At 71.4% G+C, this 48,183-nt stretch carries 42 protein-coding genes and 1 riboswitch (1 of these 43 running past the window's edge); of the genes, 34 read left to right on the plus strand and 8 right to left on the minus strand.

Going from position 1 to position 48,183, the window contains the following annotated elements; translation table 11 throughout:
* From carB to AB0H86_RS27985, 9 genes are all read left to right on the plus strand, one after another.
* Nucleotides 1-2,314, plus strand: partial view of a carbamoyl-phosphate synthase large subunit gene (gene carB / locus AB0H86_RS27945; protein ID WP_362444376.1) — the 3' portion only. It extends 995 nt beyond the left edge of the window; 2,314 of the gene's 3,309 nt are visible here — the last part of the coding sequence; the start codon falls outside the window, past its left edge; it ends in the stop codon at nt 2,312-2,314.
* 57 nt (nt 2,315-2,371) lie between these two features.
* Entirely contained in the window at nt 2,372-3,478 is a 1,107-nt protein-coding gene (locus AB0H86_RS27950) for a quinone-dependent dihydroorotate dehydrogenase (protein ID WP_362444379.1), read from the plus strand.
* Complete coding sequence (gene pyrF, locus AB0H86_RS27955; RefSeq protein WP_362444381.1) at nt 3,475-4,314, plus strand: orotidine-5'-phosphate decarboxylase; 840 nt, start codon at nt 3,475-3,477, stop codon at nt 4,312-4,314. Before AB0H86_RS27950 ends, pyrF begins: the two co-directional genes overlap by 4 nt.
* Nucleotides 4,315-4,623: 309 nt before the next feature.
* Nucleotides 4,624-4,947: an integration host factor gene (locus AB0H86_RS27960; protein WP_003977346.1), complete on the plus strand. Its 324-nt coding sequence runs from the start codon at nt 4,624-4,626 to the stop codon at nt 4,945-4,947.
* Between the two features lie 59 nt (nt 4,948-5,006).
* The gene (gene gmk, locus AB0H86_RS27965; RefSeq protein WP_362444384.1) at nt 5,007-5,564 is read left to right on the plus strand and encodes a guanylate kinase; all 558 of its coding nucleotides are present in this window, start codon (nt 5,007-5,009) and stop codon (nt 5,562-5,564) included.
* Between the two features lie 53 nt (nt 5,565-5,617).
* Nucleotides 5,618-5,890: a DNA-directed RNA polymerase subunit omega gene (rpoZ, locus tag AB0H86_RS27970; protein WP_003977348.1), complete on the plus strand. Its 273-nt coding sequence runs from the start codon at nt 5,618-5,620 to the stop codon at nt 5,888-5,890.
* A gap of 155 nt (nt 5,891-6,045) precedes the next feature.
* Entirely contained in the window at nt 6,046-7,248 is a 1,203-nt protein-coding gene (gene coaBC / locus AB0H86_RS27975; RefSeq protein ID WP_362444499.1) for a bifunctional phosphopantothenoylcysteine decarboxylase/phosphopantothenate--cysteine ligase CoaBC, read from the plus strand.
* 235 nt (nt 7,249-7,483) lie between these two features.
* A complete protein-coding gene (metK, locus tag AB0H86_RS27980) occupies nt 7,484-8,692 on the plus strand; it encodes a methionine adenosyltransferase (protein WP_362444387.1) in 1,209 nt (402 codons plus the stop codon).
* 246 nt (nt 8,693-8,938) lie between these two features.
* A complete protein-coding gene (locus tag AB0H86_RS27985) occupies nt 8,939-11,092 on the plus strand; it encodes a primosomal protein N' (RefSeq protein WP_362444388.1) in 2,154 nt (717 codons plus the stop codon).
* 234 nt (nt 11,093-11,326) lie between these two features.
* Here AB0H86_RS27985 and AB0H86_RS27990 read toward each other — a convergent pair whose 3' ends face one another.
* Complete coding sequence (locus AB0H86_RS27990; protein WP_362444391.1) at nt 11,327-11,869, minus strand: hypothetical protein; 543 nt, start codon at nt 11,867-11,869, stop codon at nt 11,327-11,329.
* A 338-nt stretch (nt 11,870-12,207) separates the two neighbouring features.
* On the opposite strand from AB0H86_RS27990, the gene fmt reads away from it, so the two are divergent.
* Nucleotides 12,208-13,140 carry a methionyl-tRNA formyltransferase gene (fmt, locus tag AB0H86_RS27995; RefSeq protein ID WP_362444394.1) on the plus strand — a complete coding sequence of 311 codons (933 nt, stop codon included), beginning with the start codon at nt 12,208-12,210 and terminating at the stop codon, nt 13,138-13,140.
* A gap of 62 nt (nt 13,141-13,202) precedes the next feature.
* On the plus strand, nt 13,203-14,630 hold the full coding sequence (locus AB0H86_RS28000; RefSeq protein WP_362444397.1) for a transcription antitermination factor NusB: 1,428 nt from the start codon (nt 13,203-13,205) through the stop codon (nt 14,628-14,630).
* On the opposite strand, the gene AB0H86_RS28005 is transcribed toward AB0H86_RS28000, so the two are convergent.
* Complete coding sequence (locus AB0H86_RS28005) at nt 14,611-16,758, minus strand: MMPL family transporter (RefSeq protein WP_362444400.1); 2,148 nt, start codon at nt 16,756-16,758, stop codon at nt 14,611-14,613. The two genes, AB0H86_RS28000 and AB0H86_RS28005, sit on opposite strands and share 20 nt — an antisense overlap.
* Nucleotides 16,759-16,943: 185 nt before the next feature.
* On the opposite strand from AB0H86_RS28005, the gene rpe reads away from it, so the two are divergent.
* The 6 genes from rpe to AB0H86_RS28035 all read left to right on the plus strand — a co-directional run bounded on the left by rpe (nt 16,944) and on the right by AB0H86_RS28035 (nt 22,926).
* A complete protein-coding gene (gene rpe / locus AB0H86_RS28010) occupies nt 16,944-17,630 on the plus strand; it encodes a ribulose-phosphate 3-epimerase (protein ID WP_362444403.1) in 687 nt (228 codons plus the stop codon).
* Nucleotides 17,631-17,707: 77 nt separating this feature from the next.
* Nucleotides 17,708-18,751: a sugar-binding domain-containing protein gene (locus AB0H86_RS28015; protein WP_362444406.1), complete on the plus strand. Its 1,044-nt coding sequence runs from the start codon at nt 17,708-17,710 to the stop codon at nt 18,749-18,751.
* 105 nt (nt 18,752-18,856) lie between these two features.
* The gene (locus tag AB0H86_RS28020; protein WP_362444409.1) at nt 18,857-19,171 is read left to right on the plus strand and encodes a barstar family protein; all 315 of its coding nucleotides are present in this window, start codon (nt 18,857-18,859) and stop codon (nt 19,169-19,171) included.
* A 131-nt stretch (nt 19,172-19,302) separates the two neighbouring features.
* Complete coding sequence (locus AB0H86_RS28025; RefSeq protein ID WP_362444502.1) at nt 19,303-20,745, plus strand: GuaB1 family IMP dehydrogenase-related protein; 1,443 nt, start codon at nt 19,303-19,305, stop codon at nt 20,743-20,745.
* A gap of 248 nt (nt 20,746-20,993) precedes the next feature.
* Nucleotides 20,994-22,463: an amino acid permease gene (locus tag AB0H86_RS28030; protein WP_362444412.1), complete on the plus strand. Its 1,470-nt coding sequence runs from the start codon at nt 20,994-20,996 to the stop codon at nt 22,461-22,463.
* Between the two features lie 10 nt (nt 22,464-22,473).
* Entirely contained in the window at nt 22,474-22,926 is a 453-nt protein-coding gene (locus AB0H86_RS28035) for an Lrp/AsnC family transcriptional regulator (RefSeq protein ID WP_362444415.1), read from the plus strand.
* 6 nt (nt 22,927-22,932) lie between these two features.
* Here AB0H86_RS28035 and AB0H86_RS28040 read toward each other — a convergent pair whose 3' ends face one another.
* Nucleotides 22,933-23,382, minus strand: coding sequence for a hypothetical protein (locus AB0H86_RS28040; protein WP_362444417.1), 450 nt, complete (start codon nt 23,380-23,382; stop codon nt 22,933-22,935).
* 217 nt (nt 23,383-23,599) lie between these two features.
* Between AB0H86_RS28040 and AB0H86_RS28045 the strand changes: the two genes are divergently transcribed.
* The 3 genes from AB0H86_RS28045 (at nt 23,600) to AB0H86_RS28055 (ending at nt 28,128) form a co-directional block, all read left to right on the plus strand.
* Nucleotides 23,600-24,829, plus strand: coding sequence for an MFS transporter (locus AB0H86_RS28045; protein WP_362444420.1), 1,230 nt, complete (start codon nt 23,600-23,602; stop codon nt 24,827-24,829).
* Nucleotides 24,830-25,579: 750 nt separating this feature from the next.
* Nucleotides 25,580-26,368, plus strand: a complete 789-nt coding sequence (locus AB0H86_RS28050) for a carbon-nitrogen hydrolase family protein (RefSeq protein WP_362444423.1) — start codon at nt 25,580-25,582, stop codon at nt 26,366-26,368.
* Between the two features lie 47 nt (nt 26,369-26,415).
* Nucleotides 26,416-28,128, plus strand: a complete 1,713-nt coding sequence (locus tag AB0H86_RS28055) for an NAD(P)/FAD-dependent oxidoreductase (RefSeq protein WP_362444426.1) — start codon at nt 26,416-26,418, stop codon at nt 28,126-28,128.
* 69 nt (nt 28,129-28,197) lie between these two features.
* On the opposite strand, the gene AB0H86_RS28060 is transcribed toward AB0H86_RS28055, so the two are convergent.
* The gene (locus tag AB0H86_RS28060; RefSeq protein WP_362444429.1) at nt 28,198-28,887 is read right to left on the minus strand and encodes a DUF5995 family protein; all 690 of its coding nucleotides are present in this window, start codon (nt 28,885-28,887) and stop codon (nt 28,198-28,200) included.
* Between the two features lie 175 nt (nt 28,888-29,062).
* On the opposite strand from AB0H86_RS28060, the gene AB0H86_RS28065 reads away from it, so the two are divergent.
* A complete protein-coding gene (locus AB0H86_RS28065; protein WP_362444505.1) occupies nt 29,063-30,193 on the plus strand; it encodes a glycoside hydrolase family 6 protein in 1,131 nt (376 codons plus the stop codon).
* Here the strand turns inward: AB0H86_RS28065 and AB0H86_RS28070 are convergent.
* Together AB0H86_RS28070 and AB0H86_RS28075 are read right to left on the minus strand one after the other, a co-directional pair.
* Complete coding sequence (locus AB0H86_RS28070) at nt 30,175-31,566, minus strand: solute carrier family 23 protein (protein WP_362444431.1); 1,392 nt, start codon at nt 31,564-31,566, stop codon at nt 30,175-30,177. The two genes, AB0H86_RS28065 and AB0H86_RS28070, sit on opposite strands and share 19 nt — an antisense overlap.
* A 130-nt stretch (nt 31,567-31,696) precedes the next feature.
* On the minus strand, nt 31,697-32,908 hold the full coding sequence (locus AB0H86_RS28075; protein WP_362444434.1) for an MFS transporter: 1,212 nt from the start codon (nt 32,906-32,908) through the stop codon (nt 31,697-31,699).
* 125 nt (nt 32,909-33,033) lie between these two features.
* On the opposite strand from AB0H86_RS28075, the gene AB0H86_RS28080 reads away from it, so the two are divergent.
* The 10 genes from AB0H86_RS28080 to AB0H86_RS28125 all read left to right on the plus strand — a co-directional run bounded on the left by AB0H86_RS28080 (nt 33,034) and on the right by AB0H86_RS28125 (nt 42,474).
* Nucleotides 33,034-34,290, plus strand: a complete 1,257-nt coding sequence (locus AB0H86_RS28080) for an ROK family transcriptional regulator (RefSeq protein WP_362444437.1) — start codon at nt 33,034-33,036, stop codon at nt 34,288-34,290.
* 478 nt (nt 34,291-34,768) lie between these two features.
* Nucleotides 34,769-34,899, plus strand: a riboswitch (FMN riboswitch).
* A 146-nt stretch (nt 34,900-35,045) separates the two neighbouring features.
* A complete protein-coding gene (locus tag AB0H86_RS28085; protein WP_362444440.1) occupies nt 35,046-35,648 on the plus strand; it encodes a riboflavin synthase in 603 nt (200 codons plus the stop codon).
* On the plus strand, nt 35,645-36,286 hold the full coding sequence (locus tag AB0H86_RS28090) for a nicotinamide mononucleotide transporter family protein (RefSeq protein ID WP_362444442.1): 642 nt from the start codon (nt 35,645-35,647) through the stop codon (nt 36,284-36,286). The genes AB0H86_RS28085 and AB0H86_RS28090 overlap by 4 nt, the downstream gene beginning before the upstream one ends.
* Complete coding sequence (locus AB0H86_RS28095) at nt 36,283-37,626, plus strand: bifunctional 3,4-dihydroxy-2-butanone-4-phosphate synthase/GTP cyclohydrolase II (protein WP_362444445.1); 1,344 nt, start codon at nt 36,283-36,285, stop codon at nt 37,624-37,626. Before AB0H86_RS28090 ends, AB0H86_RS28095 begins: the two co-directional genes overlap by 4 nt.
* Nucleotides 37,627-37,654: 28 nt before the next feature.
* Complete coding sequence (ribH, locus tag AB0H86_RS28100; protein ID WP_362444448.1) at nt 37,655-38,140, plus strand: 6,7-dimethyl-8-ribityllumazine synthase; 486 nt, start codon at nt 37,655-37,657, stop codon at nt 38,138-38,140.
* Between the two features lie 33 nt (nt 38,141-38,173).
* Entirely contained in the window at nt 38,174-38,446 is a 273-nt protein-coding gene (locus AB0H86_RS28105; RefSeq protein ID WP_362444451.1) for a phosphoribosyl-ATP diphosphatase, read from the plus strand.
* A 65-nt stretch (nt 38,447-38,511) separates the two neighbouring features.
* Complete coding sequence (gene hisG, locus AB0H86_RS28110; RefSeq protein WP_362444454.1) at nt 38,512-39,360, plus strand: ATP phosphoribosyltransferase; 849 nt, start codon at nt 38,512-38,514, stop codon at nt 39,358-39,360.
* Nucleotides 39,361-39,383: 23 nt separating this feature from the next.
* The gene (locus AB0H86_RS28115) at nt 39,384-39,839 is read left to right on the plus strand and encodes a PH domain-containing protein (protein WP_362444457.1); all 456 of its coding nucleotides are present in this window, start codon (nt 39,384-39,386) and stop codon (nt 39,837-39,839) included.
* A 224-nt stretch (nt 39,840-40,063) separates the two neighbouring features.
* Entirely contained in the window at nt 40,064-41,392 is a 1,329-nt protein-coding gene (locus AB0H86_RS28120; RefSeq protein ID WP_362444460.1) for a hemolysin family protein, read from the plus strand.
* Entirely contained in the window at nt 41,389-42,474 is a 1,086-nt protein-coding gene (locus tag AB0H86_RS28125; RefSeq protein ID WP_362444463.1) for a hemolysin family protein, read from the plus strand. The genes AB0H86_RS28120 and AB0H86_RS28125 overlap by 4 nt, the downstream gene beginning before the upstream one ends.
* A 26-nt stretch (nt 42,475-42,500) precedes the next feature.
* Here the strand turns inward: AB0H86_RS28125 and AB0H86_RS28130 are convergent, their stop codons facing one another.
* Together AB0H86_RS28130 and AB0H86_RS28135 are read right to left on the minus strand one after the other, a co-directional pair.
* Nucleotides 42,501-44,363: an AAA family ATPase gene (locus tag AB0H86_RS28130; protein ID WP_362444508.1), complete on the minus strand. Its 1,863-nt coding sequence runs from the start codon at nt 44,361-44,363 to the stop codon at nt 42,501-42,503.
* A gap of 431 nt (nt 44,364-44,794) precedes the next feature.
* The gene (locus AB0H86_RS28135) at nt 44,795-45,415 is read right to left on the minus strand and encodes a hypothetical protein (protein ID WP_362444511.1); all 621 of its coding nucleotides are present in this window, start codon (nt 45,413-45,415) and stop codon (nt 44,795-44,797) included.
* A 226-nt stretch (nt 45,416-45,641) separates the two neighbouring features.
* Here AB0H86_RS28135 and AB0H86_RS28140 point away from each other — a divergent pair, with 226 nt between their 5' ends.
* The 3 genes from AB0H86_RS28140 to AB0H86_RS28150 all read left to right on the plus strand — a co-directional run bounded on the left by AB0H86_RS28140 (nt 45,642) and on the right by AB0H86_RS28150 (nt 48,027).
* Nucleotides 45,642-47,006, plus strand: coding sequence for a peptidase C39 family protein (locus AB0H86_RS28140; RefSeq protein WP_362444466.1), 1,365 nt, complete (start codon nt 45,642-45,644; stop codon nt 47,004-47,006).
* 142 nt (nt 47,007-47,148) lie between these two features.
* Nucleotides 47,149-47,301, plus strand: a complete 153-nt coding sequence (locus tag AB0H86_RS28145; protein ID WP_362444469.1) for an SCO1431 family membrane protein — start codon at nt 47,149-47,151, stop codon at nt 47,299-47,301.
* Nucleotides 47,302-47,364: 63 nt separating this feature from the next.
* Nucleotides 47,365-48,027, plus strand: coding sequence for a TetR/AcrR family transcriptional regulator (locus AB0H86_RS28150; protein ID WP_362444472.1), 663 nt, complete (start codon nt 47,365-47,367; stop codon nt 48,025-48,027).
* The last annotated feature ends 156 nt before the right edge of the window (nt 48,028-48,183 follow it).

The following is a 48,183-nucleotide window of genomic DNA, read 5'->3' on the forward strand; positions in this document are numbered from 1 at the left end:
CGCCGTCGGCTACACGCTCGACGAGATCCCGAACGACATCACCGAGCAGACCCCGGCCTCCTTCGAGCCGAGCCTCGACTACGTGGTCGTCAAGGCCCCGCGGTTCGCTTTCGAGAAGTTCCCCTCCGCCGACTCCACGCTGACCACGACCATGAAGTCGGTCGGGGAGGCCATGGCGATCGGCCGCAACTTCACCGAGGCCTTCCAGAAGGCACTGCGCTCGCTGGAGAAGAAGGGCTCGCAGTTCACCTTCGTCGGCGAGACGGGCGACAAGAAGGAACTCCTGGAGGCTTCGGCCCGCCCGACCGACGGCCGGATCAACACGGTCATGCAGGCGATCCGCGCCGGTGCCACGCAGGAGGAGATCTTCGAGTACACGAAGATCGACCCCTGGTTCGTGGACCAGCTCTTCCTGATCAAGGAGGTGGCGGACGAACTCGCCGCCGCCGAGCGCCTGGACGCCGAGCTGCTCGCCGAGGCCAAGCGGCACGGCTTCTCCGACCAGCAGATCGGCGAGATCCGGGGCCTGCGCGAGGACGTGGTGCGTGAGGTGCGACACGCGCTGGGCGTACGCCCGGTGTACAAGACGGTCGACACCTGCGCCGCCGAGTTCGCCGCGAAGACGCCGTACTTCTACTCCTCCTACGACGAGGAGAGCGAGGTCGCCCCGCGCGAGAAGCCGGCCGTCATCATCCTGGGCTCGGGACCCAACCGCATCGGCCAGGGCATCGAGTTCGACTACTCCTGCGTGCACGCCTCCTTCGCGCTGTCCGACGCCGGGTACGAGACGGTGATGGTCAACTGCAACCCGGAGACCGTCTCCACGGACTACGACACCTCCGACCGCCTGTACTTCGAGCCGCTGACGCTGGAGGACGTGCTGGAGATCGTCCACGCGGAGTCGCTGGCCGGTCCGATCGCGGGTGTGATCGTGCAACTCGGCGGCCAGACCCCGCTGGGTCTGTCGCAGGCGCTGAAGGACAACGGAGTGCCGGTCGTCGGCACGCCTCCCGAGGCGATCCACGCCGCCGAGGACCGCGGCGCCTTCGGCCGGGTCCTCGCCGAGGCGGGCCTCCCGGCCCCCAAGCACGGCACCGCCACCACCTTCGCGGGGGCCAAGGCCATCGCGGACGAGATCGGCTACCCCGTGCTCGTCCGGCCGTCGTACGTCCTCGGCGGGCGCGGCATGGAGATCGTGTACGACGAGACCCGGCTGGAGTCGTACATCACCGAGTCGACCGAGATCAGCCCCTCCCGCCCGGTCCTGGTCGACCGCTTCCTCGACGACGCGATCGAGATCGACGTCGACGCGCTCTACGACGGCACGGAGCTCTACCTCGGCGGCGTCATGGAGCACATCGAGGAGGCCGGCATCCACTCCGGCGACTCCGCGTGCGCGCTGCCGCCGATCACCCTCGGCGGCTTCGACATCAAGCGCCTTCGGGCCTCGACGGAGGCCATCGCCAAGGGCGTCGGGGTGCGCGGCCTGATCAACATCCAGTTCGCGATGGCGGGCGACATCCTGTACGTCCTCGAAGCCAACCCGCGTGCCTCCCGCACCGTCCCCTTCACCTCGAAGGCGACCGCGGTGCCGCTGGCGAAGGCCGCCGCCCGGATCTCCCTGGGCGCGACCATCGCCGAACTGCGCGCCGAGCGGCTGCTCCCGGCGACCGGCGACGGCGGCGAACTCCCGCTCGACGCGCCGATCTCCGTCAAGGAGGCCGTCATGCCGTGGTCCCGCTTCCGTGACGTCCACGGCCGCGGCGTCGACACGATCCTCGGCCCGGAGATGCGCTCCACCGGCGAGGTCATGGGCATCGACTCCGTCTTCGGCACGGCGTACGCCAAGTCGCAGGCGGGCGCCTACGGTCCGCTGCCGACGAAGGGCCGCGCCTTCATCTCGGTCGCCAACCGCGACAAGCGCTCGATGATCTTCCCGGCACGCGAGCTGGTCGCGCACGGCTTCGAGCTGCTCGCCACCTCCGGCACGGCCGAGGTCCTCAAGCGCAACGGCATCAACGCCACCGTCGTGCGCAAGCAGAGCGAGGGCACCGGCCCGAACGGCGAGAAGACCATCGTCCAGCTCATCCACGACGGCGAGGTCGACCTCATCGTCAACACCCCGTACGGCACCGGCGGCCGCCTCGACGGCTACGACATCCGTACGGCGGCCGTGGCGCGGTCCGTGCCGTGCCTCACGACGGTCCAGGCGCTCGCCGCGGCCGTCCAGGGCATCGACGCCCTCAACCACGGTGACGTGGGCGTCCGTTCGCTCCAGGAACACGCGGAACACCTGACCGCGGCCCGCGACTAGCAGCCCTGAGGGGGACACCGGAAACGGTGTCCCCCTCTGTATGAGGACATGACTGAGATGTACAAGCTTTTCTTCCGTCTGGTGTTCACACGGATGGACCCGGAGCAGGCCCACCACCTGGCCTTCCGCTGGATCCGGCGCGCCGTCCGCGTCCCCGTGCTGCGCACCTTCGTGGCCGCCGCGCTCGCCCCCCGGTACGAGGAACTGCGTACCGAGGCGTTCGGGCTGCGGATGCACGGCCCCTTCGGGCTCGCCGCGGGCTTCGACAAGAACGCGATCGCCATCGACGGGATGTCGATGCTCGGCTTCGACCATGTCGAGATCGGCACGGTCACGGGCGAGCCGCAGCCGGGCAACCCCAAGAAGCGGCTGTTCCGCCTCGTGAAGGACCGTGCGCTGGTCAACCGCATGGGCTTCAACAACGAGGGCTCGCTGGCGGTCGCCGCGCGCCTGGCGTCCCGCACGCCCGTCTTCAGGACGGTCGTGGGCGTGAACATCGGCAAGACCAAGGCCGTCCCGGAGGGTGAGGCTGTCGGCGACTACGTGAAGTCGACCGAGCGACTGGCGGCGTACGCGGACTACCTGGTCGTGAACGTGTCGTCGCCGAACACGCCCGGGCTGCGCGACCTGCAGGCCACCGAGGCACTGCGTCCGCTGCTGAGCGCCGTGCGCGAGGCCGCCGACCGTACGGTCACCTCGCGCCGGGTCCCGCTGCTGGTGAAGATCGCACCCGACCTCGCCGACGAGGACGTCGACGCGGTCGCCGACCTGGCCGTCGAACTCGGTCTGGACGGGATCATCGCCACCAACACCACCATCGCGCGCGAGGGCCTCGGCCTGAAATCCGAGCCCTCGCTGGTGAAGGAGACCGGCGGTCTGTCCGGAGCACCCTTGAAGGCACGCTCCCTGGGGGTCCTGCGCCGCCTCTACGCGCGCGTGGGCGACCGGATCACCCTGGTGGGCGTCGGGGGCGTGGAGGACGCCGAGGACGCCTGGCAGCGCATCCTGGCGGGTGCCACGCTGGTCCAGGGGTACAGCGCCTTCATCTACGAGGGACCCTTCTGGGGCCGCGCCATTCACAAGGGCCTCGCCGCCCGCCTGAGTGCGAGCCCCTACGCCACCCTCGCCGACGCGGTCGGCGCGGACGTGAGGAAGACGGCATGACCGAGCCCTTCGGCGCACGCCTGCGCCGCGCCATGGACGAACGTGGCCCCCTGTGCGTGGGCATCGACCCGCATGCCTCCCTGCTCGCCGAGTGGGGCCTGGCCGACGACGTGGCCGGCCTGGAGCGGTTCAGCCGCACGGTCGTCGAGGCGTTGGCCTCCCGGGTCGCCGTGCTCAAGCCGCAGAGCGCGTTCTTCGAGCGTTTCGGCTCGCGCGGTGTCGCCGTCCTGGAGAAGTCGGTCGAGCAGGCGCGCGCGGCCGGCGCGCTGGTCGTGATGGACGCCAAGCGCGGCGACATCGGCTCGACCATGGCGGCGTACGCCGAGTCCTTCCTCCACCGGGACTCCCCGCTGTTCTCGGACGCCCTGACCGTCTCCCCGTACCTCGGCTACGGATCGCTGAGCCCCGCGGTCGCGCTGGCACGGGAGAACGGCGCGGGCCTGTTCGTGCTGGCGCTGACCTCCAACCCGGAGGGCGGCGAGGTCCAGCACGCGGTCCGCGCTGATGGCCGGACCGTCGGTGCGACGATGCTGGCCCACCTGGCGGCCGAGAACGCGGGGGAGCTGCCCCTGGGCTCCTTCGGGGCGGTCGTCGGCGCCACGCTGGGCGACCTGTCGTCGTACGACCTGGACATCAACGGTCCGCTCCTGGCACCGGGCATCGGAGCCCAGGGGGCGACTCCGGCGGACCTTCCCGATGTTTTCGGGGCAGCGGTGCGCAATGTCGTCCCGAACGTCAGCCGGGGTGTTCTGCGTCACGGTCCCGATGTCGCCGCGCTGCGAGCGGCCGCGGACCGGTTCGCGGAGGAGATCAGGGCCGCCGTGGACGCCACCTGAGTGTTTCAGGTCCTTCGGTCAAGTCCTCCGATGAGTGGTTCGAGGCCTACTTGAGTCTGAATACATCCTCAAATCCTGGGCAGTATGTTCGAAATGTCCGACCTGGCAAAGGCTGACCAGGACTTTTCCGCTGTTCTCGCTGACTCTGGCGGACTTGCCCGCTAGTCTCCGACGAGTGGGGCACCCCCCACGCTTTCAAGGTAGTGGGGGAGAACGGGCAAGCGTGTTGCTCGTAGCTCCCCAGGTGTGGGGCGACTAGGTTCCTCACCGGTCCGTATCCGACAGTTCGACATCCGAGGTGACGTAGGCGTGGCTCTTCCGCCCCTTACCCCTGAACAGCGCGCAGCCGCGCTCGAAAAGGCCGCCGCGGCTCGCCGGGAGCGGGCCGAGGTCAAGAATCGACTCAAGCACTCCGGCGCCTCCCTGCATGAGGTCATCAAGCAGGGCCAGGAAAACGACGTCATCGGCAAGATGAAGGTCTCCGCCCTGCTTGAGTCCCTGCCTGGCGTGGGCAAAGTCCGCGCCAAGCAGATCATGGAGCGACTCGGCATCTCCGAGAGCCGCCGGGTACGCGGTCTCGGTTCCAACCAGATCGCCTCCCTGGAGCGTGAGTTCGGCAGCACCGGTTCCTGAACCCGGGCACTCCGGACAGGGCGTCCCGGGCACTCCGGGACAGCTGGAATAATCGCTGCATGAGTGAACGTCCTCGGCTGACCGTGCTCTCCGGCCCCTCCGGGGTCGGCAAGAGCACGGTCGTCGCCCATATGCGCAAGGAATACCCCGAGGTCTGGCTCTCGGTGTCGGCGACGACCCGCAGGCCCCGCCCCGGCGAGCAGCACGGAGTCCACTACTTCTTCGTCACCGACGAGGAGATGGACAAGCTGATCGCCAACGGCGAGCTGCTGGAGTGGGCCGAGTTCGCCGGCAACCGGTACGGCACGCCGCGTGCGGCCGTGCTGGAGCGCCTGGAGGCGGGGGAACCCGTCCTGCTGGAGATCGACCTCCAGGGTGCCCGACAGGTCCGTGAGTCCATGACGGACGCCCAACTGGTGTTCCTGGCTCCACCCTCCTGGGAGGAGCTCGTGCGCAGACTCACCGGCCGGGGCACCGAGCCGCCCGAGGTGATCGAGCGGCGTCTGGACGCGGCGAAGGTCGAATTGGCGGCCGAGCCGGAGTTCGACGTGACCCTGGTCAACACCTCTGTCGAGGACGTGGCGCGTGAGCTGCTAGCCTTGATGGATGTTGTGTGATCACGAGTGATGTGATCACGGCCGATCTTTTCCCATCCATCGGAAGGTAGAGCGTGTCCTCTTCCATCTCCGCGCCCGAGGGCATCATCAACCCGCCGATCGACGAGCTCCTCGAGGCCACAGACTCGAAGTACAGCCTCGTGATCTACGCGGCCAAGCGGGCCCGCCAGATCAACGCGTACTACTCGCAGCTCGGCGAGGGCCTCCTCGAGTACGTCGGTCCGCTCGTCGACACCCATGTCCACGAGAAGCCGCTCTCGATCGCCCTGCGCGAGATCAACGCGGGTCTGCTGACGTCCGAGGCCATTGAGGGTCCGGCCCAGTAGTATTTTCGGCTTGCAGTTGACTTTTCCACAGGCCCGGCAGCGCGACTGCCGGGCCTGTGGTCTGCTCGGGGTGCGGGGATCGCCCCGCGATGATGCAGCATGGAGCCGAACGCCGGGAGTCGCGGCGTACCTGTTCCAAGGTCCGGGGAGAGACGGTGGACAAGCCCAAGGTCGTTCTGGGGGTCAGCGGCGGCATCGCCGCGTACAAGGCCTGTGAGCTGCTGCGCAGACTGACCGAGTCGGGGCATGACGTGCGCGTCGTCCCCACCGCCTCCGCCCTGCACTTCGTCGGCGCCGCCACCTGGTCCGCCCTGTCCGGCAAGCCGGTCTCGACCGAGGTGTGGGACGAGGTCCACGAGGTCCCGCACGTCCGCATCGGCCAGCACGCCGACCTGGTCGTCGTCGCCCCCGCCACCGCCGACACGCTCGCCAAGGCCGCCCACGGCCTCGCCGACGATCTCCTCACCAACACCCTGCTCACCGCACGCTGTCCGGTCGTCTTCGCGCCCGCCATGCACACCGAGATGTGGGAGCACCCGGCCACCCAGGAGAACGTGGAGACACTGCGCCGACGGGGCGCGGTCGTCATCGAACCGGCCGTCGGCCGTCTCACCGGCGTCGACACCGGCAAGGGCCGGCTGCCCGACCCCGCCGAGATCTTCGAGGTCTGCCGTCGCGTCCTGGCCCGGGGCGTCACCGAGCCGGACCTCAGGGGCCGGCACGTCGTCGTCAGCGCCGGCGGCACCCGCGAGCCGCTCGACCCCGTCCGCTTCCTCGGCAACCGCTCCTCCGGCAAGCAGGGCTACGCCCTCGCTCGCACCGCCGCCGCGCGAGGCGCCCGGGTGACGCTGGTCGCGGCGAACGCCGCTCTGCCGGACCCGGCGGGAGTGGACGTGGTCCCGGTCGGCACGGCGGTGCAGCTGCGGGAGGCGGTCCTGAAGGCCGCCGCGGACGCCGACGCGGTCGTGATGGCCGCGGCGGTCGCCGACTTCCGCCCGGGCACCTACGCGACCGGGAAGATCAAGAAGAAGGACGGCCAGGACCCGGACCCGATCGTGCTCGTACGGAACCCGGACATCCTCGCGGAGATCTCCGCCGACCGCGCCCGCCCCGGCCAGGTGGTCGTCGGTTTCGCCGCCGAGACGGACGACGTGCTGGCCAACGGCCGGGCGAAGCTCAGCCGCAAGGGCTGCGACCTGCTCGTGGTGAACGAGGTGGGGGAGCGCAAGACGTTCGGCTCCGAGGAGAACGAGGCCCTGATCCTGGGCGCCGACGGCAGCGACACACCGGTCCCGTACGGACCCAAGGAAGCCTTGGCCGAAACCGTGTGGGATCTGGTCGTCGAGCGCCTGAGCTGAGTTTTTTCTCTGCTCAGGAGTCGCTCAGGCCTCGCACATCGGGCGTGGCGGCCCTGGCCAAGCCCGCTCGGGATTGGGCACAATGCCCGTGCCGCAGGTCAGCGGGTCCGAGAGACGAGACAGGGCGCCCGCTGGCATAGTGCGACCGATAAACTGTTCTCGGACGACGCCGGGCGCAGCCCCCGTCCCGTCCGCCAATGATCAGCCAGCAGCCGCTGCAACCCCAGGGAGCGTTGTGTCCCGTCGCCTGTTCACCTCGGAGTCCGTGACCGAGGGCCACCCCGACAAGATCGCTGACCAGATCAGCGACACCATTCTCGACGCGCTTCTGCGGGAGGACCCGACCTCCCGGGTCGCCGTCGAGACGCTGATCACGACCGGCCTGGTGCATGTGGCCGGTGAGGTCACCACCAAGACCTACGCGCCCATCGCGCAGCTCGTGCGCGACAAGATCCTGGAGATCGGCTACGACTCCTCGAAGAAGGGCTTCGACGGCGCCTCCTGCGGCGTGTCGGTGTCCATCGGTGCGCAGTCCCCGGACATCGCCCAGGGTGTCGACACGGCCTACGAGAACCGCGTCGAGGGTGACGAGGACGAGCTGGACCGCCAGGGCGCGGGTGACCAGGGGCTGATGTTCGGCTACGCGTGCGACGAGACCCCCACCCTGATGCCGCTGCCGATCTTCCTGGCGCACCGGCTCTCGAAGCGCCTGTCCGAGGTCCGCAAGAACGGCACCATCCCCTACCTGCGCCCGGACGGCAAGACGCAGGTCACCATCGAGTACGACGGTGACAAGGCGGTCCGTCTCGACACGGTCGTGGTCTCCTCGCAGCACGCCAGCGACATCGACCTGGAGTCGCTGCTGGCCCCCGACATCCGCGAGTTCGTGGTGGAGGCGGAGCTGAAGGTCCTGCTCGACGAGGGCATCAAGCTGGACACCGACGGCTACCGTCTGCTGGTCAACCCGACCGGCCGCTTCGAGATCGGCGGCCCGATGGGTGACGCCGGCCTGACCGGCCGCAAGATCATCATTGACACGTACGGCGGCATGGCCCGCCACGGCGGCGGTGCCTTCTCGGGCAAGGACCCGTCCAAGGTGGACCGCTCGGCGGCGTACGCGATGCGCTGGGTCGCGAAGAACGTCGTGGCCGCGGGTCTCGCCTCGCGCTGCGAGGTCCAGGTGGCGTACGCGATCGGCAAGGCCGAGCCGGTCGGCCTGTTCGTGGAGACCTTCGGCACGGCCAAGGTCGACACCGACAGGATCGAGAAGGCGATCGACGAGGTCTTCGACCTGCGCCCGGCCGCCATCATCCGCGACCTCGACCTGCTCCGCCCGATCTACGCCCAGACCGCGGCGTACGGCCACTTCGGCCGTGAGATCCCCGAGTTCACGTGGGAGAACACGGACCGCGTGGAGGCGCTGCGGAAGGCCGTGGGTCTGTAGACCCAAGGCTCACCACGAGGCCCGGTTCCCATGTGGGGGCCGGGCCTCGGTCTTGTCCGGGGAGGCAGGCGCCGTCACCGCGGGTCCTGTCGTCCCCGCTCGGGAAGCCGGCCGGCCGGGCGGGGAAGAACGACATGACCTCCTGGTCCCCACGCCACCCGCAGCACTACCTGGAACCGGCGGGACGGAGTCCGGCCTGACCCCGGGACCGGTCGAATGTCAGTGGGGTCTGGTACCAATGATGCTGTGAGCAGCGGGAACGAGGATCCGAAGGGTGCGGCGCAGGACGCGGCGCCCGAGCAGCTCGCGCTCATCCGGGAGAGCGTGCGCAGGGCGAAGGCGCCGCGGGCCAAGCCGCGGACCTGGCGGGGGGCCGCGCTGGCCGGGGAGCTGCCCGTCGCCCGGGTGCTGGTGGATAAAGGGGTGCTGCATCTCGACCGGTACTTCGACTACGCGGTGCCGGAGGAACTGGACGCCGACGCACAGCCAGGTGTGCGGGTGCGGGTGCGGTTCGGGGCCGGGCGGCATCGGGTGCGGGACGGGCGGCGTGAGGGCGGAGGGCTGATCGACGGGTTTCTCGTCGAGCGGCTCGCCGAGTCCGACTACTCCGGGCCGCTGGCCGCACTGGCCCAGGTCGTGTCGCCCGAGCCCGTGCTCGGCGAGGAGCTGCTGGGGCTGGCCCGGGCCGTCGCCGACCGGTACGCGGGCAGCCTCGCCGATGTGCTGCAGCTCGCCGTGCCACCGCGCAACGCGCGAGCCGAGCAGCGGCCCTCGCCCGCTGCGCTGCCGCCTCCCGGCGCGCCGGACGTGGGGACCTGGGGCCGGTACGAGCACGGGGCCGCGTTCCTGGAGTCGCTGGCCGCAGGAGGTGCCCCGCGCGCGGTGTGGAACGCGTTGTCGGGGCCGGAGTGGAGTGACGAGCTGGCGCGGACCGTCGTGGCGACGCTGGCCTCCGGGCGCGGTGCGCTGGTCGTCCTCCCCGACGGCAGGGCGGTCGCACGCCTCGACGCCGCGCTGACCGCGCTGCTGGGGGAGGGGCGGCACGCGGTGCTCACCGCCGACGCCGGGCCCGAGAAACGGTATCGGGAGTGGCTGGCCGTGCGACGGGGGGGCGTGCGGGCGGTCGTGGGGACACGGGCCGCGATGTTCGCTCCGGTGCGGGACCTCGGCCTGGTCGCCCTGTGGGAGGACGGCGACGACAGCCACAGCGAACAGCACGCGCCCCAGCCGCACGCGCGGGAGGTGCTGCTGCTGCGGGCCGCTCAGGACAAGTGCGGCTTCCTGCTCGGAAGTTGGAGCTGCACCGTGGAGGCCGCCCAGCTCGTGGAGAGTGGATGGGCGCGACCGCTGGTCGCCGGGCGTGAACAGGTGCGGGCCGCCGCGCCGCTGGTCAGGACCGTGGGGGACGGGGACCTCGCGCGGGACGAGGCGGCGCGGGCCGCGCGGCTGCCGACCCTCGCCTGGCAGGCCGTCAGGGAGGGGCTGCGGCACGGGCCGGTACTGGTACAGGTGCCCAGGCGGGGGTACGTCCCGAGGATGGCGTGCGCCAACTGCCGGGCGCCCGCGCGGTGCAGGCACTGCTCCGGGCCCCTGGAGGCACAGGAGTCCGGGGCCGCGCTGCGCTGCGGGTGGTGCGGGCGGGAGGACGGCGCCTGGCACTGTCCGGAGTGCGGGGGGTTCCGGCTGCGGGCGCAGGTCGTGGGGGCGCGGCGCACCGCCGAGGAGTTGGGGCGGGCGTTTCCGGCGGTCCCGGTGCGGACGTCGGGACGCGAGCAGGTGCTGGACACCGTGTCGGCGGCACCCGCGCTGGTGGTGAGCACACCCGGGGCCGAACCCGTCGCCGAGGGCGGCTACGCGGCGGCTCTGCTGCTGGACGGGTGGGCCATGCTCGGTCGGCCCGACCTGCGCGCCGGTGAGGAGGCGCTGCGGCGGTGGATCGGGGCGGCAGCTCTGGTACGCCCGCAGGGCGCCGGGGGCACCGTCGTGGTGGTCGCCGAGCCCACGCTGCGGCCCGTGCAGGCGCTGGTGCGGTGGGACCCGGTGGGACACGCGGTGCGGGAGCTCGCCGAACGGGCCGAGCTGGGTTTCCCGCCGGTGTCGCGGATGGCGGCCGTGTCTGGTGCCGCGGAGGCCGTCACGGAGTTTCTGCGGGCCTTGGAACTGCCCCCGGACGCCCAGGTGTTGGGGCCCGTACCAGTGCCCGTCGCGGCCGCTGGAAGCCCGCGAAGGGCGGGTGCTCCGCCTCCCGGGGAGCACTGGGAGCGGGCGCTGATCCGGGTGCCGCCGGGGAGCGGGGCGGCGCTGGCGTCCGCGCTGAAGGCGGCGCAGGCGGCGCGGATGGCGCGCGGAGGCGCGGAGGCGGTGGTTCGGGTGCGGATCGATCCGCCCGACATCGGATGAGCGGGAGATCGGGGCCCGGCCCGGCCGCACGGTCCGCCATGTCGACGGTGCCGGTGGCCGCCGCGGTGGCGCCCTCGCCGGTGCCGTCGGTCGGCCGGGGTGCGCGGCCCGGTGTCACCGTCGCGGCCCGTTGAGCGGGTCGCGGCGGCATGCGTCCGCTCTCCCGCACGCGTGCGGGGGTGGCATACGTCTGCCCTCCCGGAAGCATGCCGGGAGGGCAGAGGGCGGAGTGGGTCAGCCGTTGCGCGGGGCCGGGAAGACGGTGGGCCTGACCTCGTCGCGGAGGGACGGGCTGCCCGCCGTCGGCTGGGTCGGCATGGAGCGGGCGGCGGGGACGGTCGGTACCGCGGAGATGCCGGCGCCCACGTTGACCGTGCGGGAGCCCGTGGAGTCCGCGGCCCGCTCGGACTCGGCGGCCGCCTGGGCGGCGGCACGGCGGGCCCCGTAGCGGCGGTGCACCGCCTGCTTGGTGACTCCGAGGGCGGAGCCCACCGCGTCCCACGAGAAGCCGAGTGAACGATCGAAGTCCACGGCGGCCGTCACCAGGGTCTCGACACTGTCCCGCAGTTCCTGGGCGAGACGGACCGTCGGGGCGGGGGCGCGTCCGTAGACGACGAAGCCCGTGGAGGGGCCGGAGCGGCGCGGGCGGTAGACGTTGCCCAACTGGGCGGTGAGGGTGCGCAGTGCGTCCACCTGCCGGCGGACCCGCTCGATGTCCCGCACCAGCAAGTGCAGGCTGGCCCGAGCCTGGGCGTCGTGGGTTGCGTGGTCGGCCATGAACAAGCCTCTCGAACCGGCGTTGAAAAGGATCGGGTCGCGCGAATGCGGCCCATTGCGGTCAACTCTTTCTTGACCAACGCGGATTCGGGCCGCTGGTCACGCATCGGGGGCGTGTGGGCATATGCGTACGCCCCTGGAGTGGGTGGATCGCGCCTCGGCCGGCGGCCTCGGTTGTGGTTCCCACTCGGTGTCCCACCCGGCCACGCCTCGTTCCCAGTTGGCCCCGAGGCGGGCCCCTCCGGTGCGGGCGCTCGGCGTCGGCGGCTGTTCCGTACGAGGTCATAGACTTGGGCGTTGCCCGTGTCCGACCCCGCCCGAGAGGCCCGAACCCACCCATGAAGCTCGTCTTCGCCGGTACCCCCGAGGTCGCCGTTCCCGCTCTGGACGCTCTGCTCGCCTCCGGGCGGCACGAGGTGGCCGCTGTCGTCACGCGACCCGACGCGCCGGCCGGGCGTGGGCGGAGGCTGGTCGCGTCTCCCGTCGCCGAGCGGGCCGAGGAGGCCGGGATCGAGGTGCTGAAGCCGGTCAAGCCGCGGGATCCGGCGTTCCTGGAGCGGCTGCGTGAGATCGCCCCGGACTGCTGCCCCGTCGTCGCCTACGGAGCCCTGCTGCCGCGCGTCGCCCTCGACATCCCCGCGCAGGGCTGGGTCAACCTGCACTTCTCGCTGCTGCCCGCCTGGCGCGGGGCCGCTCCCGTGCAGCACGCCATCATGGCGGGCGACGGGATCACCGGTGCCACCACCTTCCTCATCGAGGAGGGACTCGACTCCGGGCCCGTCTACGGGACGGTGACCGAGACCGTCCGGCCCACCGACACCAGCGGCGATCTGCTGACCCGGCTGGCCTTCGCCGGTGCCGGGCTGCTGTCCGCCACCATGGACGGGATCGAGGACGGCTCGCTGAAGGCCGTACCGCAGCCGGCCGAGGGCATCACCGTGGCCCCGAAGATCACCGTCGAGGACGCCCACGTGGATTGGCGCACGCCCGCGCTGCGGGTCGACCGGGTGGTGCGCGGGTGCACCCCGGCGCCCGGCGCCTGGACCACCTTCCGCGGTGAGCGGCTCAAGCTCATCCAGGTCCGGCCCGTTCCCGAGCGCACCGACCTCGCGCCCGGGGTGCCGGCCGTCGGCAAGAACGATGTGCACGTGGGCACCGGCTCGTACGCCGTCGAGCTGCTGTGGGTGCAGGCCCAGGGCAAGAAGCCGATGAGGGCCGCCGACTGGGCCCGGGGCGCACGCATCGGCGACGGCGAGACCCTCGGCGCGTGACGCGGGGCCCCGCGGACTTACGCTTGGCGTGTATCCCTTCCTGCAATCCGGAGCACCTTTTCGTGAGTGAGCAGCCCCGTCGGCCCGGCAAGACCGGCAAGCCCGGCAAACCCTACCGACGGCCCCAGAAGGACCCCGTCCGCATGCTCGCCTTCGAGGCGCTGCGGGCCGTCGACGAGCGGGACGCGTACGCCAACCTCGTCCTGCCGCCCCTGCTCCGCAAGGCGCGGGAGAAGGGCGACTTCGACGGGCGGGACGCGGCCCTCGCGACGGAGCTGGTGTACGGGACGCTGCGGTGGCAGGGGACGTACGACGCCGTCATCGCCACCTGTGTCGACCGGCCGCTGCGGGACGTCGACCCCCCGGTGCTCGATGTGCTCGGTCTCGGGGTGCACCAGCTGCTGGGGACGCGGATCCCGACGCATGCCGCCGTGTCCGCCTCCGTCGAGCTCGCACGGGTCGTGCTCGGCGACGGGCGGGCCAAGTTCGTCAACGCGGTGCTGCGGAAGGTCGCGCAGGACGATCTGGACGGGTGGCTCCAGAAGGTCGCCCCGCCCTACGAGGACGATCCCGAGGATCATCTCTCCGTCGTGCACTCGCACCCCCGCTGGGTCGTCTCCGCGCTGTGGGACTCGCTCGGCGGCGGGCGGGCCGGGATCGAGGACCTGCTGGAGGCCGACAACGAGCGGCCCGAGGTGACCCTGGTCGCCCGGCCGGGGCGGTCCACGGCCGAGGAACTGCTGCGGGAGGACGCGGCGGTGCCGGGGCGCTGGTCGCCGTACGCCGTACGGCTGGCCGAGGGCGGCGAGCCCGGGGCCGTCGAGGCCGTGCGGGAGGGCCGGGCCGGGGTGCAGGACGAGGGCAGCCAGCTCGTCGCGCTCGCGCTCGCGAACGCTCCCCTGGAGGGTCGGGACGAGAAGTGGCTCGACGGATGTGCCGGACCGGGTGGCAAGGCCGCGTTGCTCGCCGCCCTCGCCGCCGAGCGCGGGGCCTTCCTGCTCGCCTCCGAGAAGCAGCCGCACCGGGCCGGGCTGGTGGCCCGGGCCCTCGCCGGGAACCCCGGTCCCTACCAGGTCATCGCCGCCGACGGGACCCGTCCGCCGTGGCGGCCCGGTTCCTTCGACCGGGTGCTGGTCGACGTGCCGTGCACCGGGCTCGGCGCGCTGCGGCGGCGGCCCGAGGCGCGGTGGCGCAGGCGGCCCGAGGACCTCGACAGGTTCGCGCCGCTGCAGCGCGGCCTGCTGCGGACCGCCCTGGAGTCCGTCCGCGTCGGCGGGGTCGTCGGCTACGCCACCTGCTCGCCGCACCTCGCCGAGACCCGGGCCGTCGTCGACGACCTGCTCAAGCAGCGGCCCGAGGCCGAACTCATCGACGCCCGCCCGCTGTTGCCGGGCGTGCCGGACCTCGGCGAGGGTCCCGACGTACAGCTGTGGCCGCATGTGCACGGGACCGACGCGATGTACCTGGCGCTCATTCGGCGGACCGGCTGACACCCGCCTCCACCGACTCGGGGGCCGGTGCCCCGCCGTCCTCCCGGGCCAGCCGGTGTGGCCACCACACGTTCGGGCCGACGTCCAGGAACAGGGACGGGACCAGCACCGACCGCACGATGAAGGTGTCGATCAGTACGCCGAGGGCCACCGCGAAGCCGATCTCCGCGAAGGCGACCATCGGGAGTGTGCCGAGGGCGGCGAAGGTGCCGGCCAGGACGAGGCCGGCGGAGGTGATGACCGCGCCCGTCGTCGCGAGGCCCGTCACCACGCCCCGGCGGGTGCCCTGGTGGGCCGCCTCCTCGCGGATCCGGGTGGTCAGGAAGATGTTGTAGTCGATGCCCAGGGCGACCAGGAAGACGAACACGAACAAGGGGAAGTCCGTAGACTCGCCCGCGTAGTCGAACAGATGGCGGAACGCGAGCGCGCTGAGGCCGAGTGCCGCCGCGAACGACAGGATCACCGTTCCGACCAGCAGCAGCGGGGCGATCAGGGCGCGCAGCAGCAGGCTCAGGATCAGCAGCACGACGGCCAGCACCAACGGGATGATCAGCAGGTTGTCGTGCGTGGTCGCCCTGTCCATGTCCAACAGGGCGGCCGTACCGCCGCCCACCTGGGCGTCCGCGTCCGGCACCGCGTGCACGGCGTCCCGCACCCGCTCCACGGTCTGTTTCGCCGCCTCGCTGTCGGCCGGGTCGCTCATGGTGGCCTCGAACAGCACCTTGCCCTCGAAGAACGGCCGGGTGCCCGGTGGCAGGCCGAGCGAGTCGGGGACCACGCCCGGGGTGGCGGCGACCGCCTCGCCGACCTGCCGGGCCTGCGCCTGGTCGCTGACGACGACCAGGGGATCGCCGCTGCCCGCCGGGAAGTAGCGTGCCGAGACCTCCTGGCCGACGATCGAGTCCGGCTTCCCGGTGAACGCGTCCGCGTTGCTGATGCCCTCCGCGCGCAGCTGGATCAGGCCGAGCGAGCAGACCGCCAGGACCAGGGCCGTCACGCCCCAGGTCATGCGCGGGCGACGGGCCATCCGGCGGCCCAGACGGGCCCACACACCGCGCTCCGTCGGGTCGGGGGCGCCGAAGTGCGGGATCACCGGCCAGAAGATCCAGCGGCCGAAGATCACCAGCAGGGCCGGGAACAGGGTCATCATCGCCAGCAGGGCGACCGCCACGCCGATCGCGGCGACCGGGCCGAGACCGCTGGTCGAGTTCATCTCGGCGGCCAGCAGCATCAGCATGCTCAGCACGACCGTGACGCCCGAGGCCAGCACCGCCGGGCCGGCGCGGTGCAGCGCCCGCGCCATCGCCTCGTGCCGGTCCTCGTGACGGCGCAGCTCTTCTCGGTAGCGGGCGACGAGCAGCAGCGCGTAGTCCGTGCCCGCGCCGAAGACAAGGACAGTGAGAATGCCGGCGCTCTGGCCGTTGACGGTCAGGCCCGCGTGCTGTGCCAGCAGGTAGATCAGGGCCTGCGCGGTGAACAGGGCGGCGATCACCGAGACCAGCGGGACCAGGATCAGGGTCGGGCTGCGGTAGGTGAGGAGCAACATCACGATGACGACGCCCATCGCCGACACCAGCAGCGTGGAGTCGATGCCCTCGAAGGCCGCGGAGAAGTCCGCCGAGGTGCCGCCCGGGCCCGTGATGTGCACGGCGACGCCCCCGCCGCCCTTGCCGACGACATCCCGGATCGAGTCGACGGCGGGCGCGATCCGCTCCCAGCCCTTCTCGTCCATCGTGATCGGTACCAGGACCTGGGCGGCCCGCGGATCGGCCGGCCGGTCGTAGACCGGGCCCCGGGTCTCGGCGCCGCGGATGCCGTGGTCCGTCAGCTGCTTGAGCTCGGCTGTGTCCGCGGTGATCCGCGCCCGGTCCTGGGCGGTCAGGCCGCCCTCGCGGGCGTACACGACGACCGCCGGGATCTGTTCCGGCCTGAAGTCCTCGGAGATCTGCAGGACTTGGGTCGACTCGGCGGAGCCGGGCAGCCAGGACGCCGCGTCGTTGTCCTGGGCGTCGGTGAGCTTCTGGGCGAACGGTGCCGTCAGGAACAGCGCCACCACCCACAGCGCCAGCACCAGCCACTTGGCACGCCGCCCGCACACCAGGTGCGCGACGCCTCGCTTCTCGCTCATGGGCACCCCCGGAAACAGCCGGCCGACGGTGCCTGAGGCCGGACCCCGCGGGACGCGCGGGGCGAGACACCATGCGGCTGCGCCGCGGGGGCGCGCTCGACCACGCACGGTCCGCGGCGTTCATCCGACGGTAGCCACATCGGACCGATGCCGCTAACCCCCGGAGGGCATGGCAGTCTTGGGTCATGGCCGCGCAGATCAACCCCAGCATTCTGTCCGCCGACTTCGCCCGCCTCGCGGACGAGGCGACGGCGGTCGCGGGAGCCGACTGGCTTCATGTCGACGTCATGGACAACCATTTCGTCCCGAACCTCACGCTTGGTGTGCCGGTCGTAGAGTCGCTGGCCCGCGCGACGGACACTCCGCTGGACTGCCATCTGATGATCGAGGCCCCCGATCGGTGGGCGCCCCAGTACGTAGAGGCGGGGGCCTCCTCCGTCACCTTCCATGTGGAGGCGGCCGCCGCTCCGGTCCGGCTCGCCCGGGAGATCCGCGCCCAGGGTGCCCGCGCCTCGATGGCGCTGAAGCCCGGGACGCCCATCGAGCCGTACGAGGATCTGCTTCCCGAACTCGACATGCTGCTGATCATGACGGTCGAGCCGGGCTTCGGGGGACAGGCGTTTCTCGACATCATGCTCCCGAAGATCCGCCGCACCCGCGAGTTGATCAACAAGCACGGTCTTGAGCTGTGGCTCCAGGTGGACGGCGGAGTCTCGGCCTCCACCATCGAGCGCTGCGCGGACGCGGGCGCCGACGTGTTCGTCGCGGGGTCGGCGGTCTACGGGGCATCGGACCCGGCCGAGGCGGTACGTGCATTGCGCACCCAAGCCGAGGGGGCGACCGCCAGGGCGAGCTGGGCGTGCGACCACTGAACCAAGGGAACGTGAACGGCTCCCATCAGGGCCGATCAAGTGCGCCGGATCTGCAAGGATGAAGGCGAATCCAGAATGTGAACAGCAGTGAGGAGAACGCCGTGTCGGGTATGTCGGCGGGCCGGTCAGCCATGCGGATGGGACCCGCTGAGCTGGTGCAGGCGGCGGCCATGGCCCGCCGCTTCTACCTTGAGGGCAAGTCCAAGATCCAGATCGCCGAGGAGTTCGGCGTCAGCCGCTTCAAGGTGGCCCGGGTTCTGGAGACCGCTCTCGAACGGGATCTCGTGCGGATCGAGATCCGCGTGCCGGCCGAACTGGACGCGGAGCGCTCCGACGCGCTGCGCGCCCGTTACGGCCTCAGGCACGCCGTCGTGGTGGAGTCCCCGGCCGATGCCGAGGAGACGCCCGACCCCGAGAACCTGGGAGAAGTGGCCGCCGAACTGCTCGGCGAACTCCTGAACGAAGGGGATGTGCTGGGCCTGGCCTGGGGCCGGTCCACCATCCACATGGCGGCGGCGCTCGACCGGCTGCCGCCCTGCACGGTCGTGCAGCTGACGGGTGTGTACGACGCCGGGACCGCGGAACGCGGCTCGGTCGAGGCCGTCCGCCGCGCCGCCCAGGTGTCCGGCGGCGACGCCCACCCCATCTACGCGCCGATGCTGCTGCCGGACGCGGCCACCGCTCAGGCGCTGCGCCACCAGACCGGGATCGCCCGGGCCTTCGAGTACTTCGACAAGGTCACGGTCGCCTGTGTCTCCATCGGTTCCTGGGAGCCGGGCATCTCGACGGTGCACGACATGCTCAGCGACGAGGAGCGCTCGCACTACGCCTCGCTCGGTGTCGCCGCCGAGATGTCCGCGCACCTCTTCGACGCCGAGGGCCGCCGGGTCGGGCGGGACCTGGGCGAGCGGTGCATCACCGTCAAGACCGACCAGCTCCGCCGTGTCCCCGAGGTCGTCGCGATCGCGGGCGGACAGCGCAAGGCGGCGGCGATCGACGCGGTACTGCGGTCGGGGCTCGTCACCAGCCTGGTGACGGACACCTCGGCGGCGGACTACCTGATGGCGGCGGGGTCGACGCCGAAGCCCGCCCTCAACCGGACCGATCCCGACGGGATCTGACGAACCGTCAGTAGGGGGCGGACGTGGCGGTGTGCCGCCACGGCCGCCCCCCTGCGTGCTCCACCACACCGATGATCACTACGACTCGTTCAGGGCGGTACCGAGATGACGGAACGCGTGGTCACGCTGGACCTCGACGGGGTCACGGACAAGCCGGGCCTGATGGACCGCTGCGCCCGGGCCCTGGAACTGCCCGACTGGTTCGGCCGCAACTGGGACGCGCTGGCCGACAGCCTCTGCGACCACACCGTCTGGCCCGGGGAAGCCGTCGAGAAGGGGCTGCTGATCGTCGTACGGAACTGGCAGCCGTACGCGAACGCGCGGCCCGACGAGTGGCGGACCGCCCGGGAGGTGTTCGCCGAGGCGGCGGACCGGACGCCCGCGCTCTCCGTGGCGCTCGCCCTTGGAGGTTCCTCCTGAAGGCCCTGTGACCTGCCTGGACGATTCGACCGGGCATCGTTTTCCAGTCGACATGGGACAATGAGGTACGTGCTCTTCCCCCTGGCTGACCTGTCCGGGGGCCACCTCTGATCGACTGGGATGTGCAGCACGTGCGTTTCCTCAACGACATCCAGCCCCCGTACGACCTGACGTACGACGACGTGTTCATGGTGCCGAGCCGCAGCGCGGTCGGCTCGCGGCAGGGCGTGGATCTCCGCGCCCCGGACGGCACGGGCACCACGATCCCTCTGGTCGTCGCCAACATGACCGCCATCGCCGGGCGCCGCATGGCCGAGACGGTCGCCCGGCGCGGCGGTCTGGTGGTCATCCCGCAGGACATCCCGATCGAGGTCGTCGCCGAGGTCGTCTCCTGGGTGAAGAGCCGCCACCACGTCCTGGACACGCCGATCGAGCTGGCCCCGCACCAGACCGTCGCCGACGCGCTGTCCCTGCTGCCCAAGCGCGCGCACAACGCCGGTGTGGTCGTCGACGAGGACCGGCGGCCGATAGGCGTCGTCACCGACCGGGACCTGAGCGGTGTGGACCGCTTCACCCAGCTCGAAGTGGTCATGTCCAAGGACCTGTTGCTGCTCGACGCGGACATCGACCCGGGCGAGGCCTTCAACCGGCTGGACGCGGCCAACCGCCGCTACGCGCCCGCCGTGGACCAGGACGGCCGCCTCGCCGGCATCCTCACCCGCAGGGGCGCCCTGCGCGCCACGCTCTACACCCCGGCCGTGGACGCGCGGGGCGGGCTGCGCATCGCCGCCGCCGTCGGCATCAACGGCGATGTCGCGGGCAAGGCCGAGGAACTGCTCGACGCGGGCGTCGACACGCTCGTCATCGACACGGCGCACGGCCACCAGGAGTCGATGATCAGCGCGATCAAGCTGGTGCGCGACCTCGACCCGCGGGTGCCGATCGTCGCGGGCAACATCGTCGCCGCGGAGGGCGTCCGGGACCTGGTCGAGGCGGGCGCCGACATCATCAAGGTGGGCGTGGGCCCCGGCGCCATGTGCACCACCCGCATGATGACCGGAGTCGGCCGGCCGCAGTTCTCGGCGGTCCTGGAGTGCGCCGCCGAGGCGCGGAAGTACGGCAAGCACGTGTGGGCGGACGGCGGTGTCCGGCACCCGCGCGATGTCGCCATGGCGCTCGCGGCCGGTGCGTCCAACGTGATGATCGGGTCCTGGTTCGCGGGCACCTACGAGTCCCCGGGCGACCTCCAGCAGGACGCCGACGGCCGCTTCTACAAGGAGTCGTTCGGCATGGCGTCCGCGCGTGCCGTGGCCAACCGCACGTCCGAGGAGTCGGGGTACGACCGGGCCCGCAAGGCACTGTTCGAGGAGGGCATCTCCACCTCCCGGATGTACCTCGACCCGGACCGGCCGGGCGTCGAGGACCTGATCGACTCGATCATCGCCGGCGTCCGCTCCTCCTGCACCTACGCGGGCGCCAACTCCCTGGAGGAGTTCTCCGAGAAGGCCGTCGTCGGCATCCAGAGCGCCGCCGGCTACGCCGAGGGCAAGCCCCTGCACGCCAGCTGGGGCTGAGCGGCTCCCTTCCGTACGGCCCCGGCACAACGGTCTGAAGCCCCCGCGCAACGAACATCCGCCCAGCCCCGATGAACGCAACGATCTTGCAGGGGTGCGCAAAGTTGCCACATTACACAGGCAACGCCATCCCATAGGGTCATGCCCTGTACATGGCGTGGCGGGGACCCCGCTCGGTGGGTCCCTGCTGTCAGGGGTGCCCCATCGGTTCCCGTCGCACCGAGAGGCAGCGACAAAGGAGTCAGCGCGTGCTCGACCAAGGCGCACCCCCGCACAAGCGTGGCCGTACAGGCCCCTCGTCCCCCGGGCTCGGTGCGCGTCTCATGCGCCGAAAGCCGGTGGAAACCCTGGTCGCGGAGGGCGGCCAGGGCGAGGGCGGCAGTCTGCGCCGCTCCCTCGGACTGTGGCAGCTGACCATGATCAGCATCGGTGCCACCCTCGGCACCGGCATCTTCGTCGTCCTCGGCGAGGCCGTTCCCAAGGCCGGCCCGGCCGTCACCCTCTCGTTCGTGATCGCGGGTCTCACCGCGCTGTTCTCGGCGCTGTCCTACGCCGAACTGGCGGGCACCATCCCGGTCGCCGGGTCCTCGTACTCGTACGCATACGCAACGATGGGCGAACTGATCGCCTGGGTGTGCGGCTGGTGTCTGGTCCTGGAGTACGGCGTCTCGGTCGCCGCCGTGGCCGTCGGCTGGGGCGAGTACCTGAACGAGCTGCTCGACGGGACGATCGGCGTCACCATCCCCGACGCGCTGTCCGCCCCGCCCGGCGACGGCGGCGTCTTCAACCTGCCCGCACTGATCGTCGTCCTGCTGGCGATGGCCTTTCTGCTGGGCGGCGCCCGCGAGTCCGCCCGCGCCAACACCGTCATGGTCACCGTGAAGATCGCCGCGCTGGTGCTGTTCTGCGCCATCGGCATCCAGGGCTTCCGCTCGGGCAACTACGACAACTTCATGCCGCTCGGCATGGCCGGCGTCAGCGCCGCGGGCGCCACGCTCTTCTTCTCGTACATCGGCTTCGACGCCGCCTCCACCGCCGGCGAGGAGGCGAAGAACGCGCAGCGTGACCTGCCCCGCGCGATCATGCTCTCGCTGGTCGTCGTGACCGCCCTGTACGTCCTGGTCGCCGCCGTCGCCGTCGGCGCGAAGCCCTGGCGGCAGTTCACCGACTCCGAGGCCGCGCTCGCCCAGATCATGCGCGAGGTCACCGGGCAGGGCTTCTGGGGCACCCTGCTCGCGTTCTGCGCGGTCATCGCCATCGCGAGCGTCGTCCTGACCGTCCTGTACGGCCAGACCCGCATCCTCTTCGCGATGTCCCGGGACGGCCTGGTGCCCAAGGTGTTCGCCCGCGTCCACCCCAAGACCGGCACACCCCGCGCCAACACCCTGATCGTGTCCCTGTTCTGCGGTGTCCTCGCCGCCGCCGTTCCGCTGGGCCAGCTCGCCGACGCCACCAGCATCGGCACGCTGTTCGCCTTCGCGCTGGTCAACGTGGCCGTGGTCGTGCTGCGCCGCACCCGTCCCGACATGCCCCGTACCTTCCGGGTGCCGCTGTCGCCCGTACTGCCGGCCCTGGGCCTCGCCCTGTGCGTCTGGATGATGGGCAGCCTGTCCGCCGTCACCTGGGTCGTCTTCGGCGTCTGGATGGCCGTCGGGCTCGTGGTCTACTTCGGGTACGGCCATCGCCGCTCCCGTCTCGCCCCGCTCGAAACGAAGTGAACCGCCCGCAGTGCTGAACGATCTCGACGAACGCATCGTCCACGCCCTCGCCGAGGACGCACGCCGCTCTTACTCGGACATCGGCCAGTTGGTCGGCCTCTCCGCGCCCGCGGTGAAACGGCGGGTCGACCGGCTGCGCGCGACCGGGGCCATCACCGGCTTCACCGTCCGGGTGGACCCGGCGGCGCTCGGCTGGAAGACCGAGGGGTTCGTCGAGATCCACTGCCGCCGCAACACCTCGCCGGAGACCATCCAGCGAGGCCTGGAGCGCTACCAGGAGGTCGTGGCCGCGTCGACCGTCACCGGTGACGCGGACGCGATCGTCCAGGTCTTCGCCTCCGACATGCGGCACTTCGAGCGGGTCCTGGAGCGGATCGCGGGGGAGCCGTTCGTGGAGCGGACCAAGTCCGTGCTGGTGCTGTCGCCGCTGCTGCGCCGCTTCTCGTCGGGCTCGCCGACCTGAGCCGCTCTACTCGGCGCCGCGCCGGACGGCCGAGAGCAGCCGCCGTACGGCGACCGCGTGCCCGCCCGTGCCGATGACGAGGAGCCGGTAGAGGCCGCCGACCGGGCCGGGGAACCTCGCCCGGGTCTCGGCCCGCAGCCGGGTCCGCCCCGGCCCGGCCTCGTCGAGGCGGAAGACCAGGGCGTACGTCGAGAAGCGGTGGCGCCCGACCAGTACCAGCTCCCGGCCCGGGCGCGCGGCGGCCACGCGGAGCCCCTGGAACGTGGAGCCCTCGGCCACCGGCCGCGGTCCGGACACCGTACGGTCGGCGCAGCCGAGCAGGCGCGCGTAGCGGGCCGACCTGACGCTCGCGAAGGACCGGTCCAGGACGTCACCGATGCCTCGCCAGACGGCGGCGGGCTCCGCCGCGACGACCGTCGTGTGCTCGTCCACGTGCGGTAGCAGGGCGATCTCCATACGTCCTCCCCGGTGCGCAGCTGATGACATGCCCACCGTAGCCGTGGCGGGCAGACGGGCCGACGGGATGCCGACGGGCAATTCACTCGGCCGTACGCACGACCCCGACTACCATCGGTGTCATGACCTGGCGACATTGATCCACCAGCCGTGCCTCCCGAGGGCCACCTCGGACGCCGCACCTCAAGCGTCCGATTCGCCCCTGCGGGAAGGCCTCATGACACTCTCACCTGCTCGTGTGCCCGTCACCGGTGTCCGGCGGCTCACGGCCACGCTGTACGGCTACGCGTTCCTCGACGACTTCGTCCTGCTCTACCCGGTGTACGCGCTGCTGTTCGCCGACACCGGTCTGTCGATCTGGCAGATCTCCTCCCTGTTCGCCCTGTGGTCCCTCACCGGCGTCCTGCTGGAGGTCCCCTCCGGCGCCTGGGCCGACGCGGTCTCGCGCCGGCTGCTGCTGTGGCTCGGCCCGCTGCTCACCTCGGTCGGCTTCGCCCTGTGGGTCCTGGCCCCGTCCTACTGGGCCTTCGCCGTCGGCTTCGTTCTGTGGGGTGTGCGCGGCGCGCTCGGCTCCGGCGCGCTGGAGGCCCTGATGTACGAGGAACTGGGCCGGCTGGGCGCGGCCGACCGGTACGCCCGCGTCATGGGGCGGGCCAGGGCCGCGGGACTGCTGGCGGTGATGGCTTCGATGGCGGCCGCCGGTCCCGTGTTCGCGTTCGGCGGCTACCTGGCGGTCGGCGCCGCGAGTGTCCTTGCCTGTCTGCTCGCCGCGGTGACCGGTTCCCGGTTCCCGGAGCACCGGACACCGGGAACCGGCGGTGACAGCTGGGCCGCGACCCTGCGGGACGGACTCGCCGCGGCCCGTTCCGACCGGGCGCTGCGCCGGGCTCTGCTGCTCGTCCCGGCCGTCGGTGCCGTGTGGGGCGCGCTCGACGAGTACACCCCGCTGCTGGTGCGGGACACCGGCGTACCGGACCGGATGGTCCCGTATCTGCTCCTGCTGATCTGGGCGGGCGCCACGGCCGGGAGCCTGCTGGCCGGTCCCGCCGAGCGCCTCGGCAGCCGCGGGCTCGGCCGGCTGCTCGGGGGCGCCGCGCTCGCCCTGGCCGTGGGCGCGGGTGGGCGGACACCGGTCGGCCTCGTCCTGGTGGCCCTCGCCTTCGGCGGTTTCCAGCTGGCGACCGTGCTCGCCGACGTTCGCCTCCAGCACCGCATCGAGGACACCGGGCGGGCCACCCTGACCTCGGTCGCGAGCCTGGGCACCGAACTGGCCACGATCGTCGTCTACGGCGCGTACGCGACCCTCTCCCAAAACGCCTCCCACAGCACCGTGTTCGCGCTCTTCGCCGTGCCGTACCTGGCCACGGGCCTGCTGCTGACGAGGGGCACACGGATACCGGCGAAGGGCACACGGACTGCCGAGGCAGGCGGGTGGCCCGACCGGTGACGTGACCGGGCGGTCGGCCAGCGGGGCGGCGGAGCGTAACGCACACCGAGGCGCCGCCGACGTGGCGTGCCCGGGGCGGGGCCGCTCGGGCGGAGGTGGCCCTGGGCGGGGTCCGCTCGCGCGGGGGGTGGCTTGGGCGTGGGCCCGCTCGGGTGGAGGTGGCCCCGTCAGAGGGCAGCTCGCGCGGGGGTGGCTTGGGCCGGGGCCGCTCGGGCGGGGGTTGCCCGGGGCAGAGGCCAGCTCGCGCAGGTTCGGCTTGGGGCGTGGGTTGGCTCGGGCGGGGGCCCGCCCGGGTGGAGGTCTCGGCTTGGGCGGGGGCTGGCGCCCGGGTGGAGGTCGCCCGGGGCAGAGGGCAGCTCGCGCGGGGGTGGTTTGGGCCGGGGCCGCTCGGGCGGGGGTTGCCCGGGGCAGAGGCCAGCTCGCGCAGGTTCGGCTTGGGGCGTGGGCTGGCTCGGGAGGGGGCCCGGTCGGGTGGGGTCTCGGCTTGGGCGGGGGCTGGCGCCCGGGTGGAGGTCGCCCCCGGCAGGGGCCCGCCAGCGCGGGGAGTTGGCCCGGGCGGAGGTGTCGGCTCGGGTCGGGGCCCGCCCGGGCGGCGGTTCCCCCGGGCACGCAACGAATCGTCGCTGTTCGAACGGAGCGCGCAACGATCGGCGCACGGGCGCGCAACGGCTGCTTCTTGTCGGGTCGGGCCCGCCGCCCGTACCGTTCAGGTGGCCCCCACAACACCCTTCCGCCCGGTGAGGAACACGCATGCGCACCGCCCTGCTCCAGAGCTCCGGCCGCCCCGGCTCGATCGCCGCGAACCTCAAGGTTCTCGACGAGGCCGCGGGCCGGGCCGCCGCCGCGGGCGCCGGACTGCTGGCAGCGCCGGAGATGTTCCTCACCGGGTACGCGATCGGCGACGACATCGGCCGCCTCGCCGAGCCCGCCGACGGTGACGCGGCGGACGCGATCGCCGAGCTCGCCGGCCGGCACGGCCTCGCCATCGCCTACGGCTACCCCGAGCGGGCCGGCGAGGCCGTCTTCAACTCCGTCCAGCTGATCGCCGCCGACGGCACCCGACTGGCCAACTATCGCAAGACCCACCTCTTCGGCTGCTTCGAACGCGACCACTTCACGCCGGGCGCCCAGCCAGTCGTACAGGCCGAGCTGAACGGGCTCCGCGTCGGCCTGATGGTCTGCTACGACGTGGAGTTCCCGGAGAACGTCCGAGCCCACGCCCTCGCCGGCACCGACCTCCTCCTGGTGCCGACCGCGCAGATGCACCCGTTCCAGTTCGTCGCCGAGTCGGTCGTGCCGGTGCGTGCCTTCGAGAACCAGATGTACGTCGCGTACGTCAACCGGGTCGGTCAGGAAGGGGAGTTCGAGTTCGTCGGGCTCTCCACCCTCGCCGGACCCGACGGGGTCGCCCGCACCCGGGCCGGCCGCGCCGACGAACTGCTCCTCGCGGACGTGGACCCCGCCTTCCTCGCCGCCTCCCGCGAGGCCAACCCGTACCTGAAGGACCGCCGCCCCGGTCTGTACGGGTCGCTCGTCTGACCCCGAGCCTTCCCCCGAACCACCCCCGCGCAAGGAGTCCGTACCCCATGACGTCCACCGTGCCCAACGCCGTCGAGCACGCAGACGAGCAGCAGCCGCCGATCACCATGTTCGGCCCGGACTTCCCGTACGCGTACGACGACTTCCTCGCCCACCCGGCGGGCCTCGGTCAGATACCGGCGACCGAGCACGGCACCGAGGTCGCCGTCATCGGGGGCGGACTGTCCGGCATCGTGGCCGCGTACGAACTGATGAAGATGGGCCTCAAGCCCGTCGTCTACGAGGCCGACCGGATCGGCGGCCGGCTGCGGACCGTCGGTTTCGACGGATGCGACCCGTCGCTCACCGCCGAGATGGGCGCGATGCGCTTCCCGCCGTCCTCCACGGCCCTCCAGCACTACATCGACCTGGTGGGCCTGACGACCCGGCCCTTCCCCAACCCCCTGGCGGAGGTGACTCCTTCGACCGTCGTCGACCTCAAGGGCGAGTCCCACTACGCCGAGACGGTCGACGACCTGCCCCAGGTCTACCGGGACGTCGCCGCGGCCTGGAACAGCTGCCTCGAAGAGGGTGCCGACTTCTCCGACATGAACCGCGCCCTGCGGGAGCGGGACGTGCCGCGCATCCGGGAGATCTGGGCGAAGCTCGTCGAGAAGCTCGACAACCAGACCTTCTACGGCTTCCTCTGCGACTCCGAGGCCTTCAAATCCTTCCGGCACCGCGAGATCTTCGGCCAGGTCGGCTTCGGAACCGGCGGCTGGGACACCGACTTCCCCAACTCCATCCTGGAGATCCTGCGCGTCGTCTACACCGAGGCCGACGACCACCACCGCGGCATCGTCGGCGGCTCCCAGCAGCTGCCGGTGCGCCTGTGGGAGCGCGAGCCGGAGAAGATCGTCCACTGGCCGTACGGGACCTCGCTCGCCGGCCTGCATGTGAACGGTGAGCCCCGCCCGGCCGTGACCCGGCTGCACCGCACCGCGGGCGACCGGATCACCGTCACCGACGCGGACGGCGACATCCGCACCTACCGGACGGCGATCTTCACCGCCCAGTCCTGGATGCTGCTGTCGAAGATCGCCTGCGACGACTCGCTCTTCCCGATCGACCACTGGACCGCGATCGAGCGCACCCACTACATGGAGTCGTCCAAGCTCTTCGTGCCCGTCGACCGGCCGTTCTGGCTGGACAAGGCCGTCGACGACAGGGGAAACCCGACCGGCCGGGACGTCATGTCGATGACCCTCACCGACCGGATGACGCGCGGGACCTACCTCCTCGACGACGGCCCCGACAAGCCGGCCGTCATCTGCCTGTCGTACACCTGGTGCGACGACAGCCTGAAGTGGCTGCCGCTGTCGGCGAACGAGCGGATGGAGGTCATGCTGAAGTCGCTCGGCGAGATCTACCCGAACGTCGACATCAGGAAGCACGTCATCGGCAGCCCGGTGACCGTGTCCTGGGAGAACGAGCCCTACTTCATGGGCGCTTTCAAGGCCAACCTGCCCGGTCACTACCGCTATCAGCGGCGCCTGTTCACCCACTTCATGCAGGACCGGCTGCCCGAGGACAAGCGGGGCATCTTCCTCGCCGGCGACGACATCTCCTGGACGGCCGGCTGGGCCGAGGGGGCGGTGCAGACCGCGCTCAACGCGGTGTGGGGCGTCATGCACCACTTCGGAGGGGCGACCGACGCGACGAACCCGGGTCCGGGAGACCTGTACGACGAGATCGCGCCGGTCGAACTGCCGGAGGACTAGAAGGACTAGAGGGACTAGAAGGACTAGAGGGACTAGAAGGTCCTGGAGGTCCTGGAGGTCCAGGACCTGTCACCGGTCGGGCAGTGGGGTGAGCAGCATGCGCCCCGCGAGGCCGACCGCCGCGTCCAGCCGTTCGGTGAACTCCCCGGCGACATCGGGGAGTCCACGCAGCGCCCACAGGGCCCGGGCCGCGGTCCAGGTCGCGTCCCGGGCCCGCTCCAGGCTCCATGAGCCGAGCAGGTGGGTGAGCGGGTCGGCGATCTGGAGGAGGTCGGGGCCCGGCATCAGCTCTTCGCGGATGCTCTCCTCCAGCGAGACGAGGAGATCGCCCACGCGGTCGAACTCGTCCTCCACCTCGGCGGGTTCGCAGCCGAGCGTACGACAGGTGTCCACGACGGCGAGCGCCAGATCGTGGCCGACGTGCGCGTTGATGCCCGCGAGCGCGAACTGCAATGGTTGTACGCCGGGATGACGGCGCATCTGGAACAGGGGCCGCCAACAGGCGGGCGGACGCCGCTCGTCGGTCACTGTCTCGACGGCGGCCAGGTAGCGCTCAGCGAACCGCACGTCCAGCGTGATCGCGGCCCGCGCGTCCTCGAACTGCCCGCCGTCGATACGCCGGTCGACCGCCTCCGTGACGGCGAGGTAGACACGGTTGAAGACGGCGACGCCGTCGGCCGCCGGCAGCGTCGCGTCGAGCGCGCGCATACGGGAGATGACCGCGTCCACAGGGGTGGTGAATTGTTCGCATTGCACCATGGGGGCAGGGTGGCAGCTTTAGGGTGACCCGGGTACCGGCGGGCCCGGCGCTTCCCCAGAACGGGGGAACGCGCGCCCGCCCTGGGGGAGGGGGAGCGCAACCGTGTCAGGCTTGCGTGCCAGGCGCCCGGCCGCGCACCGGGCCGCGCGCGAACGGACCGCGCGACGGGGTGTGATGGTCGCCGCGGCATCCGTCGTCGTCGCGGTCGGCACCGCGTCCGGGATGCTGACCGCCCTCGACGACCGGCGCGGCTCCGACGAGGCGAAGCCCGAGGTGACCAGCACGCCCTACCTGGCACCACTGCCCGCCGTACCGACGCCGTCCGCCTCTCCGAGCCCGCGCCAGGGCGCCTCCGCCTCGCCGTCCCCGAAGAAGAAGCCGAGCGCCACGCCGACGCCCACGAGGACGGAGCAGAAGGAGCAGGACCTGACCGCCTTCGTGTCCACCCGGCTCTACCGCCACCCCGAGTCCCAGGTGCTCGACTGGGTGCGCGCCAACGGCGCGGACCCCCGGCAGGCGGTCATCGAGTCCCGGATAGCCGACCAGCCCGCGGCCCTCTGGTTCGCCGACTTCACGCCGTCGACCATCACCTCCCGGGTCCGCGCGGTCACATCGGGCGGTGTCGCCCAGGGCCGGGTCCCGGTGGTCGTGGCGTACGCGATCCCGGGCCGCGACTGCGGCGGCGCCTCCGAGGGCGGGGCGCCCGACCTCGACGCCTACGACGCCTGGATCGACGCCTTCGCCGCCGGGCTGGGCTCCGGCGAGGTCGTCGTCATCCTGGATCCGGACTCGGTCGCCCAGGCCGACTGCCTCTCCTCGGGCGAACGGTCCCGCCGCTTCGCCTCGTTGGCCCGTGCGGGCCGGGTCCTCAAGGCCGCCAACTCCAGGGCACGCGTCTACTACGACGCCGGTCACTCCGGCTGGAACTCGGCCACGAAACAGGCGGGTTGGCTCAGGCAGGCCGGAGCCGCCTCGGCCGCGTCCTCCGACGGTGTCTTCAGCAATGTCTCCAACTTCCACCGCACGTCCGACGAGATCGCCTACGACCGACGAGTCCTCGACGCGCTGGGCGGCCCGGCCGGCCTGGGCGCCGTCATCGACACCAGCCGCAACGGCAACGGCGCCCCGGCGGACGGCGAGTGGTGCGACCCGTCCGGCCGCAAGATCGGCCGGGCGCCCACGCTCAGCACCGGGGAAGCCCGGATCGACGCCTTCCTGTGGGTGAAACTGCCGGGGGAGTCGGACGGCTGCAAGGGCTCGCCCGGGACGTTCTCGCCGTCCTACGCCTACGAGTTGGCGCGCTGACCCTCCTCGTCGTAGGAACTGGTGCCCTCGTCCAGCAGCGGCCGGCCCGTCTTGAGATGGGCCGGCGCGAACGCCCGCAGCGCGTGGTAGCCGGTGATCACGACGAGCGTGCCCAGCGCGATGCCGCTCAGCGAGAAGGTGTCGGTGAACTTCATCGTCACGTCGCCGACTCCGATGATGATGCCCGCCGCGGCCGGCACCAGGTTGAGCGGATTGCGCAGGTCCACCTCGGCGTTGAGCCAGATCTGGGCGCCGAGCAGGCCGATCATGCCGTACAGGATGACGGTGATGCCGCCGAGGACACCGCCCGGGATCGCGGCCACCACCGCCCCGAACTTCGGGCACAGGCCGAACAGGAGGGCGAAGCCGGCGGCGGCCCAGTACGCGGCCGTCGAGTAGACGCGGGTCGCGGCCATCACGCCGATGTTCTCGGAGTAGGTCGTGTTGGGCGGGCCGCCGACCGCGGTGGAGAGCACGGAGCCGATGCCGTCGGCGGAGATCGCCGTACCGAGCCTGTCGTCCAGCGAGTCGCCGGTCATCTCGCCGACCGCCTTGACATGCCCGGCGTTCTCGGCGACCAGGGCGATGACCACGGGCAGCGCGACCAGGATCGCCGACCACTCGAAGGACGGCCCGTGGAAGGACGGCAGCCCGACCCAGTCGGCCTGGCCGACGGCGGACAGGTCGAGCCGCCAGTGGTCGGTGAGCTTGCCGCTCGCGTCCACCGAGTGGATCCGCCCGAATATCCGGTCGAAGGCCCAGGAGACGCCGTAGCCGAAGACCAGGCCCAGGAAGATCGCGATCCGGGACCAGAAACCACGCAGACACACCACGGCCAGACCGGTGAACAGCATGACCAGCAGGGCCGTCCACTGGTCCTGCGGCCAGTACGTGGAGGCCGTGACGGGCGCCAGGTTGAAGCCGATCAGCATCACCACCGCGCCGGTGACGATCGGCGGCATCGTCGCGTGGATGATCCGCGCCCCGAACCGCTGCACGGCGACACCGACCAGGAACAGCGCGACGCCGACGACCAGGACCGCCCCGGTCACCGTGGCACTCGTCCCGCCCTGCGCCCGGATGACCGCGGCGACGCCCACGAAGGAGAGCGAGCAGCCCAGGTAGCTGGGAACCCGGCCGCGGGTGGCGAGCAGGAAGATCACGGTCGCGACGCCGGACATCATGATCGCGAGGTTGGGATCCAGGCCCATCAGGACGGGCGCGACGAACGACGCACCGAACATGGCCACCACGTGCTGGGCGCCGAGCCCGAACGTGCGGGGCCAGGACAGCCGTTCGTCGGGGCGGACCACTGCTCCCGGTGCCGGCGTGCGTCCGTCGCCGTGCAGTTTCCAGCGGACGCCAAGATCCATGGTGCGGTATCGCTTTCGTCGTGCCTGTGGTTCGGGGGCGGGTGCCCCGCTCATTGTCCAGGGAAAAGGAAAAAGGGACTCCGAGCGTCCACTCAGGGTGGGGAAGGCCCTCCCACCAGGGACGATCCGTTCAGGGCCGGGGGCTCGGAGCCACCGTGGCCTCGGCACTCAGCTTCGGACGGTCCCGGTCGCCCGCGCGCAGCACGCCCGCGAAGGCGACCAGCCCGCATGCCAGTACCGTCACCAGGACGAAGGACACCGTCAGACTGGTGGCCTGGGCGAGGCCGCCGATGGCGCTCGGCGCGACCAGACCCGAGGTGTACGTGATGGTCGCGACGCCCGCGATGGCCAGGCTGGGATTCGCGCCGCTGCGACCCGCCGCGGCGAAGCACAGCGGTACGACGACGGCGATGCCCAACCCCATCAGCGCGAACCCCGCCATGGCCACCGCCGGATGGCCGGCCACCACGACCAGCAGCCCGCCCAGGGCGGCCAGTACTCCGCCCACCCGGACCGTGCGCACCGAGCCGAACCGGTCCACCACCTTGTCGCCGACGATCCGGGCGATCGCCATGGTGAACGTGAAGCCCGTGGTGCAGGCGGCCGCCAGCCCCGCCGAACTGTCCAGCCGGTCGCGCAGATAGACCGCCGACCAGTCCAGGCTGGCGCCCTCGGCGAACACCGCGCAGAACCCGACCGCGCCGATCAGCAGCGCCGACTTCGGGGGCAGCGCGAACCGGGGCGGCGGCTCCTCGTCCTCGGCTGGCTGGATGTCGAGAACCCAGGTGCACGCGATCACACCCAGCACGGTCAGGACGGCGGCGGCCAGTGCGTGGTGCAGCCGGGCGTCCGAACCCAGATGTGCGGCGAGTGTGCCCGCCGCCGAACCGACCAGGGCGCCCGCGCTCCACAGACCGTGCAGGCCGGACATGATCGACCGCCCCAACTGGTTCTCGATCTCGACGCCGAGCGCGTTTATCGCCACGTCCGCCATGCCCGCCGAGGCGCCGAAGGTGAACAGCGCCAGACACAGCGCCGGCAGGTTCGGGGCGAGGGACGGCAGGATCAGCGACAGCGTCCACAGGGCGATCAGGCCGCGCAGGGCGTTCCGTGCGCCGAAGCGGTGACTGATGCGGCCCGCGAGCGGCATCGCCACGGACGCGCCGAGCGCGGGGAAGGCCAGGGCGAGCCCCAGCTGGCCCGCACCGACCGAGGCGTGCTCCTGGATCCACGGCACGCGGGTCGCGAACGAGCCGGTGACGGCACCGTGCACAGCGAACACGGCGGCCAGGGCGTACCGGGCCCGCCGCACCTCGCGTCGGTTGTAGACCACTTCGCTCATTCTCCGGCCCCTCCAGGTTTCCGGGTCCCCGCCCGCGCTGCCGTAAACTATCAGGAACCCTGCCTGATATATAGCGGGTTACCGGCCGCCCGCCGCGCGGCCCGCCGATCTGGAAGGATCCCGGCATGCCCGCATCCCCGAGCACCGCCCGGGCCATCAACGACCGGCTCGCCCTGCGCCTGCTCCAGGAGAAGGGCTCGCTGACGGCAGGGCGGCTGAAGCAGCTCACCGGCCTGTCCCGGCCGAGCGTCGCCGACCTCGTCGAGCGTCTCACGGCGTCCGGACTGATCGAGGTGGTCGGGGAGTCGGGCGAGCAGCGACGCGGGCCCAACGCCAAGCTGTACGGCATCGTCGCCGACCGCGCCCACCTGGCCGCCCTGGACGTCCGTACCGAGGGCGTCGCGGTGGTCGTGTCCGACCTGCTCGGGCAGGTGCTCGCCGAGGCGTCCGTGCCGATCGGCGACGACACCGGCACCGGGCCCGCGGTGGAGCAGGCGGTCACCCTGGTCGAGCGGGTGGTGAAGGAGGCCGGGGCGGACCGGCTGCACACCGTCGGCATCGGCGCGCCCGGGCTGATCGACCCCGCCAGCGGTGAACTCCGCGACTCCTCCGCGCTGCCCGCCTGGCACCGGCGCCTGGTGGCGGCCCTGCAGGAGCGGCTCCCGGAGGCCCGGTTCAGCGTCGAGAACGAGACCAACCTCGCCGCCCTCGCCGAGCAGCGCGACGGTGCCGCACGCGACCGGGACACCTTCGTGCTGCTGTGGCTCGGCATGGGCATCGGGGCCGCGTTGGTCCTCGACGGGACGCTGCGCCGGGGCGCCTCCGGCGGCGCGGGCGAGATCGGCTTCCTGCCGGTGCCGGGGGCGACCGGACTCCCGTCGGCGACCGGCTGCGAAGGGGGCTTCCACTCCCTCGCGGCGGCCGGGGCGATCGCCGCCCTGGCGGCGGAGCACGGCGTGACGGCGACGGCGGCGGCGCACGAGCCGTACGCGGCCGCGCTGGTTCGGACGGCGGTGGCGCGGGTGGCAGTGGACGGCGGGCGTCGCGAACCCCGCGCCGAGGACGGCCCCGTAGCCTCGCGCACTCCTCCGGACCTCGCCGCCGACCGTTTCCTCGACGTCCTCGCCGACCGTGTCGCCCTCGGCGCCGCCGCCGTCATCTCCGTCCTGGACCCGGGCTGCGTGGTGCTGGCCGGCGAGATCGGCCGCGCGGGCGGCGACACCCTTGCCCGGCGGGTCCAGCACCGCCTGGCCCGACTGTCCCCCCTGCCCACGGAGGTGCGGTCCAGCGCGCTGGGCGGGGGAGCAGTGTTGCGCGGGGCGCTGCTCACGGCCCGCGACCGGGCGCAGGACGACCTGTTCGCGCCGCGGAGGACGAGCTGAGGCCGCGCAGGGATTGCCTGGGCCGGGCCCTGTTCCTGGGGTGAGCCGGGCTGGGTGTCCGGGTGCCGGCTGAGCACCCGCACCTCGTGCCCACCCGGGCGCAGTCGCTCGGTGGCGAGCCGACCGAGTGTGCCGGTGCCGCCACTCTGCGAGCAGCGCGTTCGTGCGTTCCGGCCCCGTCGCGAAGGTTCCGCCCGGTTCGATCCCCGCCGGGGAGGGGAGACCCGGCGGCGGGCAAGGGCCGTCGTCACCGCCACCGGGCCCGTCTCTGCGGGTGTCCGCGCAGGCCGACCCTAAAAAGGACTAGACCAATACGTCAAGAGAGGTGGACCAGTTCAGGTCAAGGGGGGTGCGCCGGCGCGCGGGGCAGGGCCGACGGACCGCGCGAGAAGTCCATGGACGCTCCCTGTGAGCCACCCCACACCGTTCACTCGTATGGCCGTCGATCGAGCGTGGCACACTGACCGTGTACCAAAAGCAGCGCACTCCGGGGTCGGTGAAAGTCCGAACCGGCGGTTACAGTCCGCGACCCGGTCACTTCCAGTGGCCGGTTGACCAGGTGAAATTCCTGGACCGACGGTTAAAGTCCGGATGGGAGGCAGTGCGCGGCGGGCGGGCATTCGTGCGCGCCGCCGTATTGGTTCGTCAATGAGACGAGCCCTGTTCGGCGTCGCCCCCGGTGTTCCTGTTCGTGCATTTTGTCGTTCATCGACAGCCCCGGAGTCCGTGCCCGAAGAGGCAGGAGGACCCGGGAAGTGTTCACCGGAATCGTCGAAGAGCTGGGTGAGATCACCGCCGTCGAGAACCTCGGCGACGCCTCACGCTTTCGGCTGCGCGGCCCCGTCGTCACGGAAGACGCGAAGCACGGCGACTCCATCGCCGTCAACGGTGTCTGTCTGACCGTCGTCGACCACGAGGGCGACGAGTTCACCGCCGATGTGATGGCCGAGACCCTGAACCGTTCCAGCCTGGGCGTCCTCGCCGTGGGCTCCCGCGTCAACCTGGAGCGCCCCACCGCTGTGGGCGCACGCCTCGGCGGCCACATCGTGCAGGGGCACGTCGACGGCACCGGTCGGGTGCTGGAGCGCAAGCCGTCCGAGAACTGGGAGCTCGTGAAGATCGAGCTCCCCGCGGACCTCGCGCGCTACGTCGTGGAGAAGGGCTCCATCACGGTCGACGGCATCAGCCTCACCGTCGTCGACGCCGGCCCCGACCACTTCACAGTGAGCCTCATCCCCACCACCCTCGCCCTGACCACGCTCGGCCTCAAGCAGCCCGGCGACCCGGTCAACCTCGAAGTCGACATCATCGCCAAGTACGTGGAGCGGCTGATGGGCAGTCAGGGGGGCACCCGGTGAACTGGCTGAACTCCGAGGCGTTCGTCCTCCTCGACCAGCACATCCTCTGGTCGGACATGGTCGGGAACATCTTCGGCCTGATCGGCCTCGCCCTCGGCTGGCGCCGCTCCATCTGGAGCTGGCCCGTGCAGTTCCTGTCCGGCCTCATCCTCTTCGGCGCCTTCTTCGGCCATCTGACCGGCAGCGCCGGCAAGCAGGCCGTCGTCATGGTCGTCGCCCTGTACGGCTGGTGGCAGTGGAACCGCGGCAAGGACGGGTCCGGGGACGGCCACATCACCCCGCGGTTCGCCACCTGGCGCGAGCGCGCGGCGATGGTCGGTGCCGCCGCCGTCGGCACGGTCGCGGTGGCCCTGCTCTTCAAGGCGTACCCGACCCTGTCCTGGGACCCCTGGCCCGACGCCTACATCTTCGTCGGCACCGTCGTCGCCATGTACGCGCAGGCCCGCGGCATGGTCGAGTTCTGGTTCGCCTGGCTCCTCGTCGACCTCGTCGGCGTCCCCCTGAACTTCGCCAACGGCTACGCCTTCTCCGGCTTCGTCTACGTCATCTACGGCGCGCTCGTCCTGTGGGGCATGCGCGACTGGTGGCTGCGCTCCCGCAAGGCCACGCAGCCCGTCATGGAAGGAGCGCCGGCATGACTGCCCGCCCGTCACCCACCACCACCCTGATCGAGACGCTTCGCGCCGCACCCCTTGTCCCACCGATCCTGTACAGCACCGAAGCCCTCGAGGACTTCACGCTCGACCCGGTCGAGCAGGCCGTAGCGGACATCGCGGCCGGCCGCCCGATCGTGGTCGTCGACGACGAGGACCGGGAGAACGAGGGCGACCTCGTCATCGCCGCGGAGAAGGTGACCCCTGACATCGTCGCCTTCATGATGAGCGAGTGCCGCGGCCTGATCTGCGCCCCCATGGAGGGCGACGAACTGGACCGGCTCCAACTCCCGCAGATGGTCGACGACAACACCGAGTCGATGAAAACCGCGTTCACCGTCTCCGTGGACGCCTCGCCCGCTCACGGCGTGAGCACCGGGATCTCGGCCTCCGACCGTGCGGCCACCCTTCAGCTCCTCGCGAGCGGTACGGCGCAGCCGTCGGACCTCGTCCGTCCCGGCCACATCTTCCCGCTGCGCGCCAGGCCCGGCGGGGTGCTCGTCCGCAACGGCCACACCGAGGCCGCCGTCGACCTCGCCCGTCTCGCCGGCCTGCGCCCGGCGGGCGCCATCGTCGAGATCGCCGGCGAGGACGGCAGCATGCTGCGGCTGCCCGAACTGGTCCCCTTCGCCCGCAAGCACGGCCTGACGATCATCTCCATCGAGGACCTGATCGCCTACCGGCGCTCCAGCGAACCCACCGTCCGCCGCGAGGCCGAGACCCGGCTGCCCACCGCCCACGGCGAGTTCACGGCGTACGGCTACCGCTCCACCGTCGACGGCGTGGAGCACGTCGCCCTGGTGCACGGCGAGATCGGCGACGGCGAGGACGTCGTCGTCCGCGTCCACTCCGAATGCCTCACCGGCGACATCTTCGGCTCCGCGCGCTGCGACTGCGGCCCCCAGCTGGACGCCTCCCTGGACCGCGTCCAGGCCGAGGGCAGGGGAGTGGTGGTCTATCTGCGCGGCCACGAGGGGCGCGGCATCGGCCTGCTGTCCAAGCTGCGCGCGTACGAGCTCCAGGAGCAGGGCCACGACACCCTCGACGCCAACCTGGAACTCGGCCTGCCCGCCGACGCCCGGGACTACAGCGCCGGCGCGCAGATCCTCCGGGACCTCGGCGTCCGCAGCCTGCGCCTGATGACCAACAACCCCGACAAGATCGACGCGCTCGTCCGGCACGGCCTCGAGGTCACCGGCCGCGAGCCGATGCCGGTACAGGCGGGCGAGCACAACCTCCGCTACCTGCGCACCAAGCGGGACCGGATGGGGCACGACCTGCCCTGGCTGGAGACGACCCCTGTCTCCACCTGCGGCAACCAGTAAGAAAGACCATCGAGGAGATGCGAGACAAGTGAGCGGCAAGGGTGCACCGGAACTGTCCGTACGCAACGTCGGAGACCTGCGGGTCGCCGTCATCGCGGCACAGTGGCACGAGAAGGTGATGGACGGTCTGGTGGACGGCGCCCTGCGTGCCCTGCACGACCTGGGAATCGACGAGCCGACCCTGCTGAGGGTCCCCGGCACCTGGGAACTCCCGGTCGTCGCCAAGGTCCTCGCGGGCCGCGGCTACGACGCGATCGTCGCCCTCGGAGTCGTCATCCGCGGCGGCACCCCCCACTTCGAGTACGTGTGCCAGGGCGTCACCCAGGGCCTCACCCAGGTCGCCGTCGAAACCGGCGTGCCCGTCGGCTTCGGCGTCCTCACCTGCGACACCGAGGAACAGGCCCTGGACCGGGCGGGTATCGAGGGCTCCAACGAGGACAAGGGCCACGAGGCGGTGACGGCGGCCGTGGCCACGGCCGCCACCCTCCGCTCAGTATCCGAACCGTGGCGATGAGCCGCCCGGCACACGCGTAAAGTGAGCGCCACCATGTCCAATAAGACGTTCGAGGAGCTCTTCACCGAGCTCCAGCAGAAGGCCGCCGACGGCGACCCCGCCACCTCCCGCACCGCAGAGCTGGTCGGCAAGGGTGTCCACGCAATCGGCAAGAAGGTCGTCGAAGAGGCCGCCGAGGTCTGGATGGCCGCCGAGTACGAGGGCAAGGAGGCAGCCGCCGAGGAGATCTCGCAGCTGCTCTACCACGTCCAGGTGATGATGGTCGCCCGCGGGATCTCGCTGGACGACGTCTACGCCCACCTCTGAGCCGTAACCCGAACCCACCACCGTACGCACGAACCGCCGTACGACGAACAAAGGAAGCCGATCTCATGCTGCGCATCGCCGTCCCCAACAAGGGTTCCCTGTCAGGACCTGCGGCGGAGATGCTGCATGAGGCCGGCTACCAGCAGCGCCGCGAGTCCAAGGAACTGCGGATCGTCGACCCGACGAACGAGGTCGAGTTCTTCTACCTCCGCCCCCGCGACATCGCGATCTACGTCTCCTCCGGCAAGCTCGACATCGGCATCACCGGCCGCGACCTGCTGATCGACTCGGGCGCCAACGCGGAGGTCATCCTCCCGCTCGGCTTCGCCCGCTCCACCTTCCGCTTCGCCGGCAAGCCCGGCACGGCGAGCGGCATCGCGGACCTCGCCGGCATGACGGTGGCCACCTCGTACGAGGGGATCGTGGCCAAGCACCTCGCCGACAACGGGATCGACGCCTCCGTCGTCCACCTCGACGGGGCCGTCGAGACCGCGATCGAACTGGGCGTCGCCGAGGTCATCGCGGACGTCGTCGAGACCGGCACCTCGCTGCGCAACGCGGGCCTCGAAGTCTTCGGCGACCCGATCATGAAGTCCGAGGCGGTCGTCATCCACCGCGTCGGCGCCGAAGCGGAGGAGCCCAAGGTCCAGCAGTTCCTGCGCCGCCTCCAGGGCGTCCTGGTGGCCCGGACCTACGTGATGATGGACTACGACTGCCGGGTCGAGCAGCTCGAGAAGGCCGTCGCCCTCACCCCCGGCCTCGAGTCCCCGACCGTCTCCCCGCTGCACAACGAGGGCTGGGTCGCCGTCCGCGCGATGGTCCCCTCCAAGGAAGCCCAGCGGATCATGGACGACCTGTACGAGATCGGTGCCCGGGCCATCCTGACGACGGCCATCCACGCCTGCCGCCTCTGACAGCCGTACGAGAGCCGAAGACCATGTCGGACCTGCCCCCGCTCCCCGTCACGTTCCGGCCGAGCCGGACCCGTGCCGTTCTGCTGACCGCCGGTGTCGCGATCTTCGTGGTCATCACGACGGTCGCGATGCTCCTCGAACAGCTCAGCCCCGGCGAGCGCCTCAGCTTCGTCTTCACGGCGGCCCTCCTGGCCGGCGTGCTGTTCCTGCTGTCCCGGCCGAAGGTCGTCGCCGACGAGTCCGGTGTCACGGTCGTCAACATCGCCGGCCGACGCCGACTGGCCTGGGCCGAGATCATCCAGGTGAACCTCCGCCCCGGCGATCCCTGGGTGTTCCTCAACCTCAGCGACGGCACCAGCCTGCCCGCCCTCGGCATCCAGCCGGGCATCGCCAAGCAGCGCGCCATCGCGGACGCCCGAGCCCTGCGAGCGCTCGCCGAAGCGCGCTCCACAGCCCGCCCCGACGAAGATCAGGGCTGACTCGAGGCCTTCCACCCTGCCGCACAAGCCCCTGTCTTGATTAATCTGGTGGCGGAGGCGTATTCGCTGCGCCTCCGCCCCTGCGCGCCGACCGGCGCCCAGGGGTTCCTGCTACGCGAGGAGTGACCCTCTCCGGCGATGGACGGATCGTCCTGTAGTACCTGCGCCGCCCCCTACCGACATACCGCGGACCCGCTCCGCGCGTACGCGGAGGCGGCGGCATCATGACCAACCCCCTGTTGCTCCTCGGAGCGGCGTTCCTGCTGATTCTCGCCAACGGATTCTTCGTGGCGGCCGAGTTCGGCCTGGTGACGGTCGAGGCGACCGACGCCGAGAAGGCCGCCGCCGAGGGCGACCGACGAGCCCGTACGGTCGTCGAGTCCCTCAAGGAGCTGTCCTTCCAGCTCTCCGGCACCCAGCTCGGCATCACCATCACCTCCCTCGTCGTCGGCATGCTCGCCGAACCGGCGCTCGCGCAGCTGCTGCACGGCCCCATCACCGCGACCGGCATCCCCGAGGGCGCCGTCTCCGGTGTCGCCGTGGTCGTCGGCATGCTGCTGGCCTCTGCCGTGCAGATGGTGATCGGCGAACTGGTGCCCAAGAACTGGGCGGTGTCCAAGCCCCTGCAGGTCGCGCGCTTCGTCGCGGGCCCGCAGCACGCCTTCGCCCGCCTCTTCCACCCGGTGATCGCGACCCTGAACGCGGTCGCCAACCGGCTCGTCCGCGCGCTGGGCATCGAGCCCGCCGAGGAGCTGGCCTCCGCCCGCACCCCCGGCGAACTCGTCTCCCTCGCCCGGCACTCCGCGCGGGCCGGCGCCCTGGAACAGGACACCGCCGACCTCTTCGTACGGACGCTGTCGCTCGCCGAGCTGACCGCACAGCACGTCATGACGCCCCGGGTACGGGTCAGCGCGCTCCAGTCCACGGCGACCGCCGAGGACGTGGTGAACCTGACCCGCGCCACGGGTCTGTCCCGCTTTCCCGTCTACCGCGAGAGGATCGACGAGGTCGTCGGCATGGCGCACCTCAAGGACGCGCTGGCCGTGCCCGTGCACGACCGGCTGCGCACCCCCGTGGTGCGCATCGCCCGCCCGGCGCTGCTCGTGCCCGAGACCCTGCCGGTGCAGCCCCTGCTCGCGCAGTTGCGCAGTGAGCAGCCCATCGCCGTCGTCGTCGACGAGTACGGCGGCACGGCCGGCGTCGTCACACTGGAGGACATCGTCGAGGAGATCGTCGGCGAGGTCCGTGACGAGCACGACGGGCACGACCTGCCGGAACTCGCCGCCACCTCGCCGGAGGACGGCCGGCCCGCCTGGGAGGCCGACGGCAGCTGCCGCGTCGACATCCTGCAGCGCATAGGCCTGGATGTGCCCGAGGGGCCCTACGAGACCGTCGCCGGCCTGGTCGCCGATCTGCTCGGCCGTATCCCCGCCGTCGGGGACCGGGCCGAACTGCCCGGCTGGCGGCTCACCGTGCGCCAGGTCGGGCACTATCGCGCCGAGCGGGTACGTCTCGTGCGTATCGCCCCCGCAGTGGTGGAGGCCGCCCGATGAGCGTCCTGCAACTCCTCTTCGCCGCGCTGCTCGTACTCGCCAACGGCTTCTTCGTCGGTGCCGAGTTCGCGCTCGTCTCGGTGCGCCGCAGCCAGATCGAACCGCTCGGCACCGCCCGGGCCCGCCAGGTCCTGTACGGCCTGGAGCGGCTGCCGCAGATGATGGCGGCCGCGCAGTTCGGCATTACCGTCTGCTCGCTGACCCTGGGCGCGGTCGCCGAGCCGACCGTGGCGCACCTGCTGGAGCCGGTCTTCGAGTGGGTCCACCTGCCGCACGGCATGATCCACCCGCTCGGCTATGTGATCGCGCTCGCCGCGGTCATCTTCTTCCACCTCGTCATCGGCGAGATGGTGCCGAAGAACCTCGCCATGGCAGCACCGGAGAAGGTCGCGCTGTGGCTCAGCCCCGGCCTGGTCGCCTTCGCCCGGCTGTGCAGGCCGATCACCGTCGCCCTCGGCGCCTGCGCCCGGGGCATCCTGCGGCTCTTCCACGTCGAGCCCAAGGACGAGGTCGAGGCGGTTTTCACCAGCGAACAGCTCAACCGCCTGGTGGAGGACTCCGGTCAGGCCGGTCTGCTCGACCCGGAGGAGCAGGAACGCCTGGAGGACGCCCTGGAGCTGGGCTCCCGCCCGGTCACCGACGTCCTGCTGAGTCGCGAGTCACTGGTGACGGTCAGCCCCTCGGTCACCCCGGGCCAGATCGTCGAGCTCACCGCCCGCACCGGCTACTCCCGCTTCCCGGTGGCGGCGGAGAAGGGCGCCTTCATGGGTTATCTGCATGTGAAGGACGTACTCGACCTGGAGGACTCCGAGCGGGCGGTGCCGCAGCAGGTGTGGCGGCCGATGACGACCCTGAGGCCCGAGCTCCCGCTCGACGACGCGCTCACGGTGATGCGCCGGGCCGCCACCCACCTGGCCCAGGTCGCCGACGCGTCCGGCAAGGTGCTGGGGCTGGTGGCGCTGGAGGACGTACTGGAGCTGCTGGTCGGTGAGGTACGGGACCCCGCGCACCGGGAGGCGCCGGAGGTGAGGGTCACGGAACCGAGGGCCAGCGGGGCGCCGGAGGAGGCGTTGGCCAGCTGACGCGGAGCGCGGGGCCGCCGGGTCCGTCAGATCGCCGACGGATCCTGCGGTCCCCGCCCCGACAGCACCTCTCCGTACGCCTGCATCAGATCCGGCAGCCGCAGCGTCGACAGGTCGTCCCGTGTCAGCATCCCCGGGTATGTCGACAACCGAAGATCCCGGTACGCGCAGCTCTTCTCGTACAGGGTCCGCAGGAACCGTCCGTTGCCCAGCTCGTCGATCCACCCCTGGTCGACCACATGCCCGGCGATGGAGCGCAGCTCGTCCAGTGTCTCCTCGTCCCAGATGTCACCGTTCTCCGCGGCCAGCACCTCGCCGATGGAGGTGAGTTCGAGCGGACGGTAGGAGGGGAAGTCGACGCGGGTCGTGAAGCGGGACGACAGCCCGGGGTTCGCCGCGAGGAGCCGGTCCATGCCCTCCGGATAGCCGGCCAGGATCACCACGAGGTGGTCCCGGTTGTCCTCCGCGCGCTTCAGCAGCACCTGCAGCGCCTCGTCGCCGTACGCGTCGCCCTTGCCGTAGCCGGAGTTCGACAACGAGTAGGCCTCGTCGACGAAGAGGACACCGCCGAGCGCGGAGTCGATCAGCTCGTTGGCCTTGACCGCGGTCTGGCCGAGGTATTCGCCGACGAGATCCGCCCGCTGTGCCTCCACCAGATGGTCGCCGCCGAGCAGCCCGAGGGCGTAGAAGACGCGGCCGAGGATGCGGGCCACCGTGGTCTTGCCGGTGCCGGAGGGGCCGGAGAAGACGAAGTGCCGCTTGGGCGGCTGGACCGGCAGACCCTGCCCGGCGCGCAGCCGGGCCATGTTCAACTGCGCGGACAGCGCCTTCACCTGGCGCTTCACCGGCTCCAGCCCCACCATGCGCTCCAGCTCGGCGAGCGCCTCTTCGAGCATCCCCGGGTCGGTGGGCCCGGCGGGCAACGACGGGGAGGGGAGGAGTTTCTCGCGCACCGCCGGGTCGCTCACCGGCGGCAGCGGGGCGGAGGCCGGCAGATCCGGCTCCGTGAGTCGTAGCTCGCGTCCCTCGATACCGAAGAGCTGGTCGAGTCCGTCGGGGCCCTCCACCATGTCCTGACCGGCCCCGGTGAGTGTGATCGCCGCGAGGTCGGTCGACTCGTCGTACCCGTCGCCCTCGGCGATCGCGGCGAGTCGGGCCGAGGTGTCCATGAAGGCGGGATCGACGCGGTGCACGGCCCGGTACAGGGGCAGTGCCGCGGCGCTGCGGCCGGTGCCCTCGTGGGCCCGGGCCAGCCAGTAACGCAGCTCCTTGCGCTGCGGCTGCTCGCTGCGGCAGCGCATCAGGGCCGACGACAGCAGCGGCTCGGCCTGCCCGTACATCTCGAGCCGGACCCGGGCCATCCCGCCGAACAGACCGGCCTCGATGCCCAGCATGGGGTCGTTGATCAGCGAGTCGGTGTGCCGGACCAGCTGTTCCCAGTCCTTGACCAGGTAGGCGCGGCAGGCGTGCAGGAAGCGGACCTGCGAGTCGGCGTCCACGGGCGGCAGGCCCGCGAGGGCCCGGTCGAGCTCCGGGACGTGCCGTCCGTCCAGCCAGTGCGAGGCGTGCGCGAGGAGCAGGTCACGGGGGCTCTCCAGCACCGGTTGCACCCACCAGCCCAGCCAGTACCAGGAGTTCAGGGTGCGGCGGTGCCGGGCGCGCTGTTCGCCGAAGCGGCCCCGGTGCCGGAACATCCGTAGCAGCGCGGTCGTCGTGTCCACGCGCAGCGCGTGCAGTCCGAGCCAGCCGTCGGCCATCCCGGGATCGATCCGCACCGCGGTGCGGAACTCCTCCTCCGCCTGCGGATAGGCGCCCATCGTGTAGGCGTCCACGCCTCGCAGCCAGGCGAGGTCGGCCGGGGCCTCGGGGCCCTGCGTGCCGAAGTCCATCACGTCCCCCACAAACCGTGCCCCCGTTGGTTCGCCGACGGGCCGGTGCCCGTCGACGTCCTTGGTCCAACCGCTGTGCCGCGGACCGGAGTTGCGACGGTGCGCAGAGCGGCCGTCCGCAGGTCGCACCGAGGGCATCGTACCTGCGTGGGTGTCGCCCATCGAAGGGTGCCGCACAGGCCGTTTGACGAGGTGGGAGCAGATGCGTGGATTCCGCATGGTGACCGAGGGTGAGCGAATTGTGTCGACCGGCGCCCGAAAAGTGCCTTCAGGGCAGAACGAAGCCCCCGATCACGGGGGAACAATCGGGGGCTTCGCGTCTGCGGGCGGCTCCGAATGGCCGCGCATTGAGAACGTAAGTCCTGTACGGCCCCTCGGTCAAGCCGAGTTGGAGCACTCCAGCAAGTTGTCCGGCAAGGCTCTTCACAAAGTCAGCACACTGCGGATGATCCATCACCATGCGTGACGACCTGGTCCGGTCCATTGGTCCCGGCGGGCCCCGGAAGTACCTCGTATCCCTTCGCGCACTGCCGTACCAGGAGGTCGGCGAAGGGCCGGGAGGGGTCCTCGGTGAAGTGCTGCTGTTCCGCCCGGACCCACCCGTCCCAGAACTCCCGCTGTTCCGCCCCGTCCCGCGCCCTTCCGCGCGCCCAAGCCTCATCACGCGCCAGCTCCATCCACAGCAGATGGGCCAGACAGGGGCGCAGCGCGCGGCGACCGGCGCCGACCCCCTCCACGAGAACCACCGGAGCGGGTGGCAGCGGGCGAGGCGGCCCGAAGCGGCGGGCGTGCCAGTCGTAGGGGGCGTAGTGCGCGGTACCGCCCCGGCTCAGCGGCTCGATCACCTGGGTCCGCAGGCGCCCCGTCCAGTCGAACAGCTCGTCGTGGCCGGAGATGTCGTCGAGGCGCAGGACCGGCGCGTCGTCCAGCGCGCGGGACAGCTGTCCCGCGAAGGTCGACTTTCCGGAGCCGGCGTGGCCGTCGATCCCGATCAGACGGACCGGGCCGCAGGACGGTGGCAGGCGGCGCAGCAGGGTGGCGAGCTCGTGAATGACGGTTCCTGGGGCGATCGGGGGACGGACTCGGGTGCGGGGAATGCCAGGCTACGCGGCCTTTCCGGTTGACCGTAGGACCGGCCGCGATGCCAGTGGACAAGACCAAAAATGGTGAGCGCGGCACGGGCGGAAGTGCTGGCAGGAGCATGTCGCCTGCCCCATAGTGGGCGCACGGCCGTGCGCCGGACCACCTCGACTCGGACACCTGGGGGTCATCCCGCCCATGAGCAGATCCGAACAGCCGTCCCGTAGAAGTGTCCTGGCCGCCGCGGTCGCGGCCGCCGTGGCCGGCAGCACGTGCCCGGCGGCCGCGGCGGAGGCCGAGGCCGACACCGCGGACCCGATGCGGGCCTCGGCCCGCCCGGTCGACAACCGTGCCTGGACCACCCACGCCGAATGGCGCGGCGGCACCGCCCGGGGCACCCGAGCCCTCGCAGGCGCTCGTCCGGGCGTGGCGATCGGCACCCCCGCGGGCACCACCGAGTACACCGACCCGCACACCGGCACGACCGCCACCTGGGAGTACGGGACCTGGACGGCCCCGCTCCACACGCTCGCCGTCCCCGCCACCGAGGTGATCGCCTCCTGGAACGCGCACACCCCGGCAGGTACCTGGATCCAGGTCGATCTGTCGGGGACGTACTCCGACGGCACGGACAGTCCCTGGTACGTGATGGGCCGTTGGGCGGCCGGCGATCAGGACATCAGGCGGACCTCGGTCGACGACCAGGGCGACGGCAAGAGCGCCGTCTGGACGGACACCTTCGCGATCGACACCCCGGCCGACGGCCTGCGCCTGGCCTCGTACCGTCTCCGGCTCACGCTGTACCGCACGCCGGGCACGAAGGCCACGCCCACCGTCTGGCGGCTCGGCGCGATGGGCTCCGACATCCCGGACCGGTTCACCGTCCCGGCCTCGGTGCCCGGCCCGGCAAAGGAGCTGACCGTCCCGCGCTACTCGCAGGAGATCCACGCCGGCCAGTATCCGGAGTACGACAACGGGGGCGAGGCCTGGTGCAGCCCCACCTCCTCGCAGATGATCATCGAGTACTGGGGCGGCCGGCTCACCCCCGAGCAGCTGGCGTGGGTCGATCCGTCGTACGCCGACCCCCAGGTGTGCCATGCGGCACGGTTCACCTACGACCACCAGTACGACGGCTGCGGCAACTGGCCGTTCAACGCCGCCTACGCGGCCACCTTCAAGGGACTCCAGGCAGTGGTCACCCGGCTCGGCTCGCTGACCGACCTGGAGACGCTGATCGCGGCCGGCATCCCGGCCATAACGTCCCAGTCGTTCTTGAAGGAGGAGCTCACAGGCGCCGGCTACGGCACCTCCGGACACCTGATGACCGTGATCGGCTTCACCGCCGACGGCGATGTGATCGCCAACGACCCGGCCTCACCCGGCGACGAGGCGGTGCGGCGCGTCTACAAGCGGCGGGAGTGGGAGAACATCTGGCTCAGGACCAAGAGGTACAACGCCGGCGGCAAGGTCGTCTCCGGTTCCGGCGGCGTCTGCTACCTGTTCTTCCCGGCCCACCCGACCCCGGGCCAGCGCGCGGCGCTCGCGGCGGTGGGCGTGCGCTGAGCGATACGCCGAAGGCCTCCGGCGGCGCGTCGGAGGCCGTTCGCCTGTGACCGACGTCTCCGTCGCAAAAGCCGCTGATGATGGCAAGGTGGGCAAAGCCATCGGGGGAGTCCCTCACGCATCCGAGATTCAGCGAGACGTCATGACCGCACACGCAACCACAGCCACAGCCACAGCCGCCCGAGCCCGTACCGGAGGACCGCGGGAGGACGGCCCGAAGAGCCTTGAGCACATCATGGGCTGGACCCTGGTCGTGGTGATCGCGATGCTCGTCACCCAGCTCGGCCTGCTGTGAGTTGGCTCATACCTGACCTGGCATACTGCGGTGGTCCCGCCGCCTGTTGAGACCAGGGTCGAAGTGAACATCAGTCAACAGCGCGACGCCGCCCGCCCCCGGGCCCGCGGCACCGAGCGCTCGGTCGCGCGCCGTGCCGAACTCATCGCCATCGGGCGGAAGTTGTTCGCCGACACGTCGTACGACGCGCTTTCCATGGACGACATCGCCCGGCAGGCACATGTCGCCAAGGGGCTGATCTACTACTACTTCCAGTCCAAGCGCGGCTACTACCTGGCGATCATCCAGGACTCCGTTGCCGACCTGGTCACCTATGCGGCGAGCGGCCTCGAACTGGGCCCGGTGGACCGGGTCCACCGCACCATCGACAGCTATCTGCGCTACGCCGAGCACAACCAGGCCGCCTACCGCACGATCGTCAGCGGCGGCGTCGGTTTCGACACCGAGGTGCACGCCATCCGGGACAGCGTGCGCGAGGCGATCGTCGCGACCATCGCGGAAGGGGCGTACGGCCGCAGCGACATCGGCCCGCTGCCCCGCATGGGACTGCTCGCCTGGGTGTGCAGTGTGGAAGGCGCCGCCCTCGACTGGATCGGCAGAACCCAGCTGACCCGCGACACGATGCGCGAACTGCTGGTGAAGACACTCGGCGGCTCCATGCGCGCGATCCAGGAGATGGACCCCGCCTATCCGACCCCGCAACCGGCCCGCCGGGGCGACGGCTGACGGCTGACGGCTTGGGGCGAAGGCTCGTGGTCCTCCGCCCCAAGCCCCCGGTGTGCCGGGCTAGGACCTGTCCGGCCGATCATGCCGCAGACGCGGGGTGTGGCACGCACATCTGCCGCGTTGTCGTCGGTCGCCGACGCTCCGCGTCGACTCCCT

Source organism: Streptomyces sp. NPDC050997 (assembly GCF_040660135.1).
Taxonomy (GTDB): domain Bacteria; phylum Actinomycetota; class Actinomycetes; order Streptomycetales; family Streptomycetaceae; genus Streptomyces.

Excerpts from the sequence above, each read along its gene's own strand:
- AB0H86_RS27950 (WP_362444379.1), top strand. The coding sequence starts at position 2,372 with ATGTACAAGCTTTTCTTCCGTCTGGTGTTCACACGGATGGACCCGGAG.
- pyrF (WP_362444381.1), top strand. The coding sequence starts at position 3,475 with ATGACCGAGCCCTTCGGCGCACGCCTGCGCCGCGCCATGGACGAACGT.
- gmk (WP_362444384.1), top strand. The coding sequence starts at position 5,007 with ATGAGTGAACGTCCTCGGCTGACCGTGCTCTCCGGCCCCTCCGGGGTC.
- AB0H86_RS27990 (WP_362444391.1), bottom strand. The coding sequence starts at position 11,869 with ATGGCCGACCACGCAACCCACGACGCCCAGGCTCGGGCCAGCCTGCAC.
- fmt (WP_362444394.1), top strand. The coding sequence starts at position 12,208 with ATGAAGCTCGTCTTCGCCGGTACCCCCGAGGTCGCCGTTCCCGCTCTG.
- AB0H86_RS28005 (WP_362444400.1), bottom strand. The coding sequence starts at position 16,758 with ATGAGCGAGAAGCGAGGCGTCGCGCACCTGGTGTGCGGGCGGCGTGCC.
- rpe (WP_362444403.1), top strand. The coding sequence starts at position 16,944 with ATGGCCGCGCAGATCAACCCCAGCATTCTGTCCGCCGACTTCGCCCGC.
- AB0H86_RS28020 (WP_362444409.1), top strand. The coding sequence starts at position 18,857 with ATGACGGAACGCGTGGTCACGCTGGACCTCGACGGGGTCACGGACAAG.
- AB0H86_RS28040 (WP_362444417.1), bottom strand. The coding sequence starts at position 23,382 with ATGGAGATCGCCCTGCTACCGCACGTGGACGAGCACACGACGGTCGTC.
- AB0H86_RS28045 (WP_362444420.1), top strand. The coding sequence starts at position 23,600 with ATGACACTCTCACCTGCTCGTGTGCCCGTCACCGGTGTCCGGCGGCTC.
- AB0H86_RS28050 (WP_362444423.1), top strand. The coding sequence starts at position 25,580 with ATGCGCACCGCCCTGCTCCAGAGCTCCGGCCGCCCCGGCTCGATCGCC.
- AB0H86_RS28055 (WP_362444426.1), top strand. The coding sequence starts at position 26,416 with ATGACGTCCACCGTGCCCAACGCCGTCGAGCACGCAGACGAGCAGCAG.
- AB0H86_RS28060 (WP_362444429.1), bottom strand. The coding sequence starts at position 28,887 with ATGGTGCAATGCGAACAATTCACCACCCCTGTGGACGCGGTCATCTCC.
- AB0H86_RS28065 (WP_362444505.1), top strand. The coding sequence starts at position 29,063 with ATGGTCGCCGCGGCATCCGTCGTCGTCGCGGTCGGCACCGCGTCCGGG.
- AB0H86_RS28070 (WP_362444431.1), bottom strand. The coding sequence starts at position 31,566 with ATGGATCTTGGCGTCCGCTGGAAACTGCACGGCGACGGACGCACGCCG.
- AB0H86_RS28075 (WP_362444434.1), bottom strand. The coding sequence starts at position 32,908 with ATGAGCGAAGTGGTCTACAACCGACGCGAGGTGCGGCGGGCCCGGTAC.
- AB0H86_RS28080 (WP_362444437.1), top strand. The coding sequence starts at position 33,034 with ATGCCCGCATCCCCGAGCACCGCCCGGGCCATCAACGACCGGCTCGCC.
- AB0H86_RS28095 (WP_362444445.1), top strand. The coding sequence starts at position 36,283 with ATGACTGCCCGCCCGTCACCCACCACCACCCTGATCGAGACGCTTCGC.
- AB0H86_RS28105 (WP_362444451.1), top strand. The coding sequence starts at position 38,174 with ATGTCCAATAAGACGTTCGAGGAGCTCTTCACCGAGCTCCAGCAGAAG.
- hisG (WP_362444454.1), top strand. The coding sequence starts at position 38,512 with ATGCTGCGCATCGCCGTCCCCAACAAGGGTTCCCTGTCAGGACCTGCG.
- AB0H86_RS28115 (WP_362444457.1), top strand. The coding sequence starts at position 39,384 with ATGTCGGACCTGCCCCCGCTCCCCGTCACGTTCCGGCCGAGCCGGACC.
- AB0H86_RS28120 (WP_362444460.1), top strand. The coding sequence starts at position 40,064 with ATGACCAACCCCCTGTTGCTCCTCGGAGCGGCGTTCCTGCTGATTCTC.
- AB0H86_RS28125 (WP_362444463.1), top strand. The coding sequence starts at position 41,389 with ATGAGCGTCCTGCAACTCCTCTTCGCCGCGCTGCTCGTACTCGCCAAC.
- AB0H86_RS28130 (WP_362444508.1), bottom strand. The coding sequence starts at position 44,363 with ATGGACTTCGGCACGCAGGGCCCCGAGGCCCCGGCCGACCTCGCCTGG.
- AB0H86_RS28140 (WP_362444466.1), top strand. The coding sequence starts at position 45,642 with ATGAGCAGATCCGAACAGCCGTCCCGTAGAAGTGTCCTGGCCGCCGCG.
- AB0H86_RS28145 (WP_362444469.1), top strand. The coding sequence starts at position 47,149 with ATGACCGCACACGCAACCACAGCCACAGCCACAGCCGCCCGAGCCCGT.